This window comes from Candidatus Omnitrophota bacterium, assembly GCA_016209275.1.
Lineage (GTDB): Bacteria > Omnitrophota > Gorgyraeia > Aquiviventales > Aquiviventaceae > JACQWM01.
In genome coordinates this window covers 115,208-162,391 of the sequence record JACQWM010000004.1, presented here as the reverse complement: position 1 = coordinate 162,391, position 47,184 = coordinate 115,208, and the positions used below count along the sequence as shown (strand labels likewise).

The 47,184-nt window shown below is 63.7% G+C and carries 45 protein-coding genes (1 of these 45 running past the window's edge); 1 reads left to right on the top strand and 44 read right to left on the bottom strand.

Translation table 11 applies throughout. From position 1 onward, the window contains the following. The 6 genes from HY737_01260 to def form a co-directional block, all read right to left on the bottom strand. Window positions 1–113: type I glyceraldehyde-3-phosphate dehydrogenase (locus tag HY737_01260; GenBank protein MBI4597016.1), on the bottom strand; the 113-nt coding region annotated here is incomplete at its 3' end. Between the two features lie 3 nt (window positions 114–116). Continuing rightward, complete coding sequence (locus tag HY737_01255) at window positions 117–932, bottom strand: aldehyde dehydrogenase (GenBank protein MBI4597015.1); 816 nt, start codon at window positions 930–932, stop codon at window positions 117–119. Window positions 933–1,003: 71 nt separating this feature from the next. After that, window positions 1,004–2,008 carry a galactose-1-phosphate uridylyltransferase gene (gene galT / locus HY737_01250; GenBank protein ID MBI4597014.1) on the bottom strand — a complete coding sequence of 335 codons (1,005 nt, stop codon included), beginning with the start codon at window positions 2,006–2,008 and terminating at the stop codon, window positions 1,004–1,006. After that, window positions 2,001–3,032, bottom strand: a complete 1,032-nt coding sequence (locus tag HY737_01245; protein MBI4597013.1) for a galactose-1-phosphate uridylyltransferase — start codon at window positions 3,030–3,032, stop codon at window positions 2,001–2,003. The genes galT and HY737_01245 overlap by 8 nt, the downstream gene beginning before the upstream one ends. Continuing rightward, window positions 3,033–3,953, bottom strand: coding sequence for a methionyl-tRNA formyltransferase (locus HY737_01240; GenBank protein MBI4597012.1), 921 nt, complete (start codon window positions 3,951–3,953; stop codon window positions 3,033–3,035). Between the two features lie 96 nt (window positions 3,954–4,049). Further along, entirely contained in the window at window positions 4,050–4,526 is a 477-nt protein-coding gene (gene def, locus HY737_01235; GenBank protein MBI4597011.1) for a peptide deformylase, read from the bottom strand. 65 nt (window positions 4,527–4,591) lie between these two features. Here def and HY737_01230 point away from each other — a divergent pair, with 65 nt between their 5' ends. Beyond that, complete coding sequence (locus tag HY737_01230; protein ID MBI4597010.1) at window positions 4,592–5,188, top strand: tetratricopeptide repeat protein; 597 nt, start codon at window positions 4,592–4,594, stop codon at window positions 5,186–5,188. Window positions 5,189–5,255: 67 nt separating this feature from the next. Here the strand turns inward: HY737_01230 and priA are convergent, their stop codons facing one another. The 38 genes from priA to HY737_01040 all read right to left on the bottom strand — a co-directional run. Then, window positions 5,256–7,253 (bottom strand): primosomal protein N', encoded by a 1,998-nt coding sequence (gene priA / locus HY737_01225; protein ID MBI4597009.1) that lies wholly within the window; start codon window positions 7,251–7,253, stop codon window positions 5,256–5,258. Between the two features lies 1 nt (window position 7,254). Beyond that, window positions 7,255–7,911 (bottom strand): uracil-DNA glycosylase, encoded by a 657-nt coding sequence (locus HY737_01220; GenBank protein MBI4597008.1) that lies wholly within the window; start codon window positions 7,909–7,911, stop codon window positions 7,255–7,257. A 124-nt stretch (window positions 7,912–8,035) separates the two neighbouring features. Then, complete coding sequence (locus HY737_01215; protein MBI4597007.1) at window positions 8,036–9,208, bottom strand: glycosyltransferase; 1,173 nt, start codon at window positions 9,206–9,208, stop codon at window positions 8,036–8,038. Between the two features lie 12 nt (window positions 9,209–9,220). After that, window positions 9,221–9,931, bottom strand: coding sequence for a polysaccharide deacetylase family protein (locus HY737_01210; protein ID MBI4597006.1), 711 nt, complete (start codon window positions 9,929–9,931; stop codon window positions 9,221–9,223). Further along, the gene (locus tag HY737_01205) at window positions 9,928–11,838 is read right to left on the bottom strand and encodes a glycosyltransferase (protein MBI4597005.1); all 1,911 of its coding nucleotides are present in this window, start codon (window positions 11,836–11,838) and stop codon (window positions 9,928–9,930) included. The genes HY737_01210 and HY737_01205 overlap by 4 nt, the downstream gene beginning before the upstream one ends. Further along, window positions 11,835–12,647, bottom strand: a complete 813-nt coding sequence (locus HY737_01200; GenBank protein ID MBI4597004.1) for a glycosyltransferase family 2 protein — start codon at window positions 12,645–12,647, stop codon at window positions 11,835–11,837. The genes HY737_01205 and HY737_01200 overlap by 4 nt, the downstream gene beginning before the upstream one ends. Further along, window positions 12,611–13,744, bottom strand: a complete 1,134-nt coding sequence (locus tag HY737_01195) for a glycosyltransferase family 2 protein (GenBank protein ID MBI4597003.1) — start codon at window positions 13,742–13,744, stop codon at window positions 12,611–12,613. The genes HY737_01200 and HY737_01195 overlap by 37 nt, the downstream gene beginning before the upstream one ends. 54 nt (window positions 13,745–13,798) lie before the next feature. Continuing rightward, window positions 13,799–14,911 (bottom strand): NAD-dependent epimerase/dehydratase family protein, encoded by a 1,113-nt coding sequence (locus HY737_01190; protein ID MBI4597002.1) that lies wholly within the window; start codon window positions 14,909–14,911, stop codon window positions 13,799–13,801. Next, window positions 14,908–15,810 (bottom strand): glycosyltransferase family 1 protein, encoded by a 903-nt coding sequence (locus HY737_01185; protein MBI4597001.1) that lies wholly within the window; start codon window positions 15,808–15,810, stop codon window positions 14,908–14,910. Before HY737_01185 ends, HY737_01190 begins: the two co-directional genes overlap by 4 nt. Continuing rightward, window positions 15,785–16,132 (bottom strand): hypothetical protein, encoded by a 348-nt coding sequence (locus tag HY737_01180; GenBank protein ID MBI4597000.1) that lies wholly within the window; start codon window positions 16,130–16,132, stop codon window positions 15,785–15,787. The genes HY737_01185 and HY737_01180 overlap by 26 nt, the downstream gene beginning before the upstream one ends. Next, a complete protein-coding gene (locus HY737_01175; protein ID MBI4596999.1) occupies window positions 16,104–17,225 on the bottom strand; it encodes a glycosyltransferase family 9 protein in 1,122 nt (373 codons plus the stop codon). The genes HY737_01180 and HY737_01175 overlap by 29 nt, the downstream gene beginning before the upstream one ends. Next, window positions 17,222–18,211, bottom strand: coding sequence for a glycosyltransferase family 9 protein (locus tag HY737_01170; GenBank protein ID MBI4596998.1), 990 nt, complete (start codon window positions 18,209–18,211; stop codon window positions 17,222–17,224). The genes HY737_01175 and HY737_01170 overlap by 4 nt, the downstream gene beginning before the upstream one ends. Before the next feature lie 14 nt (window positions 18,212–18,225). Then, a complete protein-coding gene (locus HY737_01165) occupies window positions 18,226–19,449 on the bottom strand; it encodes an O-antigen ligase family protein (GenBank protein ID MBI4596997.1) in 1,224 nt (407 codons plus the stop codon). After that, window positions 19,446–21,272, bottom strand: coding sequence for a hypothetical protein (locus tag HY737_01160; GenBank protein MBI4596996.1), 1,827 nt, complete (start codon window positions 21,270–21,272; stop codon window positions 19,446–19,448). Before HY737_01160 ends, HY737_01165 begins: the two co-directional genes overlap by 4 nt. Beyond that, window positions 21,265–22,251: a GDP-mannose 4,6-dehydratase gene (locus tag HY737_01155; protein MBI4596995.1), complete on the bottom strand. Its 987-nt coding sequence runs from the start codon at window positions 22,249–22,251 to the stop codon at window positions 21,265–21,267. The genes HY737_01160 and HY737_01155 overlap by 8 nt, the downstream gene beginning before the upstream one ends. Window positions 22,252–22,264: 13 nt before the next feature. After that, on the bottom strand, window positions 22,265–23,491 hold the full coding sequence (locus HY737_01150; protein ID MBI4596994.1) for a glycosyltransferase: 1,227 nt from the start codon (window positions 23,489–23,491) through the stop codon (window positions 22,265–22,267). A 13-nt stretch (window positions 23,492–23,504) separates the two neighbouring features. Next, complete coding sequence (locus HY737_01145) at window positions 23,505–24,797, bottom strand: hypothetical protein (protein MBI4596993.1); 1,293 nt, start codon at window positions 24,795–24,797, stop codon at window positions 23,505–23,507. Further along, window positions 24,734–25,843 carry a hypothetical protein gene (locus HY737_01140; GenBank protein ID MBI4596992.1) on the bottom strand — a complete coding sequence of 370 codons (1,110 nt, stop codon included), beginning with the start codon at window positions 25,841–25,843 and terminating at the stop codon, window positions 24,734–24,736. The genes HY737_01145 and HY737_01140 overlap by 64 nt, the downstream gene beginning before the upstream one ends. Continuing rightward, window positions 25,840–26,574 carry a glycosyltransferase family 2 protein gene (locus HY737_01135; protein MBI4596991.1) on the bottom strand — a complete coding sequence of 245 codons (735 nt, stop codon included), beginning with the start codon at window positions 26,572–26,574 and terminating at the stop codon, window positions 25,840–25,842. Before HY737_01135 ends, HY737_01140 begins: the two co-directional genes overlap by 4 nt. Window positions 26,575–26,601: 27 nt before the next feature. After that, window positions 26,602–28,449 (bottom strand): YdcF family protein, encoded by a 1,848-nt coding sequence (locus HY737_01130; GenBank protein ID MBI4596990.1) that lies wholly within the window; start codon window positions 28,447–28,449, stop codon window positions 26,602–26,604. After that, on the bottom strand, window positions 28,449–29,405 hold the full coding sequence (locus HY737_01125) for a polysaccharide deacetylase family protein (protein ID MBI4596989.1): 957 nt from the start codon (window positions 29,403–29,405) through the stop codon (window positions 28,449–28,451). The genes HY737_01130 and HY737_01125 overlap by 1 nt, the downstream gene beginning before the upstream one ends. Continuing rightward, a complete protein-coding gene (locus tag HY737_01120; protein ID MBI4596988.1) occupies window positions 29,402–30,655 on the bottom strand; it encodes a glycosyltransferase in 1,254 nt (417 codons plus the stop codon). The genes HY737_01125 and HY737_01120 overlap by 4 nt, the downstream gene beginning before the upstream one ends. After that, complete coding sequence (locus HY737_01115) at window positions 30,606–32,369, bottom strand: carbamoyltransferase (protein MBI4596987.1); 1,764 nt, start codon at window positions 32,367–32,369, stop codon at window positions 30,606–30,608. Before HY737_01115 ends, HY737_01120 begins: the two co-directional genes overlap by 50 nt. Further along, entirely contained in the window at window positions 32,366–33,325 is a 960-nt protein-coding gene (locus HY737_01110) for a GDP-mannose 4,6-dehydratase (GenBank protein ID MBI4596986.1), read from the bottom strand. The genes HY737_01115 and HY737_01110 overlap by 4 nt, the downstream gene beginning before the upstream one ends. A 3-nt stretch (window positions 33,326–33,328) precedes the next feature. Further along, on the bottom strand, window positions 33,329–34,255 hold the full coding sequence (locus tag HY737_01105; GenBank protein MBI4596985.1) for a glycosyltransferase: 927 nt from the start codon (window positions 34,253–34,255) through the stop codon (window positions 33,329–33,331). Beyond that, window positions 34,252–35,412 carry a DegT/DnrJ/EryC1/StrS family aminotransferase gene (locus HY737_01100; GenBank protein MBI4596984.1) on the bottom strand — a complete coding sequence of 387 codons (1,161 nt, stop codon included), beginning with the start codon at window positions 35,410–35,412 and terminating at the stop codon, window positions 34,252–34,254. Before HY737_01100 ends, HY737_01105 begins: the two co-directional genes overlap by 4 nt. Beyond that, window positions 35,409–36,716 (bottom strand): aminotransferase class I/II-fold pyridoxal phosphate-dependent enzyme, encoded by a 1,308-nt coding sequence (locus HY737_01095; protein MBI4596983.1) that lies wholly within the window; start codon window positions 36,714–36,716, stop codon window positions 35,409–35,411. The genes HY737_01100 and HY737_01095 overlap by 4 nt, the downstream gene beginning before the upstream one ends. After that, window positions 36,709–38,586, bottom strand: coding sequence for a hypothetical protein (locus tag HY737_01090; protein ID MBI4596982.1), 1,878 nt, complete (start codon window positions 38,584–38,586; stop codon window positions 36,709–36,711). Before HY737_01090 ends, HY737_01095 begins: the two co-directional genes overlap by 8 nt. Then, window positions 38,544–39,335, bottom strand: coding sequence for a class I SAM-dependent methyltransferase (locus tag HY737_01085; protein ID MBI4596981.1), 792 nt, complete (start codon window positions 39,333–39,335; stop codon window positions 38,544–38,546). Before HY737_01085 ends, HY737_01090 begins: the two co-directional genes overlap by 43 nt. Next, window positions 39,310–39,999, bottom strand: a complete 690-nt coding sequence (locus HY737_01080; GenBank protein MBI4596980.1) for an HAD family hydrolase — start codon at window positions 39,997–39,999, stop codon at window positions 39,310–39,312. Before HY737_01080 ends, HY737_01085 begins: the two co-directional genes overlap by 26 nt. After that, window positions 39,986–40,861: an NAD(P)-dependent oxidoreductase gene (locus HY737_01075; GenBank protein MBI4596979.1), complete on the bottom strand. Its 876-nt coding sequence runs from the start codon at window positions 40,859–40,861 to the stop codon at window positions 39,986–39,988. Before HY737_01075 ends, HY737_01080 begins: the two co-directional genes overlap by 14 nt. A 19-nt stretch (window positions 40,862–40,880) precedes the next feature. Beyond that, on the bottom strand, window positions 40,881–41,909 hold the full coding sequence (locus tag HY737_01070; protein MBI4596978.1) for a class I SAM-dependent methyltransferase: 1,029 nt from the start codon (window positions 41,907–41,909) through the stop codon (window positions 40,881–40,883). A gap of 2 nt (window positions 41,910–41,911) precedes the next feature. Next, entirely contained in the window at window positions 41,912–42,673 is a 762-nt protein-coding gene (locus HY737_01065) for an SDR family oxidoreductase (protein MBI4596977.1), read from the bottom strand. Further along, window positions 42,639–43,400, bottom strand: a complete 762-nt coding sequence (locus HY737_01060; GenBank protein ID MBI4596976.1) for a cytidylyltransferase — start codon at window positions 43,398–43,400, stop codon at window positions 42,639–42,641. The genes HY737_01065 and HY737_01060 overlap by 35 nt, the downstream gene beginning before the upstream one ends. Beyond that, window positions 43,397–44,308, bottom strand: coding sequence for a sulfotransferase domain-containing protein (locus tag HY737_01055; protein MBI4596975.1), 912 nt, complete (start codon window positions 44,306–44,308; stop codon window positions 43,397–43,399). The genes HY737_01060 and HY737_01055 overlap by 4 nt, the downstream gene beginning before the upstream one ends. A 1-nt stretch (window position 44,309) precedes the next feature. After that, a complete protein-coding gene (gene pyk, locus HY737_01050; protein ID MBI4596974.1) occupies window positions 44,310–45,734 on the bottom strand; it encodes a pyruvate kinase in 1,425 nt (474 codons plus the stop codon). Further along, window positions 45,734–46,885 carry a radical SAM protein gene (locus HY737_01045; protein ID MBI4596973.1) on the bottom strand — a complete coding sequence of 384 codons (1,152 nt, stop codon included), beginning with the start codon at window positions 46,883–46,885 and terminating at the stop codon, window positions 45,734–45,736. The genes pyk and HY737_01045 overlap by 1 nt, the downstream gene beginning before the upstream one ends. Next, on the bottom strand, window positions 46,882–47,184 hold the final stretch of the coding sequence (locus tag HY737_01040) for a hypothetical protein (GenBank protein ID MBI4596972.1). It continues 1,155 nt past the right edge of the window; only the last 303 of its 1,458 coding nucleotides appear in the window; the start codon falls outside the window, past its right edge; the stop codon is at window positions 46,882–46,884. The genes HY737_01045 and HY737_01040 overlap by 4 nt, the downstream gene beginning before the upstream one ends.

Sequence of the window (47,184 nt, the reverse complement as noted above, 5' to 3'; positions counted from 1 at the left end):
GTCTTGACCAGCGTCTTGTCGATGTCCGCCGTAAGCGGCGCGTCGAAGATGCACGAGTGCGGGTTGCCGGTGAAATCCTTGGAGACGAGCGGGTCGGTGTTGTAATGCAGTATGCGCTACATCGGGCCCTCCGCCGCCGCCTTAAACACCGCGTTCACCTCCTCGACGGAGGTGTCTTTCGCCACCTGGCAGGAGAGGTCGACGATGGAGACGTTCGGCGTGGGCACCCGCATGGACATGCCGTCGATCTTGCCCTTCAGCTCAGGAAACACCACCCCGACGGTCTTCGCGGCCCCGGTCGTGCTGGGAATCATGGACAAGGCGGCGGCGCGAGCGCGCCGCAAATCTTTGTGGGTGAGATCCAGCAGCCGCTGATCGTTGGTGTAGGAGTGGATCGTCGTCATGTAGCCGCGCTGGATGGTGAAGCGCTCGTGGATCAGCTTAGCGATAGGGACCACGCAATTGGTCGTGCAGGACGCGTTGGAGATGACGTGGTGCGTGGCCGGGTCATACCGCGCGTCGTTGACCCCCATCACGATGGTGAGATCCTCCCCTTTGGCCGGCGCTGTGATGATGACTTTCTTGACCCCCTTGGCCGCCAGATGGCCGGACGCCTTCTCCTTGTCGGTGAACGCCCCGGTGGATTCCACCACGATATCCACCCCCAGCTCGCCCCACGGGATCTCGGCAGGCTGCTTCGACGTGAACATCTTCAGCTTCTTGCCGTTGACCACGACCCCGTCTTCAGCCGCCGAGACCTCGGCGTTGAACATGCCGAGGATGGAGTCGTATTTCAACAGGTGGGCCAAGGTGGCGGTCGGCGTGGGCAGATCGTTGATCGCCACAAATTCCAATCCTGGACGGTTGAACCCGGCTCGGAACACGTTGCGGCCGATCCGTCCGAATCCGTTAATGCCAATGCGGACTGCCATGGGAATCCTCCTTGGTCTGCCTCGAATGTAAGTCCATAAATTTTACGCTGATTCGAGGGAAATCGCAATGGCTACACCGGCAGGGTCGCCTCGCGCAGCGCTTTGGCCGCCAGTTCCGGCGGCGTGGGATTGATATAGAAGCCTGTGCCCCACTCGAAGCCGGCGATTTTGACCAGCTTCGGGATCAGCTCCAGATGCCAGTGGTATTCGTCCCGCTCCCGCGACTCAATGGGCGAGGTATGGATGATAAAGTTGTAGGGCGGGTCGGAGAGCACCACCCGCAGGCGCAGGAGCACCTCGCGGAGAATCCGAGCAAAATCGCTCGTGGCCTCGGGGGTGATCTGAGCGAAATCGGCGCGGTGCTGCTTCGGCAGAATCCAGACTTCGAAGGGAAACCCGGACATGAACGGGCAATGCGCGATGAAGGAGCGGTTTTCGCAGACCAGCCGCTCGGGCTCTTGGAGCTCCTGGGCGATCATGTCGCAATACGGGCAGCGATCGCGGAACTCGAAATATTTCTCGCAGCCGCGCAGCTCTTCCTGCACGCGCTTCGGCACAATGGGCAGCGCAATGAGCTGGCAGTGCGAATGCTCCAGCGACGCCCCCGCCGCCAGTCCGAAGTTTTTGAAGATCAGCGTGTACTTCAGCCGGGCATCCCCCCGCAGATCCAGCGACCGGATCTTAAACGCCTTGATCACCTCGGTCAGCTCGGGCACGCTGAGGTCCGACATTTGCCGATGGTGATCCGGGGATTCGACAATGACTTCATGCGCCCCCACGCCATTGCACAGATCGAACACCCCCAGCCCGCGGCGGGCCAGGTCGCCCTCGATCTTGAGCGCCGGAAACTTATTCGAGACGACGCGAAGCGTCCAGCCGCTCGCATTCGGCGCGGTGCCGGAGGGCCGAAGCACATGGATCTCCGGAGGCGTCATGCTTTCATTGCCGTAGCAGAACGGACATTTCGTTCCGCCGATGGCCTGATGCTCCACGTCAAAATCCGCCGGGCCGGACGGCGATTCCGTCTCCACAATATTCCACCGCCCGATCACCGGATCCCGCCGCAGCTCAGACATGCGCCTCCCGCAAGTATTTGGCCGACTCTTCAGGCGGCGTGGGATTGATGTAGAAGCCGCTGCCCCACTCGAAGCCCGCCACGCGCGTCAGGCGAGGAATCAGCTCGATGTGCCAGTGATAGTCTTCCTCGATGGTCTTCCAGTGGCCGACCTTGCCGCGCCCATGCCGGAAGGGCGCGGTGTGCAGCAGGGCGTTATAGGGCGGATCATCCAGCACGCTTTTCAGCCGCATGAGCACCTCCCGAAGCACCTGCGAGGCCTCCGTGATTTCCTCGTTGGTCGCCCTGACAAAGTCGCTGCCGTGGCGCTTCGGCACGATCCACAGCTCAAACGGGAACCGCGACGCGAAGGGGCACAGCGCCATCACGGAGGAGGTCTCGAGGACCACGCGCGCTTGCATCTCGCGCTCCTGCGCAATGATATCGCAGATCAGGCAGCGCTCCTTATCCTCGAAATACCGGCGCGCGCAGACGAGCTCCTCTTTCACTCGCAGCGGCGTGACCGGGGTGGCAATGAGCTGGGATCGGCTGTGTTGAATGGGCCCGGCTCCGCTGACCGTGCCGTAATTCTTAAACCAGAGCACGTACCGAAACCGCGGATCGCGCTCCAGATCCTTCATCCGGTCGGCCGCGGCCTTCAGCGAGCTATGCACTTGGGCCGCGGGAAGATCCGCCGCATTGGCGATATGCTGCGGGCTTTCGATGATGAGCTCATGGGCGCCGATGCCGTCCATCAGATCATACATGCCCTTGCCCCGCCGGTTGAGCTCGCCTTCGATCCTCAGCACCGGCCTGATGTTGGGGACGACCCGAACGCTCCACCCAGGCTGATTCGCCGCGCTGCCGTTGCCGCGCACGGCCATGATCTCGGGCGGCGTTTTTGACTCCTTGCCCTCGCAGAAGGGGCACTCGTCCTTCGAGGCGGGATCGGCGTGCGGTGTCAGAAAATCCACCGGGCGCTTGGCCCGCTCCGTGGCGATGATCACCCACCGACCGATGAGAGGATCTTTTCTGAGTTCAGGCATTTAACCGAGTGTGTCTCCGACTCGAATCGCATGACCGGCCAGGAACTCGCGGACGCTCATGCGCCGCCGATTCGCCGGTTGCACTTCGGTGATGTCCACGATCCCCTCGCCGGTGGCCACCACCATCCGGTACGGCACCGCTTCGACAATGGTGCCGGCAGCCGCCTGGCTCGCCGAGGATGCTCGCGCCGCGGCCGCCGTCACTTTCAGCGCGCCGCCCCTCCATTGGGTCATCGCGCCGGGCCAGGGATTGACCGCGCGAATCCGCCGGACAATCAGGTGGGCCGGCTGCGCCCAATCAATCCAGCCGTCGGCCTTGGTCAGCTTCGGGGCAAAGGTCGCTTCGGCGTCGCTCTGCGGCGTTTCGCTCGCCTGCCCTTTCGCCAGCTCGCCAATCGCCTGCACCAATTCCGCAGCACCCACGTGTGCCAGCCGCTCCGTGAGCCGATCCGCGGGCTCCTCCCGCTCAATCGGCACCGAGCGCTGGCGGATGATGGCGCCGGCATCTAAGCGCTCAGTCAATCGGAAGATCGTCACCCCGGTGGTCGTCTCGCCCTGCAAGATCGCCCGCGCGACCGGAGCCGCGCCTCGATAGGCCGGCAGCAGCGAGGGATGCACGCCCAGCATGCCTTGGGTCGCGGCGGCCAGCACCTCGCGCGGAATCAGCCGCCCGTAGGCGATCACAATCCCCAGCTCGGGATGAAACGGCTGCAGGAGCGCTGCGGTGGGTCGTTCGGGCTGCGCCACGGGAAGACCTAAGTGGACGGCTGCGCGCTTGACCGGCGATGATTCCGTGCGCAATCCGCGTCCTTTCGGTCGATCAGGCTGTGTGACGCACAGGGCGATCTCATGTCCTGCGGCGGCCACCGCCGTCAGGCTCGGCACCGCAAACTCCGCCGTGCCGAAGAATATCACGCGCATCCATCATGTGTGATTAAGTGATTGGGTGATTGGGTGATTCAAAGATATGAAACCCTGAGCGATCTCTCGTAATCACTTAATCCCTCAATCACTCAATCACCTCGTCGGTCTTCTCGTCGTTAAACGGCGCCACCACGGCAGGCGATCAATAAAGAGCCGGCCCTGCAAATGATCAAATTCGTGCTGCAAGACAATCGCCAAGAGCCCCTCGGCGGTCACCGTGTATGCCGCACCGGCCGCATCGCATCCGTGCATTCGAACCCTCGCGGCCCGCCGGATTTTGGCCCACACATCGGGCACGCTGAGGCACCCTTCCACAATCCCCGCGCGCCCGGCAGACCACTCGAGCGCGGGATTCACCATCACGAGCTCCTGGCCCGGATGGCGGGAGGGATTCGCCACGAAGACTTGCGCGTCGCGTCCGATTTGCGGAGCGGCCAGCCCAATGCCATCATTAGCGTACATCGTCTCAATCAAATCGTCAACGAGACGCCGCACATCATCGGTGAAGGCCCTCACGCGGCAGGCGGCGGCGCGCAACACCGGTTGCGGCTCAAGGCATAACGGGCGCACCGGCATATTGGTGGTATTGTAATGCCTCGGAGAAAAATTGCAACCACCTATGGTATGATAGGCGCATGGCGCTGGCCGCGGTTCCGACAGATCTGCAGCCCTATTTTGACAAAGGCATCCAAGCCTACACGCAAGGCAGCTACGAATACGCGGCCGATTTGCTCTCGTTTGTCGTCAAGAATGCCCCGGATGCGACCGAAGCGCGGCGCTACCTTCGGCTCGCCATTCAAAAGCACGCGAACCAGCATCCGCCCTCCTGGCTGTGGCAGCTCTCGATGACCCTGCTGACGCTGCCGCTGCGCGCGTGGGCCTGGCTCGTCCAGGCCCAAGGCAAGTACCGGCAAGCGATCGGCCTGTATGAATGGGAACTGCGGCTGAATCCCCGCTCGCGATCGCTGCTGATGGCGCTCGCCCAAGCCCTGAGCCGCACCGGGCTTGAAGACGCCTCGCTGCAAACCTACGAAGAACTGCTGTCGCTCGATCCGAATCATCTGGGCGCCTTGAGAAAACTCGCACGGCTCGCGATGAAGCGGGCCGATGACGCGAAAGCGCGCACCTGTTTTGAACGAATCCTGCAGCTGCATCCCGGCGATCTTGAAGCGCAGCAAAGCCTCCGCAATCTCGACGCGTTAGGGACGATCAAGAAGGGGTTTGCGGCCTAACTCCAGCATATAGCAGATAGAAAAGGCCGTTCGCTATCTGCTATGTGCTATTTGCTATTTGCTGCTTTTACAGCGGATCCACATCCACAAGCACCGGCAGCCCGCCGAATTTCCTCCCTGGCTGCAGCACCTTCCGCAGCACATCCGTCAGCGCGTCCGTCGTCGTCCCCTTGAGCAAGACACACATGCGGTACGTGCGGCGCAGGCGAGCCACCCGATGGGGAGCCGGGCCGATCATGGTGATTCGCCGGCGTTTCGCCGCCTGGCGCAGAGCGGCGGCTAACCGCTCAGCCGTCTCCTCCGCGCGAGCGCGCGTGCTCGCGAGGACCGTCAGCTGTGCCAGGCGCGAAAACGGCGGCAAGGCCAGCCGGCGCCTCATCGCTAGCTCCTCGCGATAAAACTGCCCGTAGTCGTGGGCGGAGGCCGCGTGAATCGCGTAATGCGTCGGGCAATACGTCTGAATCACCACCTGGCCTGGGCGGCTGCTGCGCCCTGCCCGGCCGGCCATCTGCGTGAGCAGATCGAACGTCCGCTCGCCCGCTCGAAAATCCGGCAGGTTCAGCGAGGTATCCGCTGAGATGACGCCGACGAGCGTCACCGAGGGAAAATCATGGCCCTTCGCGATCATTTGCGTGCCAACGACCACGCCCACATGCTCTTGGCTGATCGCCTCAAAAATCCGCTGGTGGCTGTCGCGGGCTGCGGTGGTGTCGCGATCCATCCGGGCGATGGACGCCATGGGAAAAAGCCGGTGCAATTCCGATTCGACCCGCTCGGTCCCTGACCCTCGGAATCTCAACGAGCCTTTTCGGCAGGCCGGGCACGCCTCCGGGGGCGGGTAATGCGCATTGCAGTAATGGCAGCGCAGCACTCCGGCGGAGGCGTGGTAAATAACCGGGATAGCGCAACGCGAACAGCGCACCACCTCCCCGCACGCCTGGCATTGAATCGTCCGGGCGAAGCCGCGGCGATTGAGCAGCAGCATCGCCTGCTCGCCGCGCTCCACCGTCCCCTGGAGCGCAAGCGCCAGCAAGCGCGAGAAGGGGCCGATGCGGCGGCGGCTCGCCATCTCCTCTCGCAAATCGACGACCGCAACGCGCGGCAGCGGGCGGCCCTCGATGCGCTCGGGCAGCGTGGCCAAGCGGTAGCGGCCTTGGGTCGCCGCAAAGAAGCTTTCAAGCGAGGGCGTAGCACTACCCAGCAGCACGGCCGCCTTCACGCATCGAGCGCGGGCCACGGCGACCTCCCGCGTGTGGTACCGGGGCACGTCCTGCTGTTTGTACGTCGTCTCCTGCTCTTCATCGATGATGATCAGCCCCAACGATGGCACCGGGGCGAACACCGCGGAGCGCGCCCCGATGACGATCCGCGCGCGCCCCGCCGCCAGGCGCTGCCACGCGATGGCTCGCTGCCGAGACGTCAGCCGGCTATGCCAGACTGCGACCTGGCTGCCAAAACGGCCCTGCACACGGGCGATTGTCTGCGGGGTGAGCGCAATCTCAGGAATCACGTAGATGGCGGCCTGGGCTTGGGCAATGACGCTGGCGATGGCGTGCAGATAGAGCTCGGTTTTTCCTGAGCCGGTCACGCCATGCAACAGCACAACCGGAGGCCGGGGACCTGCGGCGGATCGCTCGGCAAGTGCCCCGGCGATCGTCTGCCACGCCTGCTGTTGAGCCGGTGTCAAAGGCTTTGGCGGCTCACGCGCCGCCTCAGGCGGCCCCCCTGAATCGGTCGAGCTTATGGGCGCGCGAATCCTCAGCTGACTGGGCACCATCGCCGCCAGCGCTTCGCCGAGGCTGCAGTAGTAGGTCCGGCTCAGCCAGCGCGCCAACTCCCACCGTTCATCGCCGATGACCGGGATCGGATCGATCACGCGGCGGATCGGCTTCAGGTGAGCGATCGGACTCTGGCCAACGCGCGCGATGATGCAGCCCACCAGCCAGCGCGGGCCGAATGGCGCGGCCACGCGCGCGCCGGGCTGCGCTGCCGCATCCATCGAGGGGGGGATCAGGTAGTGGAACGTCTTGTCCAGCGGCAAATTGAAGGCGACTTCAGCAATCATCTCAGAGGACAAGGAGTTTTCTAACGAGCTTGAGATCCGTCCAGGCAAACGTCTTCGCGGGGGGATTGCGCAGCAGATACGCCGGATGAAACGTGGGCACCAGCGGGATCCCCTGATAGTCGCGCACCTGCCCGCGGATTTTGGTGATCGCCACGTGCGGCCCTAACAGCGCCTTGGCCGCCACAGCCCCCAGCACGCAAATCACCTTCGGTTGGATGATGGCGAGCTGCCGCTCCAAAAACGGCCGGCAGGCGTCCACCTCCTCCGGCAGCGGCGTGCGGTTGCCAGGAGGGCGATCCTTCAGCACATTGCAGATATAGACGTCCGCGCGCCGCAGCCCCATCGCCTCGATCATCTTCGTCAGCAGCTGTCCTGCGGCCCCCACAAACGGTTTGCCCTGCAGATCTTCATCGCGTCCCGGGGCTTCTCCCACGAACACCAGCTCGGCCTGCGGGCTGCCGTCGCTGATGACGGCATGGGTCCGGGTGCGATACAAGGGACATCGGCGGCAGCGCAGGACGTCCTGAGTCAGTGCTGATAACTCATCCTGTTTGGAGCGTTCGTTGGCGCGAACTGCTGGGATCTCCCTGAGCCCAAAGGCGGATAATCCTTCCAGATGTTGCCGAAGCCGCCGTGCCATCTGGGAAAGTTCACTCATGATCTTGAGCAATGACCAATAACCAAGCACCAATAACCAAACAATAACCAATGTTCCAATGACCGAATAACCAAATAGTCTGTCTGTTTGGTCATTGGTGATTCGGTCATTGGTGATTGTTTGGTCATTGGAATTTGGTCATTGGTGATTGTAACAAGGGTTTGATCACCTGCTCGACGATGTCATCGGCCGCATGCGGGTGGCTCAGCCGCTGCGCCGCCTGGCGCAGCGCGGCCATCCGACCGGGGTCCTCGCACAGCCGGCGAACCGTCTCCGCCACGCGCTTCGGATCGCGGATGAGCACGGCGGCTCCGGCGTTGATGAGCGCGCGGGCATTCGCTTGCTCCTGACCTGGAATGACATGATACATGAGCATCGGCAGGCCTGCGGCCATCGCTTCGGTCACGGTCAGCCCGCCGGCCTTCGCGACGATCAGGTCGCTGGCCGCCATCAGCTCAGGCATCGTCTCCACAAATTCGAAGACTTTCACCGGCATGGATGTTTGGCGCGCGGCGGCGCGCAGCCGCGCTGCCGTTTTCGTGTTTTCGCCGCAGACGACGAGCAGCTGAATGCGGCCCGGCCAGCAGCGCTCAAGCGCCGTGAGCGCGCGGACGACCGCCTCAAACGGCCCGACGGTAGCTCCCCCGCTCGTGATGAGGATCGTGCGCCGGCCGCCGGAGAGCCCCACCTGCCGCCGGATCGCCTCGCGGTCGCGGATCTCGGCGAAGCGGCGATCAATGGGAATCCCGAGCACATGGATCCGGTCGGCCGGAATGCCGCGAGCCACCAGCGTGCGCGCCCCCTGCTCGGTTGAGCAGATGTAGGCCTCGGCCTCGCGGGAGAGCCAAAACGCGTGGGGGTGGAAATCCGTGACCACCACGACGAGCGGAGCGCGCAGCCACCCGGCGCGCTTTGCCGTGCTGATGACATCGCAGGGGAAAAAATGCGTCACGACGATGAGCTGCGGCGGATGCTGCTGAAGCTCTCGCAGCCACCGCCAGGCCATGATGAGATTCCCCTGTCGCCTGATGGGCTGCCAGATCGCATAGCCGATGGGGTGATCCAGGCAACGAAACGCGAGCGCCCACAGCCAGGCTGTCGCTCGCACTAAATAATAGTACGTGCGCGGATAGCTCCAGCGCCACCACAGCGGGGTGCACTTTAACGCGTCGTGGCAGACAATGTCGGCGTCCGGTATTAAACGCGCTAAGGCCTGCGCCATCGCTTCGGCGGCTCGGCGATGCCCGGCTCCTGCTGTGGTGTAACTGACAAGCATGCGCGGCGCGGAGGTCGACACGGAGGTGGAACGTTATCCAGGGGGTTTGAGTTTTCGAAACGCGTCATAGTAGCCGGAGACCTTGGCCCAAAACAGCCAGGGCCATCGATCGCGCTCCGTGACTTTGATGCGGCGCAGCGCGAAGGGCGCCATCGCCGCATCGCGTGAATACCGATTGGTGGTGACTGCGGCGCGGTACCCAGCGAGGCTGGCCGCCTGCTGCGCGTGCGGCGTGAAGCCGCCGATCGGATAGCTGAGAAAATCAACCGGCTGGCCGAGCCGCGCCTCAAGGGCTTGCTTGGAACGCACGATCTCTTCCGTCACCTGGGACGGCTGGGCATCCGGCAAATAACAATGATGCGCGGTGTGGCTGCCGATCGTCAGGCCGCCATCAGCCATCGCGGCGAGCTGCTCCCACGTCGCGAACCCAGGACCTCCAATTTCTTCAGTCGCCACAAAGACGGTTGCGGAAAATCCGAACCGCTTGAGGATCGGCCACGCCACCGTGCACGTCTCCTCATAGCCATCGTCAAAGGTGATCACGACGCTGCGCCGCGGCAGAGCCTCGCGGCCCGCCGGCGTGCGCAACAGCTCCTCCAACCCAACCACATGGAATTTCCACCGGGCGAGGCACATCATTTGCCGCTCAAAGGCCTGTGGCGAGACCGTCGGCACATGGTCGCCGCGAAAGGCCCCCACGCGATGGTAGCCTAAAATGGGCAGATGATAGGACCAGCGTCTCATCGCGACCGTCGAGCCAGCTCCCAGCACTTCGCCCACTTCAAAAACTCGACCCCGGCGAAGAGCTCGGCGAACACCAGCCCGTGCCACCCTTCCCGGTATCCCTGCTTTTTCACGTAGCTCTTCCAGAAGATTTTCCACGGCCGCCTCCACAATCGCCGGCGGATGTCCAGCGCAGCGCCGGCCCCTTCAGCCGCGAACCATTCCTCCGCCTGCAGCGTGGTATACCGGTGCTGCCGCGCCGCAAACGTCATCAGATCCTCGCACGGATGGTGCTCGATATCCGCGGGCAGCTCGCCCACGGTGCCGTCGATGACGGATCGCTCGTGGACTAATCCCTCATAGCGCACGCGCGTGCGGCGCGCTAAGTTCGGCACCATGTAATGCCAGCCGCCGAAGCGCATCACGCGCCCCAGCAGCACGCTGCGGCGATAAAACTTCAGCCCGGCATGCGGCGTCCCCTCGCGGAGGATCTGCTCCATGGCGTGGCGGAAACCCGGTGTGACGACGTCATCCGCATCCATCTGCAGCACCCAGTCGGATGCCGCGCGCTCGCTGCCGACATTCCGATCCATCGCGAAACTTCCGTCAAACGCATGAACGATGACGGCAGCCCCGAAGCGGCGGCAGATCTCAACCGTCCGGTCGGTGCTTCCTCCATCGACCACGATCACTTCATCGGCCCAGGCCACGCTGGCCAGGGCGCGGGCGATCCGCGCTTCCTCATTCTTCGTGAGGATCACGACGGCCAATGTTTCTCGTGGCTGAGAGCTAGGAGCTGAATGCTGGGGGACGCTCTCAGGAGCTTCTAGCTCCCAGCGCTTAGCCGCCTGCGGCAGTGAAGATCGAATCGTCAGCTCCCAGAACGCGGCACCCTTCAAAAACTCGCCCCATGCCACAACACCGGCGTTCATCAGGCGGTCCAGCTCCTGGCTGCCCCGGCGGCTGACATAGGAGGCCGCAAACATCCGAAGCGGACGCGCCACCAGCCGCCTGACCACGGCGATGCAGGTAGGTGACCGCGAAGGGCCGCTGGGGTGCTGCGCCTCGCCGCGAGCTTCCGCGATCGAGCGCTCGATGCGCTCCGCCAGGCTCCGAGAGGGTTGATCCGCCCCCGGAGCGCGATAGCGTCCTGAGCGGAGGTTGCGGAGAATGCGCCAGACATCGCGGCCGATCGCGCCGGTGTGGCCCACGACGCTGACACTGCTCTCGGCGGTATTTTCGACGCGAACCGGGAACTCGCCCACGCGATAGCCGAGCAGGCGGGCCAGCACCAGCAGCTCGACATCGAACGCAAACCCGTCGATCCCTGCCTGGGCAAAGAGATCTTCGGCCGCCTGCTGGGTAAATCCTTTCAGCCCGCATTGGGTATCCTGATACGGCAGGCGAAAGAGCGCGCGGATGAGCCGGTTAAAGCAGGGGCTAACGACCTGCCGCAGCAGCGTCGGCGGCACGGCCACGGCGGATTCACGCAGCGCCCGGGAGGCGATGGCGATGTCGCAGCCGTTGCGCAGCAATGCCAGCGGCCGCTCAAGCGTCTCAACGCTGATGGGCAAGTCCGCATCGCAGAAGATTCTGAAGGCGCCTCGGGCCCGGCGCATACCCTCACGGACCGCAGCGCCCTTGCCTCGGTTCTCCGCCAGACGGACCAGGCGTATGCGCGAATCGCGCGCGCTGCAGGCCTGGGCCAGCTCCGCCGTCTGATCCGCGCTGCCGTCGTCAACCACCACGATTTCAAACGCGCCGCGCGGGCTTAAGAACTCGACGAGGTGTGCTAGGGTCGCGGGCAGATACCGCTGCCCGTTGAACACAGGAATCACGACCGACAGGTATGGGAGAATACCGTCCTGCTGATGGAACGGCTCGCCCTGATCGTGCTTGCCCTCATCTTGCTGATTCGCTGTCTTCATCGTGCGGCCGCGGATGAGTGTGGCACTTTCAGCCGCGCTGCTGCGGCAGCGCGCACATCAGACGTCATCCGGACGTACTTCCAGTAGCTGACCCATTGGTAGCGTCCCGCCATCCTGGCCACAAACCAGCCCACCGCCCCATCCCGATAGCCTCGCTTCAACACGTAGGAGCGCGCCACGCGATCGATGGCTCTCCAGAGCGCTTTTCCAAGGCTCATGCGCCGGCCATCGGCCGCCCATTTTTCGGCTTCGAGCGTGGTTTGCCGATCGAGCTTGCGCAAAAAATCGCCTCGGTCGCGGTAGGAGTAGTGGATCAGATCCTGGGTCAGCTGCCCGGCTGGACGATCCGAGAACGCCCGGGGATGCACCGTGGTTTCCTCCCACCGAAACACCGATTTCTTGAAGAGCTTCAGTTGCGGGCTGGGATACCAGCCGCCGTGGCGGATCCAGAAGGTTCCGAGATAATTGCGGCGAGGAATCGCATAGAGCTCATGCGCCGGTGTAGAGCGGAAGAGCGCGATGATCTCCTGGGCCAGCTCGGGTGTCACGCGCTCATCCGCATCCACGCTGAAAATCCACTCATGCTTGGCTTGGGCATGGGCCCAGTTGCGGTGCCGGCCTTCGATGTCCATTGCCCGGCGCACGACGCGCGCGCCCATCGCCTCCGCGGTCCGCGCGGTGTCATCCGTGCTGTGATCATCGACCACCAAGACCTCATCGGCCCAGTCGACACTCCGGAGGCAGTCGCGGATCCGAGCGGACTCGTTTTTCGCTAGAACGACCACGGAGAGCGGGATTTTGTTTTCCATGCGGTTTTCAATTGGGCGGGGTCTTCTGCTGGGATCACGGCCGCGCGATGCCACCAGTGGGCCGCCTGCATGAGCCGGCTCCATCCCCTTGAGGGAGCGGCGATCATGTCAAATCGCTTCTTTGACCGCCGTAAAATCCACACCGCCGCGGCCGCAGGAGCCAGCCTGGCCGGAATCGCGCGCCAGTGGATGTCCGCATGCGGGATGAGCCCCACCGACTCAAAGATCGCGCGTGTCGTCACGCCCGAGGGGATGGGACAATAGGCATAGACGTAGGTGCGGTGCCGCGCCCAGGCAATCATCTCCTCCAACCACTGCTTCAGCTCCGGCGAGCCTGGGACGAGAGGGGAAAACCGCGGCCAGGCCAATCGCAATCGGCGTCCCCATTGCGCCCGGCACCACTCCCGGTTGCGGGCGAAGAGGGCTTCCCGCTCCGGCATCTTTCGCACCGTCTGATGCTCCGCATGATAGACATACGCCCCTTCGGCCACAACGCACAGGGAGCCGGCCTGAGCGGCTCGCATGCAAAAATCTTCATCCTCGAAGAAAATCCGCTCCACCTGCTCGTTGAAGCCTCCGATTTTCTCGAACAGCTCGCGCTTCACCAACATGCAAAAGCCGATGCACATCCCGACTTCGGTGTACTGCCCGGCTCGGCTCTGGCGCAAGCGATCGGCATGTGCCTGCAGCGAGACGCCTTTCGATGGAACGTTCCCAAGGGTATTGCTGGCCGGATTGATCACGCCAAGGTGCGGATTCGCTGTCGCCACCTCGATCATCTCCTGTAGCCAGCCGACGGTAAAACGCAAATCGTTATTCAAAATGACGACAAAGGGAGCGGCGGAGGCCTTGAGTCCCCGGTTCATGGCTCGCGGGAACCCTTCATTCATTTCATTCTGAATCACCACAATCTCCTTGATCGCCCCGCGGGGTTGAACCGCCGCCAAAAAGGCGCGGACATCCGGCTCGCTGCCGTTATCCACGATGAAGAGGCGGGACGGCACGCGCGTGGCCTCGAGCAGGCTCTCAAGGCACGGCTTCGTTTCCTCGAGATGGTTCCAACTGCATAGCACTAAATCGCAGACTGGTTGATTCATCACCTCACAACCGATATCAGATATCGAAATCGATATCTGATATCGCCTTTGCTTTTAACCTTGAGTCAATCCTCGCGCGGTCAACTCCTGCGCGGCGTGCTCCACGCGATCCTCCGCCGCAACCTGAGCGCCCCACGCGACGAGCTCGCGCAACCCCTCGTCAAACGTCACCGTCGGACGAAAACCCAACGCCGACAGGGAGGCAATATCCGCGTAGCAGTGGCGGATATCGCCGGCGCGGAACTTGAGCGTGGTCTCCGGCTCGACCGGAATACGGTACTGCGCGGCCAATTGCCGCGCGACCTGCCCGATGGACACCGGCTGCCCTGTGCCGACATTGAACACCTGGTGATCCGCGCGCGCCTCGCGCATAACCAGCAGGTTCGCCTGGACGATGTCGCGGACGTGGATGAAATCGCGCGTCTGGTTCCCATCCTCGAACATCAGCGGGCGGTGGCGGTTTTTGATGCGAGCCGAGAAGATCGCGGCCACCCCGGTGTAGGGATTGGAGAGCGCCTGCCGGCTGCCGTACACATTGAAGTACCGCAAGGCCACCGTCGGCACATGATAGCTGCGGCCCACCGACAGGCACAGCTCCTCCTGGTCGCGTTTTGAGACCGCATAGACCGACGTGGGCATCAACGGTTTGCGCTCCGGTGTTGGCGACGGCTCGGCCGGCTGCCCGCAGGAGGGGCACCGCATCTCCCACGCATGAGCTCGCAGCTGCGCGTCGTCCCGAAGCGACGGGGCGATCGGCCCGCACCCTTGACACCGGTACTGCCCTTCCCCGTAGATGCTCATCGAGCTGGCCACGATCAGCTTCTTCAGCGGCAGGCGGTCATTCACGATGACATCGAGCAGTGTCGCGGTTCCCAGCGCGTTGATCGAGACATACCGCTCGATGTCGTACATCGACTGCCCCACCCCCAACAGCGCTGCCTCATGGAAGACCACAACGTTCGCCCGCAGCTCCTTCCGAAGGATCGCCCGGTCGCGGACGTCGCCTGCCACATACTCCGCTGCTGCATTGAGGTAGTCCGGGCGCTGCGCGCCATGGACCTGCGGCTCGAAATTATCCAAGACCCGCACCGCATGGCCTTCTCGGACTAAGGCATCGACAAGATGGGAACCGATGAAACCAGCGCCTCCGGTGACTAAAATTCTCATGACGGATTTTCGATTGACGATTGATGATTGATGATTGATGTTGGACGTTCGATAGCTGGAAAGTTGATCAGCCCGCGGCGGGCTGACTCCTCCAGGAGTTGCCGAATCCGGTGGACATAGGTGTGGCGCGCGGTTACCGCCTCGAAGCCCGCGCTCGCCAGCTGGCCGCGCCGAGCCGGGTCCGCCAAGAGCGCATCAATGGCGGGGAACAATTGCTCAAGCCCGTGATACATCATGAAATGCTCGCCGGGCCTCAGGCCAAGGCGCGAGAGCTCAATGGCGGGGAGCGCATTCGTCACTAAACAGGTTCTCGTGGCCAGGACTTCAAAAACGCGCATGTTGATCTCATTCGCGATCGAAAAGTTAAACCCCAGACGCGCCCGGCTGTAGATCGAGGCCATCTCGTCATGCCGTGCGGTGCTCAGGTAGCTGTTGGGATACCGCTCCCGGAGCGCTTGGAGAATGAATTTTCTGGGTGCGGCCCCCTCCGTGCCGACAAACGCCAGGTCCCACGTCTGCGGTCCGGCCCTCGGAGCGTGCAGTGCCGAGTCGCACCCAAACGGCAGCCAGGCCCCGTTCGGAAGCGCTCCTGAGGCCACGGACTGCGCGCAGAACATCATGTCATAGTGCGGCGCCATCCGCTGGATTTTTTTCCAGCTGCGCGGCAGATGGGTGTCGCTGACCACGAAAACCCGCGGGCGGACGTGCGCCGGAAGCGGCGCGAGGTAGTCATCGCCGTGGTCGACCCGAAGATACAACTCATATCCCGGTGGTGCGGGCGGCCCCTCGGTGACCTGCCAATGATCGGCCGCGATCCCCAGCTGCCGGCAGGCCCGGAGAAAGTAGTAGCCAACGGTGTCAGCCCGAGACCCGTTAAACAACAGCGCGATACGCATCATGGGTGATCAGCACGATCTCCACACCGAAGCGGTGTGCGAGCCGTGCCAGGCGTTCATAGGAGCGGGGATGATCGACCCACACGGCCTGAAGGCGTCCGGTCATCCATGCGCCGACGCACCAGGCCCATGCCAGCGGCCAGAACGCCATGCGAGGAGTGCCGATCATTCGCACTGGATGCGTTCCGCCGATCAGCGCGCGGACGGACCGCGGCAAGCGCCCTTTCACCAGGTGGACGACCACCATGTCCTGGGGCAGCTCAAGCGCGCGCATCCGGGCATCGCGCCAGCCCCGTTCAACGAGCGAGAGAATGAGCGGGCGCATCACCACGCACTCCCTCCGTCGACCGCAGCGCCGCTGAGCATGCCGCCACGACGTCATCGACGCGAATCATCGTCAGGCATGCGCGCTCATAGGGGCATGGCGGCAGCCGAAACCGATGATAGCATGGCCGGCACGGCAAGGTCTCCTCAGCAATGACCACGTGGCCCCCGCGGCCCGCCGTGTACGGCCCGTACACGTGCGGGTCGACCGGCCCGAAAATCGACACGGTCTTCACCCCCTGGCTGACGGCCAAGTGCAGCGGGCCGCCGTCGTTGCACATGACCAGATCCAACCGGGCTAAGAGCGCCACAAATTGCCCCAACGTGGTCTGCCCGCTGACATCGATGGCCGGCTGCGCCATGCGGTGGGCCACTTCTCGGCAGGCGTCGCGGTCGCTGGCTTCTCCGAAGAGGATCACCTGCGCGCGGCACCGTTCGATGAGCGCATCGGCCGCTGCGGCAAAACCCGCCAGGCTCCAGCGGCGAAACGGGGCGTCTTTGCCCCAGCTCACCCCGCCCGCCGGCACGATGCCAACCAGGGTGCGGCCGTCCATGAATCCTTGAGCGGCCAACCACTGCGCTGCCCACGCCGCATCCTCCGCGCGCACCGGCAACTCCAACCGATCTTCCACCATCGTGATGCCAAGAAATTGCAGCAGCCGGCGGTAATACGTCACGATGTGCTCGTCGTGATAGCCGTCAATCGCCAGCCGCTCCTTCAAGAACCGCCCTCGGCCTCGGTAATCGAAGCCGACGCGCCGCGGGATGCCCACGAGTTTGGTCATCAGCCCATACCGCTCGCCCAGGGACAGATCAATCACCAAGTCGAATCGGCGGCCTCGGATGCGCTTGACCAGGCTCGCGAGATACCCCAGACCCTGAAGCCATGAGCGGCGCCACAACCCGATCAGGTCGTCTTTTTCATAGACAAACAACTCGTTCAGATGGGGACTGGATTCGAGAATCCATTCGGTGCGGCGGTTGCACAGGTAGCCGATCCAGCTCTCCGGAAACGCTTGGCGAATCGCTCGAATCAACGGCATGCTGAAGAGCACATCGCCGATGCCGAAGGGATTGATGATGAGGATTTTCATAGATGATGACGAATGGCTTCGACAACCTCCTCGACGGTGATCAGATCCATCGAGGGCTTGGTGATCACGGTATGCCCTGCGCCCCATGGGCCCCATCGTCTAGGCCCATTCGCCGAGTGTGATGAGCCGAAGAGGACGATGGTCTTGGTGTTGACGGCGGCGGCAAGGTGCACCGGGCCGCTATCGTTGGACACCAGCAGCCGGGCCTGCTGCAGGAACGCGGCAAGCTGCGGCAGCGTCAAGCGCCCGACCAGATCAGCCGCCGCAACACCTTGAGGAATGACTGAGGCCGCGTCGCGGCGCTGCTCAGGGCCGCCGATGACGGCAAGCTGTGGGCCAGGTGACGCCCCCAGGGCCTGCAACAACGCCCGGCACCGATCGAGCGGCCACTGCTTGACTGGGTTCGAGGTCCAAGGATGAATGGCGATGAACGGCTCGGCGAGCTGAAGGCCTTGACGGGTCAGCAGCGGCTGGAGGGCTTGCCGCTCGGCGTCAAGTCGCGGCTGCCGCCACTGCACCTCGCCCGAGACGGCTTCCCGGGATGTTTGGGCGCCACCCAGCCGCCGGATCAACTCGACATTATACTCGACTTCATGGCGGTCGCCGATCGACTTGCGATCGGCCAGGCGGTGGGTCAGCAATCCTCCCCACTTCCGGTTGTAGCCTACTCGTATGGGAATGCCGGCCAGCCACACCGCCAGATGCCAGGCCTTGGCCGGATTCGACACGATCGCGACATCGAATCGCCGAGGGCGCAGGAACGCTGCCACCTGTGCTGCCTGCAGCCACCATCCTGAGCCGGCGTCAGCCCGCACCGCCAGAACCTCATCGACCGACTGGGCCAGCTGCAGCAAGGGGACGAGGGCGGCATCAGCCAGCCACGTGACCTGCGACTCAGGCTCCAACACCTTTAAGGCGGCGACCGCGGGAAGATTCAACACCGTCTCTCCCAAGCGATCGGTTCGGATGAAGAGAATTCGGCGCATGATGGCGGGAGAAATTACCGGTTGGCCGACAACGAGCTGTTTGGCTTCCACTGGCTGATCCCTAACGCCAGCCCGGCGACCATCCAAAACAGCGCCGCTTGCCGCATCGCGTAAAAGTTGGTATCCAGCGCGGCCTGCGCGGCGAAGGCCAGCAAGCCTCCGAAGAGCCCGAGCAGAATGAGCCGCTCCTTGGACCCAAGACGGTGGCACGCGGCATACAGGTGATAGAACAGCAGCCCCAGGAGCCACGCAAACAGCGCTAGGCCGATCAGCCCGGTTTCCGCGGCGACCTGCAGGTAGCAGTTATGCGCATACCGCGGCTGCTGCTCTCCGCCCACCCAGTACGAGAGATAGTTCGCCATGAACGTGTTCACACCATGGCCGAGGATCGGGCGGTCCTGAATCATGCGCAGGGCGGATGTCCACATGGCGATGCGGTCGGTCTTGCCGATTTCCGACCAGGAGGCGACCTTCGCGAGCCGATGACGGCGGATGAGCGATCCAGCGCCGATCAGGCTGGCCGCCACCAGTAGCAGCACCCCATAGCGCCTGACCGCGCGGCTCATCACGCTCATCATGAGTAGTCCGATGCCCAGCCCCAGCCAAGCGCCCAGCGATTCCGTCCGCACCAAGCAGACCACCAGCGCAGCCAGCAGGGCGAGCAGCGGCCATCGAGCGCGCCAGGCGCGCGTCAACACCACCGCCAGAAGGATGGGAATGACGACCATCAGATAGGTGGCCAGGTCGATCGGATTCTCATATGGGCCGGTCATCCTGAAGTAAAAATCGAGGCGGAAATTCCGAAAAAATCCGTTGCCGTATCGCTCCTGCGTCACCGCTTCGAAGACCACGAAGAGCGCTGCGGCCGCAAACACCCGGAGGCTGCGCTTGACCACGGCAGGGTGCAGGGCCACATCCGCGATGACGACCGTAAAGAGCAGATATTGGAGCCACTTGCCCACGAAACCTTTCAGGCTGGTGCCGGGATAGCGGCTGACGGCGATCGAGAGCGCGCAGACCGCCAGGTAGCCAGTCAGCACCGCCAGCAGCGTGCGAAGCGCCGGCCGGTGCCAGAGGCTGTCGCGGCGTGTCGCCGGATCAAGGCGCGCGAAGAGCCACCCGAAGAACAGGCCTGCGAAGGTCAGCTCAATAGAGGCTTTCGAGAATGGGAGCAGAAGAATCAACAGGTAGAGGCTGGCCTCTTGCAGCCAGCGGACTGCCGCGCGCAGGCCCGTCATGATTTCAGCGCATCGGTCACTTCGGCCGTGACGACCCGCCACGACACGCTGTGGGGCTCGCACACCGCCCGGACGTGCTGCAGTAGGAGGCCTGGTGGATCGGTGATCGCCACCAGCACGTGCTGAACCCGGTGGGCCTCAATCAGCCTCGGCAGCAGCTCGCGCGTGCCGAGCACCGGGGTCCCGTAGATGCGATCGCCAACCTTCCGCGCGTCATCGTCCAAAAATCCGATCACGCGATGCCGCGATTGGGTTTCATACTTCAGCCAGCGCAGCACGCGCGCCCCGGTGTCCCCCGCGCCGATGATCACCGTCGGCAGCCCTGAGGCGGCCGCGCCGCGAACCCATTCATCCAAGAGCCGCTCGACGACGCGCGAGCCCCCGACACCCAGGAACGTCAGCAGGCCGTCAATCACGAGCACGGAGCGCGAATAGCCTTCGAAGCGCCACAGGTACAGCAGCGCCATCGACGAGAGGATCGATCCGAGCGTCACCGCCTTGAAGATCGTGATGATGTCCGACACGCTCAAGTACCGCCAGACGCCCCGATACAAGCCGCCGCCGGCGAAACAGGCGAGCTTGATGAAGAGGATGAGCGGCAGCGACTGCATGATGCGGACCTGAAACTCGGCGCTGAGGGTCCCTTCGAACCGCAGGAAGTATGCGCACACGTACGCGCTGCTGACCACGGCGAAGTCCACGAGGATTTCCAACAGGCGGCGCTTGTGCATCAGCATCGTGGCGATGGGCGTGGCGGGTGCCGGGGAAGGCGCGGAGGAGGCACCCGGATCGTCGGACGCCGCGTGCAGCCGATAGACCTTGACGCGGGCCAGGTAACATCCGCAGAGCACGAGGACCGCCAGCACCAGCGACCACATCGTCACTGCGGTCAGGGGTTTCAGGTCCCGGGAGATGAGGCTGAGCAACCCGAGACCCACGCTCGCCCCGTAGAGCGCGGTCACCGTCTGCCGCTCAGTCAACCCGAGGACGGCGAGCCGATGCGAGACATGATCCGTGCCGCCGGTGAACGGATGCTGCCGGTGCGCGAGCCGCTGCAGCGTGACAAAACAAGTGTCAAAGATCGGCACGGCCAGCACGAGCATCGGCACGGCCAAGACGCTGACAAGCTGGGTTGAGCGGTGCCAATTCCCCATGACGGCTAGTGCGGCGAGGCTGAAGCCCAGCAAGTGGCTGCCGGAGTCTCCCATGAAAATCTTGGCCGGCGGAAAGTTGTAGCACAGAAAGCCAAGACACACCCCGCAGACGATGGACGCGGCCACCGCCAGCATCCACTGGCCGGCTAATCCGGTGTGGAGCGCGCAAAACGCCGCGGCGATGGCCCCCACACCCGCCGCCAAGCCATCCATGTTATCCAGCAAGTTGAAGGCGTTCATCACGAAGACGAACCACAAAATCGACAGCGGAATCGACAGCCAGATCCAGTCAATCAGCGGCAGCCGGATGCCGCCGACGACCACGACACAGCCGATCAGCATCTGCGCGATGAGCTTCGTATACGGCGGCATCCGCCGCAGATCATCCACGAGTCCGAGGAGAAATACGAGGGAGGTCCCGACCAAGAGCACCGCCATGCCCGGGTCGACGCGGACCCAGCAGAGCACGGCCGCGATGAAACTCACGAACATCGCCGCCCCCCCAAGCCGGCCGATCACCCGGCGCCCCCACCGATCGTGCACCGGTCTGGCGACCCATCCGCAGTTGACGGCCAGCGCGCGGACCAGCGGGGTGAGCAGATACGTCAAGGCGAAGGCCGTTGCGGCGGCGGCGATGGCCGTGCCCACGTGCCCGAATGTTTCACGCATGCTTCGCGGTCGCCACCCCAGCGGGCTGCCTCGTGTCAATCACGCTCGCGATGATCTGATCAAGATTCATGGTGGGGCGAAAGCCGATGAGCGCTTGGACCTTGCTGATATCCGGCACGCGCCGCGGCATATCCTCAAACCCCTCTTCATACGCTTCTTCGTAGGGCACGTACGCCACGACCGAGGCGCTGTTCGCCAGACGGATCACGCGCCGGGCCAGATCCTCGATGGTCACCTCTTCCTGGCTCCCCACGTTAAACACCTCGCCGACGGCGGCGGGATGCTCCATCAGCGTCACCAGCGCTCCGATGACATCGCGGACATGCAGGAAACATCGGGACTGCTTGCCATCGCCGTGCACTAGCAACGGTTTGCCCGCAAGCGCTTGGCTCACGAAGCGTGGAATCACCATGCCGTACGCGCCGCTTTGCCGAGGCCCGACCGTGTTGAACAGCCGCACGATGATCGTCGGCACGCCCTTCTCTTTCCAGTAGACGTGCGCCAGAATTTCGTCGACCGCCTTGGAGGTGGAATAACTCCAACGACTCTTCAGCGGCGAGCCCAGCACGCGATCGGTATCCTCGCGCAGCGGGCCTTGGATGTTTTTCCCGTAAATCTCCGATGTGGAAGCGATGAGAACTTTTTTGCGGTACCGATGCGCCATCTCAAAGATGACCTCGCTGCCGCGAATGTTGGTCATGAGCGATTCCAGCGGGCGCTTAATGATCAGCTCCACCCCCACCGCGGCGGCCAAGTGGTAGATCACGTCGCAGCGCTCGACGAACTTATCCACCAGCGTTTCGTTGAGGATGCTGCCGGTGACGATCTGGAAGTTGGGCTGCCCGTCGAGGTGGGCGACGTTCACGTATTTGCCTGTCGAAAGATTGTCCAGCACGGTCACCGCATGGCCCTGGCTGTGCAGCACCTCGGCCAGATGCGATCCGATGAACCCCGCCCCGCCTGTAATCAGCGCTTTCATTCAGAGACGCTCGTCATGTGTCACGCGTTCCTTTCAGCAGCTCCTCATAGAGCGCTTCGATATCGCGCACCAGCCGGTCCTGATCAAACCGCTGCGCCACATAGGCCCGGGCCGATTCGCCAAGCCGCCGCCGCAATGGCGCGTCTTCCACGAGCATCGTCAGCGCTCGGGCAAACCCTTCGGCGTCTCCCGGCCCCACCAGGATGCCGCGCGGCGTCACACGGCACGTTCCCGGAGCCACCTCGCCGTCGGATTCCGGATCCTCCTCCAACAGGTCCGGCACACCCCCGACCCGGGTGGCCACGACCGCGCGCCCGGCCGCCATCGCTTCGATGAGCGCCACGGGCGTACCTTCATTCTGAGATGTCAAGCACGCGACTTCAATGCCGCCGTACACCGAAGGCAAATCGCGCTGCCATCCGGTAAAGCGCACCATCGGGGCGAGACCTCGACGTTGCGACTCCTCCTCAAGCGAACGGCGCAGCGGGCCGTCGCCGACAATCAGCCCTTGGACCTGCCCAAGCGAAGGCTGGCGTGCCAGCCGCTCCATGACCTCTAAAAATAAGCTGGGGTGCTTGATCGGCACGAGCCGGCCGATCAGTCCGAAGCGCAGCGCGGCCGCGCCATTGGGCAGCGGCATCTGGGCCAGATGGGAGAGTGCCAAGCCGACCGGGATGACCCGCCACTGCGCCGCCGAGCCAATGCCAAGCGCGTGCAGCTCGCGCTTTACCGTCGGACTGACCGCGATCAAACAATCCGTCCGGCGCGCCAACCAGCGCTCAATCGCCAAAAACAGCCGCGTCTTCCACGGCGAAAAATATCCCTCCAGCACATGGCCGTGGAACGTATGGATGAGGATGGCGCGGTGCGCCTTGCGCCGCCCGGCCCCCCAGTGGTTGTACCACCATCCTGCGAGTCGGCCTAACGTGCCGGCCTTCGCCATGTGGGTATGGATGATGGCCGGCCGCGTGCGCTGCAGGATCGTGACCAGGCGCAGCCATGAGCGCAGATCGGCCCACAGACGGATGTCGCGCCGCAGCGAGTCGATCTGCACCACCTGCGCTGCCGCATCATGAATCAGCCCGCGCAGATCGCCTTCGCTCGGATCGGGTCGGCCGATCACCAGGCACGTTCGATATCGGCGCGCATCCAGGCGGTTGCAGAGGACTGCCGCATGGAGGGCCGGCCCGCCGATATTCAGGCGGGTCAGCATTCTCACGATGGTCACGCTTGAGGGCATCGGGTCGTGTGTTTCAAACTTGTATTTTAGCAAATCCACGCCGCAGACACCACCGAAGGCTTTCCGCGGCACATACCGCCAGCAGCAGCTCCAGCGGCACGCGGTGCTTCAAGTTGATCGCGGTGACGGCATGGACCGCGGCGATGCCTGCGACGGACGCCACGAGGATGAGGATGGCTCGACGAGCACCGTCCCCGGCCCGCCTCCAGAAGAGGCTCCCTCCCCAAATCCCCGCCACCAGAGACGCCAGATACGTCAGCCGATAGATGGCATCCTGCCAGGGCGCATAGTCGACCCCTGCGTTGGGAGAAAACCACACGAACGCCCACAGCCGCCGCAGCGTCAACTGCGCGAAACGCCCCGGGTGGTCCGCGATAAACTGAAACGCCGCCCCTGCAAAAGCATCGGCTTGCCCGATCTCTGACGCGGACGCCAGCTGCTGCGAGAGGGCCGCATCCGCAAACTCGATCACCCTGCGTCCTGATGAATCCGAGTAGGTTCCGTTGGAGGCAGGGTTGTTGCCCAGCCACATCACGTGCGCCGCATCCGTCGTCATCAGGACGCGATCGAAGAGCGCGTAATTGCGGATCAGCCATGGCGAGATGATGAGCAGGCTTGTCACAAGCCACACCCCCAGGCCTCGCAGCATCGCCGCGCGAGTGCCGCGCATCAGCCAGACCGCCGCCATCCAGGCGGAGAGCCCGGCGATCAGCAAGGTCGAGCGCTGCCACAGCGCGATCCCGGCTACGAGACCGGCCAGCACGCTTCGACCCATCACGCCTCGAGGCTGCTGCGCGGCCCAGAGGATCGTGCCGCTCATAAGGACAAAGAGCAGGCTATCCAGGCTCAGCGGATGCACCCAGCGCGCGTCATAGGTGACCAGAAAGGGGTTGAGCGCTGCGATGAGGCCGGCGAGGGTCGCGATGCGTTGGTCCTGATAGATCAGCCAAGCCAACCAGGCCACGCCGAGCGCTGCTAGCGCGCCGAACGCTCCGTGGAGCATCAACAGCGCAGTGCCGCTGCCAGGGGCCATGCGCATGACGGCAGCCAGCATATAGATGTAGAGCGGCTCTTTCCAGGCGCGATACGTCACACCGTATTGCTCAAAGGCGAACCCTTGCCCGGCATTGAGATGTTCGGCGATCACCGAATACTCCAGCGGCTTCGGCGGGTGGAATCCTGCGGCGGCCGCCAGGACGAGGCGCGCGGCCACTGCCATCGACACGATCAGGACCCCTGAAGCTATCCGCGCGCGAATCGCCATGCGCTCCTCGCGCAATACGCCCACGTCAGCAACCCGCAGCATCCGACGAGCACCACCCCGATCAGATCTGCGCGGCGAAGCAGCGAAAGATTCGCCGTGATCGAGGCCACCCCGTAGGCCGCATTCAGGCTCCACTGCCAATACGAGCCGGCCAGAAACGCTCCGGCCAACCCGCTATAGATGAGGGCCCCGCGCCAATCCACGACCAGCCACAACGGCAGCGCCCAAATCAGCCACTGCACTCCAAACCCAGGACTGATCACATACTGGCCCACGAGATACACCAGCGCTGCGCGCCACAGGTCGATCTGGGCCGATCGTCGCCGCCAAACCCAAATAATGAACACCACTATCCAGATCCACGACACAAGCGGCCCATACGCCACGAGCCCTCGATTGACCGGGCCGGCCATGCGGATCGCCCCATGGACACCGAGGAGCTCAAGCACCCGAGGACCCTGAAGCAGCAGCATCCCGTAGCCCCAAGCGCCGTACACGATATGGGGGCTCACCAATCGACCCGAATAGCCGCCCCACACGGCGATAGCCACGAACGCAAACGCCAGGGTGAATCCTGCGGCGAGAGGCAGCCATCGCGACCTCGCCCGCAACACGAGCGGGATGATGAGTATTCCAAAGTGTTGCCGGATGCCAACGGCTAGTGCCAGCGCGATGCCGGAGAGCCCGAGACGTTCTCGGTCAGCGGCCCAGAGCGCAATGACCGCGGCTGCGGTCGCCACAGTATGAACTTGTCCATGGTAGGCGGAGAGGAGGATGCTCACTGGACTGAGGAGGTAGGCCAGCACGACTCGACGGCCGCCTCGCGCCATCGTTCCCATCACCAGTGCCACCACGACATCAGCGAGAATCGCGGGGACCTTCATCCAGAACACAAATGGCAGGCCCATCGACCGCGCGAGCCACAGCGCATTCGCGGCAAATGCGTAGTTGCCCGTCGGGTACGGCACCGGGTGTCCCGTGGCTTGGATGAGCAGCAATTGAATGTCATTCGTCCATCCCCATGAGGGAGCGAGGAGCAGTTTCACGGCGGTGATCGCCGCCACGAACGCCAGGAGACCAGGCGTCATATCGTGTCAGCCGTGACCCGTGGGACAAACCGGAGATCGCGCCGAAGACCTAGCCGGTGCATGCCCAAGCAACACAACATCGCGAGCGTCTGGAAGCCATAGGTGACGCTGCGGCGGAACGTAATCGAGGAGGCTTCCGGCATGTACCGCACCGGTACTGGCATATCGCCGAGGCGGAATCCGAAATGGATCGCCTGCAGCAGGAATTGCTGGTCGAAGACAAAATCATCCGAGTTCTCGTGATACGGGATCATTTCCAGCACGCGGCGAGAGTACGCGCGAAAGCCTGAATGGAACTCGCCCAGGTTTTGCCCCAGCAGGAAGTTTTCCGCGATCGTCATCGCCCGGTTGGCCGCGTATTTCCAGACCGGCATCCCGCACGCCAGCGCTTCGCGGCGTGTCCGGATGCGGTTGCCCAGCATCACATCGCAGACCCCGGTTTCGATGAAGCCGGTCATCAGCGGAATCAACCGGCTGTCATACTGGTCATCGGGATGAATCATCACCACGATGTCCGCCCCTCGCCGCAACGCCTCGTCATAGCACGTCTTTTGATTGCCGCCGTAGCCGCGGTTCACAGGATGCTCGATCACGGACAAGCCAAGGCGGCGCGCGATCTCAACCGTCCGATCGCGGCTGGCGTCATCGACGACAATCACCTCATCGACCGCGCCGGCTGGGATCTCCGCCCACGTCTTCTCCAATGTGCTCTCGGCATGATACGCCGGCATCACCGCAATGATCTTTGGCCGCATTGGCTAGATCCATCCTCGCAGCACATAGTAGACGATGGAGGCGTATTCTTGAAGAATGCCACGGATCTGCTCAAGGCTCGCCCCCTTCGAATGCGCGTAAAACTGGCTGTGAGGCACCGGCGAGGGGGTCACCGCCAGTTCGGGGGCTGTCCGCCGCAGCGACAGCATGGCTCGGCGCATGTGGTACGGCGAGCTCACCAGCAAGGCGCTGCGCCAGCCGTGGTCGCGCAGGATAGCCGACACGAACGCGGCGTTTTCGTGCGTGTTCGCGGCGCGCGTTTCCAGCAGGATCGCCTCCTCCGGCACGCCAAGCGTAACGGCCAGATCTCGCATCACTTCAGCCTCGCGGAACACGAACGTGTAGCCTGAGGAGAAAATCATGCGAGGCGCTAAGCCTTGGGCGTACAAATCCACCGCGTGCTTGACGCGCTCCTGGTAGCCGCCGCCGGCTTTGCCTGATTCGCCCACCCCGCCGGCGAAGACGACGATGGCCTCGGCCCTCCTGGGAGCTTGCTCCATGCGCAACGGCTCGGCGGTCCACCACACGAATGGGCTCTGAAACAGTACCAGGTACACGAGGATGGCTGCCAGGGCGGTTGCCGCTGCTCGGCGCTTGGCCGCCCGGTACAGGCGGCGCAGCAGCGTGTCCCATCGCTGCGCTGAGGCGTCGCTGGCGCGCAACCGCTCCTCAATCAGCGCGGACATCGCGTCGATGCGCGCATGCCAGCTGTTGCGCCGGGCGGCGGCGATGCGCCGCTGCACCGCCGAAGGCTCCTGCCGCTGCAGCGACCGCTGCAGCACGTCCGCGAATTCGTCGGCCGTGCGGCCGATCGCAACCAACTCGCCATGCTCCGCATTGAAGCGGCGGATCTCCGGCAGATCGGTGGCGACGACCGGGATCCCCATCGCCAGGTATTCATTGAGCTTGGTGGGATAGACATGCGCCGTATACTCGGTCAGCCGGTACGAAATGATGCCGACGTCGAATCCTTTGATGTACGCCGGCACGTCCGTATGCGGGCGGGCATTCAATAGATGGATATTCGGACAACCCGAGAGCGCGGACACATCGGTTTGCGCCGGGCCGATGAGCGCGAAACTCACATGCGGCAGGCGGCGCGCCACCGCGGCAAGCAGCTCTTGGTCAAACCACTGATGGATGCCTCCGACATAGCCGACCACCGGCCGCGGCAGCGCCTGCAGGTCGCGCGGCGCTCCATCGCCGTTGCCTGCCGCGCGGATGCGCTCAAACTGCTCGAAACTGACCCCGAAGGGAAAGACGTGCACGCGGGGATTGTCGCGCGCGGCGCGCTCGCGCAGCTTCTCCGAGGTGACGAACACCAGATTGACATCCCGCAGCAGCTGGGTTTCGCTCGCGCGGATGCGGCGGGCTTGCGGCGAGCTGGAGGCGAAATCGTCGATGCAATAGTAGATCGTCACCAGAGGATCGACGGCGCGGATGATCTCGCGCGCCAACGGGGTGGGCAAGAATGTCCAGACGATCGGCCGTCGGAACCCGACGGCGTGCATCCATCGCTGGATCGCACGCAGCAGCAGCCCCCGATTCATCCATCGCGCGAGGCGCGAATATGGAAATGGCAGAATCACCGGGGAGTAGACGAACAGGTTCTCGGCCACTTGGCGGAAACCTTTGGTGCTGTGCTGCCAGTTCCGCAACCGCTGTTTCAGCCGGCCGATGTCCCGCAGCCCCGGCGCGCGCACGCCGGTGTTTTCGATGAACAGCACGCGGTTGCCTGCCGCAGCCAGGGTCGCCATGATCTCCTGGTGCCCTTGCCAAATGAAGTCCCAATCGATCGTCGAGATGCAGAGGATGTCGCGGCCGCGCAGCATCAGGCCCCAGCACTCCGAAGAGCCTGCCACGCGCCGGAGACGCGCGCGCGAAACAGCGAAACCTTCCCCTGATCCCCGATCATGGTGCGATGCCAGCGCAACGGATCGGTCTGCGCCGTATTGAGCCCATCCTCCGTGGTGACCGCGCAGGCATAGCCGGCCTCGCGCGCCGCCGCGGCCACGGACGCATTCCATGCGCCATACGGGTACGCGATCGTCTGGCAACTGACCCCAAGCTCCTCTTCGATGCGTCGTTTGGCGTCTGAGAGCTCCTGGCGAAGCGCTGCAGGCGAAAGCGTCGTCAAATCCGTATGCGTCAATCCGTGAGCCCCGATCGTAACACTCCCCTCAGCCACGGCCTGACGCCACTCATCCCACGACGCCAGCGCGAACTCCGAATGCTCCTGCACCCAGGGGTGCTGACGGCAGCCCGCCAACACCTGATCGCGGGCCATGGCAAACGCCTCGGATGACAACCCGCGCAGCCGAAACAATTCGTCCCGATATCGCCGCTGCGGATCTCGAACGCGACGTGAAGCCACCACCAGCCGCAACGCGTCAAACCACAACCCCTCTTGCCGGTCGATGAGGCCGGGCACGATAAACACGGCCGAGGGCAGCCCGAGCGATCGGAGAATCGGCAAGGCGGTCGTGATGGTGTGGCGGTATCCGTCATCAAAGGTGACCATCACGGCGCGTTCTGGAAATCGGCCGTTAGCGGCCAGGGCCTCTGAGCAAGATATGACGCAAAAATTCTTCTGCAGGTAGCGCATGTGGCGCGCAAAGCGGTCGGCGCTGATGAACAGATTCCCGAACGCGCTCGGCCCCTCGACGCGAGGCAGCACGCCATGATACATCACAATGCGCAACTGATGCCCCTGCCGCCGGGCCGCGCGCGCGGTCGCTCCGGTGAGGATGGCCGTCGAGGCCAGCCATGATTTGAGCGAAGCGATCATGGGGCGCGGCCTCCCTGAGCTGGCGGCAACACCTCTGTGTAGAGCGCCACGAGGCGCGCGGTCGCATCCTCTGGAGAAAATTCGGCGCGCAGACGAGCCTGGCCAGCGCTGCCCAACCGGCGCGCGAGCGGCTCATCTGATGCGAGTTGAGCCATCGCAGCGGCCAGCGCGCCCGGATCACCTGGCGGCACCACGAAGCCGGTGACCCCATCGTCCACCAGCTCGCGCGTGCCGCCCACATCGGTGGCAATGACAGGGATCCCAAGCGCCATGGCCTCAAGGATGGACACCGGCAATCCCTCCCCCAAGGAGGGCAAGATGATCGCCCGGCTCAGATGGATCACCGCGTTTTTTCGTGATTCCTCAAGCGGCCCGGTAAACGTCACGCGATCCGCCACCCCAAGACGAACCGCCAGCGCCTCTAAGGCCGCGCGCTCAGGTCCGTCGCCGATGATGGCGCAGCGAAGTGATGGAACGCGCTGCGCCAAACATGCCATCGCCTGAAGCAGATACCGATGCCCTTTTCCCAGCAGGAGGCTGGCGATGACCGCGATGATCACGGAGGACGGCGGCCATCCCAACTGGGCCTGAACATCGCTGAGCGTCTCCGGGGACACCGCAAGATCCTCAGGCATCACGCTATGCCTCAGGACACGGATCTTCTCCGGTGCGACACGCACACCGGCGCGCCGTGTCAGATCCTCTGCCACCGCATCGCACACCGCCACAACGCGATCAGCGCCGCGGTAGATCAGGCGGTAGCATCGCGCGTACCATTGATGCCGAAGGCGTCGAAGCCCTCGCTCCCCGGTGGCGGAAAAATTGTGCCCCACGACATGGGAGATCACCCTCGGCCCCCCGGCCAATCGCGCCGCGAGCCAGCCGGCCACGTCACCGGTGTAGAGGAACGTGTGCACCAGGTGGATGTTCCGCTGTCTGATCCAACAAGCCATGCGCCACAGCGCCATGGGATGGAGCAGTGCGCGATACGGCAGCGCGAAGACCCCGGCAGCATGCCGGGAATACCGCGCAACCATCGGCCCGGATCCAGGACAGGCGACATAACATTCAAACCGATCCGCTGGCAGCCGTCGGAGCAGCCACAGCACAAGCGCCTCTCCCCCGCCGAAGCGCGAGGAGTCGATGACGAAGAGAATCCGCCATCGCGCCTGAGACGCCTGGTGCGGCTCCCCGGGAACGTCAGCGCTTGGAATCGACGGTCGTCGCAGCGGCGATATGATGGTGTCCATCTGTCATTCTGTCATCGGTCGCGGGCGCGCGGCGCACGAGGATATTGCCGATCGCCAGCGCGTCGAGCCCTGCCTCAAGAAAGCCTCGCACCGCATCATCCGGCGAGCACACGATCGGCTCTTCATGAATGTTAAAACTCGTGTTGATCACCGATGGAATGCCGGTCAGACGCTCCGTCTCAATGAGGATCTGATGCAAATCCGGATTGGAGTCCGGGGTCACGAACTGCGGTCGCGCCGTGCCATCCACATGCACCGCGGCCGGGCTGGCCTGCCGCATCCACGGCGTGCACGATAAGCACACCGTCATGAACTGCGCCGCGTGACGGACTTTCTCCGTCTGATCATAACACCGCCCAGCCGCCGAGGCCAGCGTCGCCGGCGCAAACGGCATGAAATCATTGCGCCGCAGCTTCTGGTTGAGCCGCTCGGTCACGGACGCGTCCACCGTGCTGGCCAGCACGGAGCGGTTCCCGAGCGCGCGCGGGCCGTACTCCATCCGCCCGATACACCGCCCCACGATCTTGCCGTGCGCGAGCAGCTCGGCGATGCGGCGCGGCATGTCCGGCTCATGGCGATACGGCAGGCCGAGGCGGGTCACCGCGGCTTCGATCGCCTGCTCATCAACGCTTGGCCCGAGGAACGCCGAGACCATCGGCACCGGCTCCCGGAGGTCCCCGGCTTCAAGCGCCGCGGCCAACGCCGCCCCGGTGCCGCTGCCCATGTCCCCCATCGCCGGATGGACAAACAGTGAGGCGACCCCGGGGTGCTCCACAATGCGCTCATTGAGTTTCACATTGGCAAAGACCCCGCCGGCAACCGCCACATGATCGACACGAAACCGCTGCAGATAACACGAGAGCTGTTTGAGGACGACGGTTTCCAGCGCGTGCTGGTGGGCCGCCGCCACATCTTCTCGCGTGTGTGAGGCCACAAGCGTTCGAATCGCCGAGAGGTCAAGCGCATCGAGAAATTCATCGCCGGTGGCGCGCGCGGCGAATCGCTGCAGCACGCCCGGGGCCAATCGCGATGGATCGCCATACGCGGCCAGACCCACCACCTTGCCCTCATGCCGGTCCGGGATAAACCCAAGCGCTGAGGTCACCCCAGCGTACATGACGCCAAGCGAATCCGGAAAATGGATCGTCTTGATCAGCCGCAAACGCCCCCCTTCGGCCAGGTAGATGGCTCCGGCTTTTCCGCTGCCGTACCAATCCAGGGTGGCCACCAGGGCTCGGTCGAATTGCGACGTGTAATAAGCGCTGACCGCGTGGCAATACTGGTGATCGTAGCGCCGCCGTCGCCCCCGAATCCCCAAGGCCTTGAGGCCCTCAGCCAATTGGCGATCACAGGTCAATAGTTTGCTGGGAAAGGCGGTCCCTAGCGCCTTGCCAAACGCCCCGTAATGCCGCAGCGTATGACGAAGCCCGCGATAACGCACTTTGGCCGTCCACCGGGACAAATCTCGCAGCGCGGCACCCCCGAGCAATGCGAGCTCTTCATGCGCGTGAAAAAATGGATAGGCGACCACATCGATCTCGCGCGCGGTCAAGCCGGAGAGGGCCAAGGCGGACGCCACCGCCTGATACGGAAAGCCGCCTTGCTGCTTCACCCGGGTCAGCCGCTCTTCTGAGACGGCGGCGACGATCGCGCCGTCTCGGAGAATCGTCGCGGTGCTTTCCTTATCTAAGGCGGAGAGGCCGAGGATATTCATGGCCCAGTCTTTGACCAATACGCGAGCAGATCTCGCAAGCTTTCCTCAAGGGAGCGGGCCGGCGTCCATCCGGTGGCGCGGTGTAATCGTTGCGGGTCACCCACTTGAATCGAAATCTCCTGCGGCCGCACCCGGTCCTGATCAATCAGGACCTGCAACGGCTCGCCGCAGCAGCGCGCCAGCAGATCCACGCACTCCTGCACCGAAACGCTGCGGCCGCTGCAGACGTTGAACACGCCTTCTGTTTCGTGCTCGGCGAGCAACTGATAGGCGCGGACCGCATCGCGGACATCCACATAATCTCGACGCGGAAACAGATTGCCCACGCGAACGGCGCGTGGCATGTTCGCCGCGCGCGCCTGGGCGACCTGATACGCCAGATGCGAGGTGAGCAACGTGTTCGGCTGCCCCGGTCCGATGAGGTTGAAGGATCGCACGCGGACCGTGCGCAATCGGTGCATCAGCGTGTAGGAAAGCGCGGCGAGTTCTTGGGCGGCTTTGCTCACGGCATAATGCGATCTCGGCTGAAACGGCCGATCTTCGCTCAGTGGTGGCTCATTCGGCTCCATGTCGCCATACACGGCGCTGGAGCTGGCCACCATGATCCAGGGATTCAGCGAGAGGCGGTGAATCGCCTCAAGCAATTGGACCGTCAGCAGGACATTCGCCTCGTATTGCGCCGCCGCGCCTCCCGGGGCCCCAGGCAAAACGCCGGCCAAATGAAAGACGTGCGTGGGCCGCGCCGCGCGCAGCACCTCGCTGAGCCATGCCTCATCGTGAAGATCTCCGCATACCCATCGCGGCCGGTCTGGTCCTAAGGACAACTTATCCGTTGTGCGTCGTCGACTCAAGCCTACGACCTCAGCACCCTGCCGGATCAGCGCCTCCGCGAGATGGCGTCCCACGAATCCCGTGGCTCCGGTGATCATGACGCGGGTGGGCGCGCGAAACGGCATCGGTCAGCCGCCCCGCCCTACCAACAACCGGAGCCGCTCGTACTGCGGAAGCGACAGCCACCGCATGAGGGCGGCATCCTTCCACGCCGCCAGATGCCGATAACGATACGGCTTCAGGTAGGCGATGGCTTGGTCGCGCTGATGGCGGGCCCAGGCCCATCGCGCTTCCGCTCGAGCCAGATCCAGCCGGAAGGCGCGGATCTCCCGCGAAAACTCCTGATCAAACCGGGGATGCAGCGTCCGCTGTTTCTCGAGCAAGGCGTGCATCTCATCGAGGATCCGCCGAGGCTGCGTGCGCGTCGCACTCTGCGCATGCATCCGGATCCGCGCCAACGACTCCGGCACGTAGGCGAGCCGCCACCGGGAGGCCACTCTGAGGAAAAACTCCGCATCCTCCAAGAGCTGAAACTCGGGATCAAACCATTCGCCGCCGTCGCGCAACACGCGGCGGTGGATGACCACCGTTTGGAGGCTCAGAAAATATCGGCTCAGCAGCGCGCGATAGGCGTCGCCGGTCGCCGGCCGCAATTTCTGGTATTGCCGGAACGTAAACCCATCATCCAAGCAATTCAGGCAATCGCTGTAGACCAGGCCGATCCGTTCGTCCTGCTCGAAGACTGGCACCTGGCGGGCTAATTTTTGCGGATACCAGACGTCGTCATGGTCGGTGAACGCGATCAGCTCACCGGAGGAGCGCCGCAAGGCCTCATTGCGCGCCTGCGGCAGCCCCTGGTGCTCCTGCGCGTGATAGATGATGGGCCAGCCTTCCGCGATGAACGTCTGAATGATCGCCTCGGTGCGATCGGTCGAACCGTCATTGATGATCACCAACTCCCAATCCTGATAGGTCTGCGTGACAATGCTCCGCAGCGTTTCCTCCAGGAAGCGCTCCGAATTATAGCAACAAAGGTTCACGCTGAGGCGGCTCATGCCACGCGCCCCATCTGGTGCCAAGCGGCCGGCGAATCTGCCGCCTGCTGATCCCAGGCGGTCACGGCGCAAATCACCGCGCACACCTCCTCATCGGTCATGTCGGTAAACAAGGGCAGGCTCACGATCTGCTCCGCCACCTGCTCCGCGCGCGGCAGCGGTCCCCTGGCAAACGGGGCGAAGAAGGGTTGGCGATGATTGGCGAGGTAATGCACCCCGGTCCCGACCCCGCGCGCCTGCAAAAACGCCATGAAGCCATCGCGCGCGTCTCCTGGGACCTTGACGATGTAGAGCTGCGGAGCCGCGGCGGCATAGTCCACCTTCAGCAGGCGCACCACGCGCAGGCGGTGGAAGGCCTCATCATACCGGCGGCAGATGCCGCGCCGCTTGGCCACGATCTCCTCAAGACGGTCCAGCTGCGTCAATCCGATGGCCGCGCAGAAATTCGGCATATGGTAGCGAAACCCAGGATCTGTCACTTCGTACGACCAGCTCTTCGCGCCCTTCGACCGCTGCCAGGCATCCCGATCGATCCCCAACAGGCGCATGCGGCGCATCCGATCCGCGACTCGGCCATCCTCAACCACGACCGCGCCGCCTTCGCCGCAGGTGATCGTCTTGATCGGGTCGAAGCTAAAGCACGTCAGATGCCCGAAGCTGCCGATGGGGCGTCCGCGGCACGTTGACCCAAACGCGTGGGCCGCATCCTCCACGATGAGAAGACCACGCTCGCCGGCCAGGGCGAGCAGCCGATCCATGTCACAGGCTTGGCCGCAGTAGTGCACCGGCATGATGGCCTTCGTGTTGGGGGTCAGGCGGCTGATGGTATCATCGATATCCATCAGCAAGGTCTCTTCATGGCTTTCGCAAAACACCGGTGTCGCCCCTGTGGCCACGATCGCCTGCACCGACGCCGCAAAGGTCAGCGACGGCACCATGACCTCGTCCCCCGGGCCAATGCCGGAGGCGGCGAGCGCGACATGCAGCGCGGATGAGCCGGTGTTGACAGCCACCACCTGGCGGCCGGCGAAACGCTGCGAGAGTGCGCCTTCAAAGGCAGCGGTGGTGGCCCCTAACCCGAGCCACCCGGTGTCAAACACCTCGCGGACCGCGGCCAGTTCTTGGGCTCCTATGGACGGACGGCTCACAGGGATCATGACGGCGCCTCAACGGCTGTGTGCAGTGCGATCGTCGGGGACACGGACAATCCGGAGCGGGCGACCAGACGACGAAAGCGCTGTATGGCCTGCTCGTCGATGCGCGGATGCGTCGGAAAATTCACGATATGGTCGGCCACGTATTCCGCTCGCGGACACCGGCCTGGAACATATCCGATCGCAGACCAGTCGCGCGTTCGGCCGTTGGCGATGGAGGAAAACCAGCGGCCGACGACGAAATATTTCCCAAGACGCGTTTCCCACTCCTGAGGCGAGGCCACCAGCCGGCTATACCGCAACCAGGCTCCCTCCGGGGAGATGGGTAATCCGGGATCCAGGATATCGCGATAGCGGCTTGCGAGCGCTCGGCGGTGCTGGAGATTCGCTTCGAGGACTTGGAGCTCCTGGGCGCCGAGGAACGCTTGAACGTTCGAGAGCGTCACCGGATACCGTGCCGGACGCCGTGTGGCGAGTTCGTCGCGGAACGCAAACAGCACCCGAAAACGCTCAAGCAGCTCGATTGCGGGACGCGCCGCCCAATACACATGGGGATGGTACAGCACCGCGAGCACAACATATTGCAGCATCATCTGTATCTGACAAAACCACGGCAGCGGCATCGCGCGCCGCTGAATGGCCCGAAGGCGAGCGGCCAGTGCGGCCGATGACGTGCAGGCGAATCCGCCCACCACGGTTGAAAACATCTTCGTGTGGTCGGTCGATCCGAAGGCGACATCACCAAACGTCCCCACCCTCCGGCCGTTCCATGACGCCCCCACGGCATGGGCGCAATCTTCAATCACGGCAAGACGGTGCCGCCGGCCAAGATCCGCAATCGCCTCGATGTCACAGGGCTGGCCAAAGGTATGTTGCGCAAGCACGGCCTTGGTGCGCGGGGTGATCGCTGCTTCAACAGCCTCCGGGTCGAGATTAAACGAGTCCGGGGCCAGATCCACATAGACCGGCGTCGCGCCCCGGTACAGAACCGCATTCGGCACCACCACACAGGTGTACCCCGGGAGGATCACCTCATCGCCCGGCCCGATATCGAGCGCCTCTAAGATCGCGTACAAGGCCATCCGTCCCGCTCCAAAGGTGATCGCCGGCGGGGTGTCGAACGTGCGACCGAGGGACTGCTCATACGCGGCGACCCAATCCTGGCGCCACGCTCTTGCGAGGTAGCGGAGTATCAGTCCGGGGCGGTTCGTTCCGTCGAAAAAATCATAGCGGAACCATCCGCGGCGGAGAACCACCTCCTGCCATTCGTTGAGAAGGCGCCGGACTCCACGCAAGGGTTTAGGCAACGACGGCGCTCCAGACATCGGCGTTCACCGGGGAGAAGAGTTGCTCCAGCATCTGTCTCGATGGGGGACGAACCCTTGGGCGCGACACACGATCTCGGTGGAGGGATGCCAATGCGGATTTCATCGTCTGCCGGGAACAGCGAATCTCTCGCGGCAGATTCGGCAATTCTAAACGATCAAGATCGATGAACTCATCCGTGTATTTCAACACCGGCAGCCCCAGCGCATGCGCCTCCCAGCGGGCGCTGGAGGAGGTCGCGGCGAGATAGACATCCGTATGCGCCAGCAGCGATGTCAGCGGCTCCTCCGACAGGGTGAACCACGCCGGGAACGTCGCTCGACCCATGACCTGAGCGATCGGCGTATCTGGATGCGGCTTGACGATGAACCGCACCATACTGGCGCGCCGTTCATCCATCCATGGTGCAGAAAAAAGCTCGAGCAAATCGTGCAGCAGCGCGCGAGCCTGCCCCTGGGAAATTGGCAACGCGACCAGCACCGACAGCGTGTCTGGGGAGCGCAACGCATCGCCACGAGGCGCAGAGGAGGCGGAAAACAGATGCTCATACCGCAGCGCCCCGCCGTCCACGAGCTGCTTGGCCGGATAGCCTGCGGCTCGGAGCAGCTGAAAGCTGACAGGGCCGTTGGTGACGACGCGATCCGGCATCGGGGCCCCGGCGAACTCGGTCTTTCCAGGAAAATAGCTCAGCCACAGCGGCTGGATCAACGCATGCTGGTACCCGATGAGCCGCACGGAGCTCGCTTCTTGCCGAAACGCCAGGCAGAGCAGCTTTTCCCACGGCTGGTTCTCAAAGGGGTAGATGACACACTTCACCGCATCCTTCCATTCGCGCGCAAGCCGTCGCATCGCCCGGTAGAAGAGCCAGGTATACGCAAATGATGGATCTCCCCATTCCCTCAGCAGCTCACGATGCAGCAGCGCGGTGTAATTCAGCTGGCGGAAGATCGCGTGCCGCGACACTCCGCGGATGCGCACACACGTCATCCCCGCCAACAGCACATCACTGAGGCGCAGATACCGCGCGGTCAGCACGGTCTGCGGCGCATCGCGACGAAGCCGGGCGAGCAACCGTTGCGGAACTTTGATCGGGGTGAGGCGTCTGACGCGTTCCCCCTGACGCGTGAGGAGCTCCATGAGCCGACCGGTATAGGGGTCATGCAACGTGCCATCCGATGTGAAACTGCGCGGCTCGATCCAGGTATAGAGGAAAATGCCGCGCTCGCCTCCGCAGGGGGCCTTTGGCCTCTTGGCCCCGCGCCAGGATGCGCGAGTCATCATCATGGCTTGGAGCGCCCACCGCACGGTAAAGGCCGCGCTCCATGGGATCTTGGCCAGCCAATACAGCGCATCGAGCACGACACGCAGCGTGCCTGCGCCGCCGCGAAACTCAAGGCGTGGAGCCATCGCGGCGTGGCGTCGCAAGAGGCCGAACAGCCAGGGGTCTTCCACCACGATCAGCTCAGCCGGTGCCACGCGTTCACCGCATCCCCACGCGCGGATGAGTTGGCTGTAACAGACAAGGAGAAACAGATCGGTCTGCACGGGAACTTTCGAAGCCATCTTGGATCCCCACCAGCGGGGCGACAGGCGCTGCGCGTCTCCGATCGCGGCAATCCAGTCCACGAATGAAGATTTCAGCTCGAGCGCGATGTCGTTCAATGGCTCGCCAATGCTGACCGAAACGGCCTGGGGGATCAGCGCGCTGATCCGCGTCCGGGTCGCTAGATCGGTCCCTAAATAACACCAGGAAGAAATCTTGGCCGATTGGACCAACCGCTTTTTCACCTGGTGCGCCGCAATGACGATCATCGCTTCACACACACGACCGCAATCTCTGCGTCCGCCCATGTTGGCCATCCGAGCCGCACAGACGCGGCTGGCCGGATGGCTCGAGGATTGAACTCATGATCAAACACATACACCGCATCACACACCAACGCAGCCTGGCGGCCGGCGCGCACATGCTCGCCCACGGTCCGCCGATACCCCCAGACGAGATGACTCGGACCACGAACCGACCTTCTGAGCCATCGTCGTCGAATCCCGCGCGCGACCGCCCGCACGGAAAGATTGGACGATGAAACACAGACCGCGAGACCGCCGGGCCGCAGGATGCGCCCCATCTCCCGCCAGACCTGCGTGTAGCCGGATCGATCAAAGCAATAGTCGACGTTTGACATGTACACGGCATCGTAGCTTCCCGTCCGACATGGGATGTGCCGCGCATCGCCTAGTATTACGCCGGCACCCGGAAGATGCGACTGCAGGTGCTTCAGCGAATGCGGCTCGCATTCCAACACATCCACATGATAGCGCGCCTCGTCCAACACCCGTTCCACGATCCCTAAGCCGGCCCCGACAGAAAGAATGCGGGGTGCAACACCCCGAGCCGCCCGAGCGCGAATCGTCGAGGCGAGCCAGGCACCGATCCGGCGCTTGCTCTCCACCCACTCGGGCGCTGGTTGGAAGCTGCGGGAGAGCAATTGCTCATAAAAGGCCGCATAAAACCCTCGGGCGGCGCACGCCGACCAGTCGACGCCGGGAAGCTCCTTAAAGGCAATGCCCTGCCACTCACGTTGATAAAACAGCTGTTCCATTCACCAGATCCGTCAATGGATGCAAATCCGAAATCACCCGAACCCCCAACGCCTCCCAAGCTGCGGCATCCCCTAGGCTCGCACGGGCGATGAAGCGCGTCCCCGCCATCTGAGCCGCGTCATAATCCGTTGAGGAGTCGCCGACCATCAGGATCTCCTCGCCTCGCAAGCCATGGGTCTCGCCAAGGCGTCTGAGGTGCTCGGTCTTGCCTGGCGGAGATCCATACACGCCCCGAAAGCACCGCAAGACCTGGCGCTCCTCCAGGATGGCGCGCAACTCATCCGTCGGCGTTCCAGAGAGGACGAACAAGTCGTAGCAACCGTGCAGTTGGGACAGGGCCTCACGCGCGCCAGGAACCCATGGGGCGCGCAGCACCCGTGTGAACACCAGCTGTTGGAATCGCTCGCTCAGGGCCTGCAAGCGCTCCGCCGATAAGGGACGGCGCAGGAGACGATCATAGACATACCGGATCTTCTCCACGCGAGAGACTCCGCCGTGCGCTCGGTGATACGCCACCGCGGCCTCCGCCACGGCTGATCCTTCAGGCGCCCACAACAGGCGAACGGCCTCGGTTTTGATCTCGCCGGATTCGATCAAGACGCCGTCGCAATCAAAGACCACCGCGCGCACCGCCGGCGAGCCCGCTCCGCTACGCGGCATCATGCGCGGCCGGGATGTCATGCAAGCACTCGAGCAACCCTTGGCCCATGTCGATATAGGAGGTCCCGACGAGTTTTCTGCCGATCTTCGGGACAAATGAATACGGGGTGAGCGTGTAATGCGCATTGTCGAGGGGCTCGGCGTACTCGATGGTCACGCGGCCTTGCAGCATTTCCTGAATCATGCGCAGCATGTCGCGCGTCTTCATCGGCTGATACCCTGTGATAAGGATGTGCTGGTTGGCATACTCCTTGGCCAAGATGTCTACACTCAAGCGCGCCGCATCGCGCACATGCACATACTCGCGGATCTCCTCTCCAGTGCCGGTAAAGAGAATCTTGCCCTGGGTGAGTCCTTGGTGCAGATATCGCCACACACTGTTGCGCGCATCCGCCCGCGGGCCGTAGAGGGTGCCGTAGCGCAAGATGGTATACGGCAGCCCATGCCGCCGCTCGTACTCCTCGATATACAGCTCCGAGGCCTGCTTGCTGCACCGGTAGAATCCGCCGAGCTGGCTATACACGTAGACGGTGCTGGCATAGATGAACCGCTTCACCCCGGCCGCCACGGCCGCCTCGAGCAGCCCCACGGTGCCGCGCACGTTCTGCTCAACCGTGTCCAAGGGGCTCGCAGCCGCCTCCTCAAGGTCCACAATGCCGGCGAGATGATAGACCGCATCGGTGCCGCGCAGCGCCTCAGCCACGGCGTCGCGGTCCAAAATATCTGCGACCACCATCCTCTGGGACGGTGTGGCGTAGGTGGATGGGCGTCGATCAAGAATGGTCACCTCGTGGCCGCATTCGGTGAGCAAATCTGCGAGATGGCTGCCAAGAAACCCCGAACCGCCGCACACGATCGTTTTCATGAGGCTCTCCTATGCGTGATTACACCGATTGGGCCACCACTCTCATATGCGAGCTCAGGCCGCGCGCCTGAAGAAATCCCTGAAACTCAACCCTGCCCTCCGCCCCCAGCTGCGTGAGGAACGTGGTCCAGAACCGGTCGCGCAAGAGTTTCCCCAGGCTATGCTCCAAGATGCTCACGTCGAGCTGCCCAGGAGTGGTCACCTCGAGCACACGGAACCCCGACCGTTCAAGCAGAAGTCGGATCGATCGCGGATTGAAGAAATTGATGTGGTGCGGCGGCTGCACGCTCTTCGATCGCTCCCACAGCACTTGGATATCCAACCCGAGCCCGTTGAGCGTCGTCATGATCAACAGATCTCCGGGTTGCAGGAGTGCGCGGGCTGAGGCCAAAAACTGTTCAGGATTCTGAACGTGCTCCAGGAGCTCGAAACTCACGAGCGCGCCCGGGCGCGTTGAGGCCACCGGCAGGTCCTGACGCGTCATCTCCTCGATGAAGCGGGGCACGACGGTCAGTCCTTTCTCGCGGCAGATGCGCAAGCCTTCAGCAGAGGGCTCAATGGCAATCACATCCCACCCTTGAGGCGCCAGTGCCCGCATCTCCTCACACAACACCCCGTAGCCGGCCCCGATGTCCGCCACCCATCCGCCGGACGCCGCCTCGGGCTTGGCCGTGGTGCATCGGGCGAGTGTTTCGAGCACCATCGCCGCGCGCGGCTTGATGATCGCTGCCCGCCGAGCGGTTTCTGTTTGTCGATAGAACTGGTTGGACAAAAACGCAATCGATGGCGCCTCCTGGTAATACCGTTTGAATGCCGCCGCCTCGGCCCGAGGGTTCGCAAAGAGCGTGGCGCAGTCTGAACAGACCTCAAAGGCGAAGGCATCCTTCTCAAAGGCGGCGCGCGTGGCGCGCCCTCCGCACGCAGGACACGCGATGCGCTGGTGGGGTGCTTCGAGAAAAAAGCGCGGTATATCCGCCTTCGCTAAGCGCAGGAATTCATCAAATAAGGCTTCCGGACGAACCTCGGCTTCGTTCAACGCCACCGGCATGGCTAATCCCCTCCTGCCACGGGAAGCATCACCCCGGTGATATAGTCTCCGGCCTCAGAGGCGAGGAAGAGCGCTGCGCGAGCCACATCAAGCGGCGCGCCGGCGCGTCGCAACGGGGTGAGCGCGACTCTTCGCGACAGAGACGTCCGGCCTATTTTTCTGTGGAAGGCCGTCTGGATCACCCCAGGACGGATGGAGTTGACCAAGATGTTGTACGGCGCTCCAACTCTGGCCATCCCGATGGTAAGCGCGTCTAACGCCGCCTTCGCCGCCCCGTAGTGCAGTGTTGCCGCCGAGCCGCCGTACTTGGCCGCGATGGAGCTGATGTTGATGATTTTGCCGCCGCGCTGCCGCTTCATCGCGCGAAACGCCGCTTGTGCGAGAAAGCAGGGGGCTTTGGCGTTCAGTGCGAGGGTCTGATCCCACCCGGCTTCGGTCAGTTCTGTGAACCCCTGCGGGTCAATCACTGCGCCCGCGTTGTTGATCAGAACGTCGATGCGATGAAACCGATGAAGAAACGCCTGCATCAGCGCCTGCGCTGCGCCGGGTGCTGCGAGGTCGGCTTGAAAGCATTCGGCGATGCCCCCGCGCCGGAGGATCTGCCGATGCAGCGAAAACGCCGCGCGGCGTCCGCGGTGGTAGTGCAGACCCACCGCAGCGCCCGAAGAGGCGAAGAGCGCGGCCATCGCAGCGCCGATGCCTCCGCTGGCCCCGGTGATCAACACGCGTTTATCGGTTAATCGCGCACACATCTGAAAACCCATGAGCTCGCAACCAATACTCCACTTGCGGAATCTGCCACGGATAATCCACATCGCAGCCGCCCCATTGGATGAGCGGATGGATCCGCCGCCCCATCCACCGCTGCGGCAGCAGCCCTTCAGGCAGATGCTCCAGGCAGCGCGGCCGTACGACCGACACCGACATATCGGCGAAATACACGTCGCCCTGCGAGTCGCGGTCGCAACTCATGGTCCGAGGATCGCCGAATGTTTCAAACGGCACGAACGGATGCAGCAATCCATCCGGCCCGACCTTTCGCGCTCGCAACGGGCTCCACATGTTGTAGCGCGAGACGGACACCGCCGAATCCAGCAATGGATCGGCGCGCAGCGCCTCAATGCCGGCATCGATCAGTTCGCCGGTGACGGTCGCCGCGTTGGCGAAGAGGAGGACCATGAGTTCCACCGTCTGCCCGGCGGCGGCTAACTGCTCTTGAATGACCCGATACCCATGCGCAAACGCGTCCTCGCCCAGCGCCGCAGGCGTGCAGAGCGAATCCGGGCGCACGATGATCTGCGCCTCGTGCTGCCGTCCCACCGCCATGATCTCCTCATCGTCTGTCGAGACATGCACGGAACCCACGTACCGGCTGGCCTGCGCTGCCAACAGCGGATACGCCATGAGTGGGCGGCCCAACACCGAATGAAGATTTTTCCCTGGGAAGCCTTGGCTTCCCCCCCGACCCAGCAGCAATGCCGCCACCGTCATGCGGAAACGCGCTCCTGCGCCTCGTGCCCGGTCCAATCGAAATCCCGCTCGTAGCCCAGCTCAATGAGAAACTCTCCGCAGCCTTCTTTGAAGCGCTGGATATGCTCCTCGGTCAAGTGATTCCGCCAGTCCCCTACGATGCCTTTGCGCACGGTCGGCCGCCCATCGCGAACGTTGGCCTTGAGATCAAACCGCGTCTGCGCCTTCTCCTTCGCGATGATCCGCTGGATGCTGGCGTCCGAGGGCCGAAATCCATACCAGTTCAGCACCCGCGTCAAAGCCGCGCCGGGATCCGGCCGCAGCTCCTCGAACCGCACCAGACAAAACCGCTGCGGCTCGCACTGCGCAATGGGTAGCCACGCGCGGACCCATGGCACATACTCCTGCAGGACGACGTCAAGGCAATGGGAGAGGCCGACCGCCTTCGGCACGCTGTGGTAGTGCTGATGGTGCCGGTGTCGGGGATAATGCAGCACGGCGAAATAGCGCGAGACGCACTCATCCCGGAAATCCCGGATCATGACGACCGCCGGCAGCCGATACGCGTCGAGCACCGCCAGGTTCGACGGCGAGGCGGCGGTGTGCAGCTTCAGCACAGAATAGCGCGTCCGCGGCAGTCGGGCGAAGACGGCCTCGCAGACATCGTGGCGCTCCGTGCAACGATCAGGGTCATTGGGATCGCGCAGCCGATAGCCGGGAATGCCGGCGAGCAAGTGCGCCATCAGTTGCGTGCCGGATCGCGGCGGGCCGATGACGACCAGCACCGGGTGGGGCCAGCGATAGCGAGGGCGGTAATAGGCGCTCACCGCGATCTGCTCCGCGAGGCCGCGGGCGGCGCGATACGGCGGGGCCAGCAGGCGGCGCAATGCCGCTGGCATCAGTCTGCGCACGAACGTCATGAGCGGCATCTTATCGAGTCCACCCTAGGCTGTCTCGCAGGTCCGCGATGTGATGCGTTTGAATCAGGTTCATCCGATTGCCGGAGCGCGGGTAGCCGACCGCCGTGACCAGGACGAGGTCCTCATCCTTCAGCTTGCCGCAGCGCCACAACGCCTCCAAGCATTTCGGGATATGATCGACGCTCGTCCTGGAAAACGGAATATCCACGGCGATACCCTCGGTTCCCGGCAACAGCTGGAAGCTGCGCGCCGTCGCCGGATCATGGCTTACCGCCAAGATGGGTTGCCTGGGGCTGCGCGCCGCGACCACGCGCGCGGCGTACCCCTTGGCGGTGACCGCGACGATCTTCGTCACCGGCAATCGGCGGCAGATCAGGGCGATGGCATCCTCAATCGCTTGGGGAATGCTGCAGGGCTCCTGGGCCGCATCATCATCGAGCAGGGATTGCAGATGCGACGAGGCGGTATCGGCGATGCGGCGCATGGTCGCCACGGCCTCGACCGGAAACTTGCCGATCGCGGTTTCTCCTGAGAGCATGACCGCCGCCGCGCCATCGAGCACCGCATTGCTGATATCGCTCACTTCCGCTTTGGTCGGTGTGGGGCTGCTGATCATCGAGTGCAGCATCTCGGTCGCGACAATGGCCGGCCGGCCGGCCTGGCGCGCCGCCTTGAGCATCTGCTTCTGGAGGATGGCCACGTGATGCAGACCCGCATCGATGGACAGGTCGCCGCGGTCGATCATGAGGCCATCCGAAAAGTCCAGGAGGCTCGTCAACTGCTCCAGGGCGCGCTGCGTCTCAATCTTGGCGATGATCCGCGGGCTCGCTCCCCCGATCAACGACCGGATCGCTTCGATCTGCTCGGCGCGTTCCACAAAGCTCACACCCACAAAATCAACGGCCTGCTCCTTCGCAAACTGCAGCATCGCGCGGTCGCGCGGTGTGACAGGCATCGCCGTCGGTTCCAGGGTGGAGACGTGGATGCCTTTGTGGCTGCGCAACGTGCCTGCGGTTTCCGCACGGCAGATGATGTCCTCTCCCTGAATACGCTGCACCGTGAATCGCAGCTGCCCATCATCCGCCAGAATCGTGGCCCCGGAGGCCAAGGCTTCGTGCAGCTGAGGATGCGACACCGGAACTTTGACGCGGCCATCGTGACGTTCATCGCCGGTCAGGACGAGCTGGTCGCCGACGCAAAACGTCGGCTCATGCTCCAGCGCCCCGGTGCGGATCTTGCCGCCGGGAAGATCGAAGAGAATCGGCATCTGGGGCGCGGCCGCCCTAATGTGCGCGATCGCCGCCGCATGCCACGTCAAGCTGCCATGAGAACCGTTGAGCCGTGCCACATCCGCCCCGGCCTCGGCCAGCGCGCGGATCGTCGTGTTCGTGTCGGTCCGTGGCCCAAGGGTGACCACAATCTTGACGCGGCTCATCAGACCACCGTGCACCGGTTGCAGGGAGCCACGCCCCGGCGCGCTTGTTGAAGATGGGCGGTCCGTAAGGCCGCATACGACGCCCCGCCCCAAAGCTCGCTTAATCGATGCTCCTGCACCTTGCCCACCGCCAACGTCGACCGATAATCCACATCGCACGGATTGACCGTGCCATCCCACCACACGAACATCCGGCGCCATAAGTCGGAGCACGGGGTGGCCACCTCATTCAGCGGCCGCTCATAGGTGTTCTCCCACGGATTGTACGTGACGAACGCCACCTGATCGACCACACCGCCCCAGAAGGCTTCCATCTCGCTCATGGATGAGGCCGCATCGACGCGAACCCCTGAGATGCGCGAGATGGTCCGGGCCTTGGGATAGTGCCGCTGCTGAATCTCGCGAAACCGCCGGATGTTGGCCACGACCGGCGCAAGTGTTCCCCCCACGCGCAGTTGACGGTAGGCCGGCTCAGAGGCCGCATCCACAGAAAAGACCACGACGCGCACATCCGCCGACAGGATGGCGTGGCATAACCGCTCATCCAATCGCGAGGCGTTGGTGTTCAGTTTCAACGCTAAGAATTTGCCGCGCGCATAGTCCAGCATGGCCGGCAGCTCGCGGCACAATGATGGCTCGCCGCGCGAGGCCAAGGTGACGGCCTCGCAGCACCCTACGGCTTGATCCACGATCTGCGTGAAGAGCTCCAGTGGCATCCGCCCCATGTGGCCGGCCCGCGCCTGGGTGAATGCGGCATCCGTCTGGTAGCAAAAGGCGCAGCGGTAATTGCACATCGACGTCGGCTCGACCTGCAGGCATGGCGGAAACTCATCGAGAATCTTCCGTTGGGGATAGCACTCGTACCGGTAGCGGTAGTGCACGTACCGTGGTAACTCCTCATCGCTCAACCGGCCGATTTCATCCACGATGTAGGGATGGAGCCGAAACAATGCCGGCCCTGCGGCCTCAGCCGGCTCCAGCAGCTCCTGGCACGCCTGGCGCACCACCGCCTTGGCCGCCTCCGACATCGCCGTTGCCTCAAGTCGCAGGGGAATCTGTTGAATGCGCTTCAGCATATCTTCCGGAGTGGTGCGCACGCGGATGTCCGCAAAACTGTTGGCCTTCGTGTAGACCGGGGCGGCCATCGTCATGACGAGACCAGCACGCGTTGACGAAGTTGGAAGCGCCGCTCGGCAAGCCACAGCAGCGGCGCGCAGGAGACGGCCACCGTCAGCGGGATCAGCCACCACACCGTGAGCCGCCCCGCGGCCATCAGTCCATAAGCCCCGGCATGAACCGCGAGCACATAGAGCAGCGGCAGCAGCTGCTCCGTCAGATGGGCCAGCGCGATGCGCCAATCATCGATGTAATACGCATACGCTTTCCATACGGTCAAGGCCGCCACGGCCAGCGCGGCCACGATGCCGGCAACAGGGGCGGCGGCCAGGCC

What these genes read in the sequence shown, in the direction of transcription:
- HY737_01255 (MBI4597015.1), bottom strand. Translation starts at nt 932, where the DNA reads ATGGCAGTCCGCATTGGCATTAACGGATTCGGACGGATCGGCCGCAAC.
- galT (MBI4597014.1), bottom strand. Translation starts at nt 2,008, where the DNA reads ATGTCTGAGCTGCGGCGGGATCCGGTGATCGGGCGGTGGAATATTGTG.
- HY737_01245 (MBI4597013.1), bottom strand. Translation starts at nt 3,032, where the DNA reads ATGCCTGAACTCAGAAAAGATCCTCTCATCGGTCGGTGGGTGATCATC.
- HY737_01240 (MBI4597012.1), bottom strand. Translation starts at nt 3,953, where the DNA reads ATGCGCGTGATATTCTTCGGCACGGCGGAGTTTGCGGTGCCGAGCCTG.
- HY737_01230 (MBI4597010.1), top strand. Translation starts at nt 4,592, where the DNA reads ATGGCGCTGGCCGCGGTTCCGACAGATCTGCAGCCCTATTTTGACAAA.
- priA (MBI4597009.1), bottom strand. Translation starts at nt 7,253, where the DNA reads ATGATTGCTGAAGTCGCCTTCAATTTGCCGCTGGACAAGACGTTCCAC.
- HY737_01220 (MBI4597008.1), bottom strand. Translation starts at nt 7,911, where the DNA reads ATGAGTGAACTTTCCCAGATGGCACGGCGGCTTCGGCAACATCTGGAA.
- HY737_01210 (MBI4597006.1), bottom strand. Translation starts at nt 9,931, where the DNA reads ATGAGACGCTGGTCCTATCATCTGCCCATTTTAGGCTACCATCGCGTG.
- HY737_01205 (MBI4597005.1), bottom strand. Translation starts at nt 11,838, where the DNA reads ATGAAGACAGCGAATCAGCAAGATGAGGGCAAGCACGATCAGGGCGAG.
- HY737_01200 (MBI4597004.1), bottom strand. Translation starts at nt 12,647, where the DNA reads ATGGAAAACAAAATCCCGCTCTCCGTGGTCGTTCTAGCGAAAAACGAG.
- HY737_01195 (MBI4597003.1), bottom strand. Translation starts at nt 13,744, where the DNA reads ATGAATCAACCAGTCTGCGATTTAGTGCTATGCAGTTGGAACCATCTC.
- HY737_01190 (MBI4597002.1), bottom strand. Translation starts at nt 14,911, where the DNA reads ATGAGAATTTTAGTCACCGGAGGCGCTGGTTTCATCGGTTCCCATCTT.
- HY737_01185 (MBI4597001.1), bottom strand. Translation starts at nt 15,810, where the DNA reads ATGATGCGTATCGCGCTGTTGTTTAACGGGTCTCGGGCTGACACCGTT.
- HY737_01180 (MBI4597000.1), bottom strand. Translation starts at nt 16,132, where the DNA reads ATGCGCCCGCTCATTCTCTCGCTCGTTGAACGGGGCTGGCGCGATGCC.
- HY737_01175 (MBI4596999.1), bottom strand. Translation starts at nt 17,225, where the DNA reads ATGAAAATCCTCATCATCAATCCCTTCGGCATCGGCGATGTGCTCTTC.
- HY737_01170 (MBI4596998.1), bottom strand. Translation starts at nt 18,211, where the DNA reads ATGCGCCGAATTCTCTTCATCCGAACCGATCGCTTGGGAGAGACGGTG.
- HY737_01165 (MBI4596997.1), bottom strand. Translation starts at nt 19,449, where the DNA reads ATGACGGGCCTGCGCGCGGCAGTCCGCTGGCTGCAAGAGGCCAGCCTC.
- HY737_01160 (MBI4596996.1), bottom strand. Translation starts at nt 21,272, where the DNA reads ATGCGTGAAACATTCGGGCACGTGGGCACGGCCATCGCCGCCGCCGCA.
- HY737_01155 (MBI4596995.1), bottom strand. Translation starts at nt 22,251, where the DNA reads ATGAAAGCGCTGATTACAGGCGGGGCGGGGTTCATCGGATCGCATCTG.
- HY737_01150 (MBI4596994.1), bottom strand. Translation starts at nt 23,491, where the DNA reads ATGCCCTCAAGCGTGACCATCGTGAGAATGCTGACCCGCCTGAATATC.
- HY737_01145 (MBI4596993.1), bottom strand. Translation starts at nt 24,797, where the DNA reads ATGCTGCGGGTTGCTGACGTGGGCGTATTGCGCGAGGAGCGCATGGCG.
- HY737_01140 (MBI4596992.1), bottom strand. Translation starts at nt 25,843, where the DNA reads ATGACGCCTGGTCTCCTGGCGTTCGTGGCGGCGATCACCGCCGTGAAA.
- HY737_01135 (MBI4596991.1), bottom strand. Translation starts at nt 26,574, where the DNA reads ATGCCGGCGTATCATGCCGAGAGCACATTGGAGAAGACGTGGGCGGAG.
- HY737_01130 (MBI4596990.1), bottom strand. Translation starts at nt 28,449, where the DNA reads ATGCTGCGCGGCCGCGACATCCTCTGCATCTCGACGATCGATTGGGAC.
- HY737_01125 (MBI4596989.1), bottom strand. Translation starts at nt 29,405, where the DNA reads ATGATCGCTTCGCTCAAATCATGGCTGGCCTCGACGGCCATCCTCACC.
- HY737_01120 (MBI4596988.1), bottom strand. Translation starts at nt 30,655, where the DNA reads ATGGACACCATCATATCGCCGCTGCGACGACCGTCGATTCCAAGCGCT.
- HY737_01115 (MBI4596987.1), bottom strand. Translation starts at nt 32,369, where the DNA reads ATGAATATCCTCGGCCTCTCCGCCTTAGATAAGGAAAGCACCGCGACG.
- HY737_01110 (MBI4596986.1), bottom strand. Translation starts at nt 33,325, where the DNA reads ATGCCGTTTCGCGCGCCCACCCGCGTCATGATCACCGGAGCCACGGGA.
- HY737_01105 (MBI4596985.1), bottom strand. Translation starts at nt 34,255, where the DNA reads ATGAGCCGCCTCAGCGTGAACCTTTGTTGCTATAATTCGGAGCGCTTC.
- HY737_01100 (MBI4596984.1), bottom strand. Translation starts at nt 35,412, where the DNA reads ATGATCCCTGTGAGCCGTCCGTCCATAGGAGCCCAAGAACTGGCCGCG.
- HY737_01090 (MBI4596982.1), bottom strand. Translation starts at nt 38,586, where the DNA reads ATGGGCGGACGCAGAGATTGCGGTCGTGTGTGTGAAGCGATGATCGTC.
- HY737_01085 (MBI4596981.1), bottom strand. Translation starts at nt 39,335, where the DNA reads ATGGAACAGCTGTTTTATCAACGTGAGTGGCAGGGCATTGCCTTTAAG.
- HY737_01080 (MBI4596980.1), bottom strand. Translation starts at nt 39,999, where the DNA reads ATGATGCCGCGTAGCGGAGCGGGCTCGCCGGCGGTGCGCGCGGTGGTC.
- HY737_01075 (MBI4596979.1), bottom strand. Translation starts at nt 40,861, where the DNA reads ATGAAAACGATCGTGTGCGGCGGTTCGGGGTTTCTTGGCAGCCATCTC.
- HY737_01070 (MBI4596978.1), bottom strand. Translation starts at nt 41,909, where the DNA reads ATGCCGGTGGCGTTGAACGAAGCCGAGGTTCGTCCGGAAGCCTTATTT.
- HY737_01065 (MBI4596977.1), bottom strand. Translation starts at nt 42,673, where the DNA reads ATGGGTTTTCAGATGTGTGCGCGATTAACCGATAAACGCGTGTTGATC.
- HY737_01060 (MBI4596976.1), bottom strand. Translation starts at nt 43,400, where the DNA reads ATGACGGTGGCGGCATTGCTGCTGGGTCGGGGGGGAAGCCAAGGCTTC.
- HY737_01055 (MBI4596975.1), bottom strand. Translation starts at nt 44,308, where the DNA reads ATGCCGCTCATGACGTTCGTGCGCAGACTGATGCCAGCGGCATTGCGC.
- pyk (MBI4596974.1), bottom strand. Translation starts at nt 45,734, where the DNA reads ATGAGCCGCGTCAAGATTGTGGTCACCCTTGGGCCACGGACCGACACG.
- HY737_01045 (MBI4596973.1), bottom strand. Translation starts at nt 46,885, where the DNA reads ATGACGATGGCCGCCCCGGTCTACACGAAGGCCAACAGTTTTGCGGAC.